Consider the following 54,874-nt stretch of genomic DNA (forward strand, 5'->3'; position numbering starts at 1 on the left):
AAGTCCGCCGACGAAATCCTCGCCTCCGTCAAAAGGTTCTGCCAGAAAACACTGGCAGGAACTTCAGATTCAGGTGACTAGTGCTTATTATCTATTTAACTTCTGTGTTCACAAAGATGGGGCTACATGGGGCAAGTTGGCATGCTGGGTTGACTTCTGGCCCCACCTTCATCCTGACACTTCTAGTCATCGCAATGGCAAATCTCAACGTGAATAGATACGGTGAATTGGGCATTTTGGCCCTTGTTGTCTTCGGCGGTGCAAACATCTTTTCAACAGGCAAGATCATGGGTTTGGCCGGTTGGGTTTTTCTGCTGGCGTCAACAATAGGTATTATCCTGATGATTGACTTTGGGAAGGTAATTTCTCGTCTCCGGTCAGATGGTTAGAGGCTCGGTCCTGCAGAGCGGAATACTGTTCCAGGTGCCCCTACCCCAGCCGCACTGGCACCGACAGCGGCCCGCGAAAGGCCCAGCCGCCGAACAGGGCCTCGCCTGCCAGTGCCAGCTTGGGGAACCGTTCGAACAGCATCGGCAGCGCCACCTCGGCGATCAGGCAGCGCGACGCCCAGGCCCCGGCGCAGAAATGCGGCCCCGCCCCGAATGATATCGCCGCCGAACAGTCCTGCGTTGGATCGAACACATCGGGCCGGGCAAACACCGCCTCGTCCCGGTTGCCCGAGCCGAACATGAAAAACAGCCGGTCACCGGCCTGCAGCCACACGCCGTCCAGATCGTGATCGCGCGCGATCCGGCGCGGCGACATGCCGATGGGGCTGATCCAGCGGGCGTATTCCTCGAAGACCTGTAACCATGTGATGTCACCTGCCCGCACCGCCTCCAGCCACTCGGGATGCGCCAGCAACGCCCAGGCCGCGCCCGCAATGGCATCGCGCGGCTCGTTCTGGCCGCCGGAAATTGCCAGTTTCACATTGGCGCGCATCTGCGCCTGCGGCAAACCCGCCTGCATCTGCACCGAGATCAGCGACTGGTCCGGCGCATCCGCCAGCGTGGCCATCCGGTCCGTGATATGCCGGTCGATCGACGCGGTGCACTCGTGACAGCGCGCCTCGACCTCTGGATCGCCCGCGTAATTGGCGCAGCCGTCGATCATGCCCTGGCTCACCCGGTCCATTTCGGGCCATGCCATGTTGGTCAGGCCGGTCATCGCCTTCAATGCCTCGGCGCTGACCTCCATCGCGTAATCCCTGACCAGATCGGCCTGCGCATGCCCCGCCAGCCGGTCCAGCGCCCGCGCCGCCCCGGCCTGAAACTGCGCCTTCCAGACATCGCGCACCGTCCTGGGCGACACCGTGGGAAAGATCGCCCGCCGCTCGGCCATATGCGCATCGCCATCCTTGCGCATCATGTTCTCGCCCATCAGCAGGGTCATCAGCCCCTCGGGCTGGCTGGAGGAGAACACCTCGACCCGCTTTTCATTCTCGAAAATCGCATCACGCCGGGTGATCAGCGTGGCCCCAAGCTGCGGCACGAAAGCCACGGGCGCGGATGCCCGCATCCGTTTCAGATCGGGATAGGGATCGCGCCAGAACGCGGGCGGGTCGATCTCGAATACCGGGGCGTCAGACATGCGCACTCCTCCTCGACGGCCAGAGTGCGCGGGCGCGCCCCGTCTGGCAAGAGGATCAGACCCGCGCCAACCGTGGCGTCACACGGGTGCGCAACTCCTCCAGCAGTTCGGCCTGCGGGCGGTCCGCCTCGATCGCCAGACGGCGCAGGCGGAAATGCACATGGGCCATCTCCTGATAGTAGCTGGTATAGGCGTAATTCGTGGCCGCCCCCGCCACGGCCCCCAGAACCGGCACGGTCTGCGCGGCCAGCTTCTGCCCCAGCACCGTCGCCAGACGCGGGGCGACCCGGGCGATCAACCCGTTCAGCGTGGCCCCGGTCAGGGTCAGCCGCGTGGCGACAAAGGCAAGATCGCTGCCGTCATCCGCCTCCAGCGGCCCGGCACTGGCCAGCACGGTGATGCAGTCGAACTGCACGTTGGCCTCGGCCGGATCAAACCCATGCTCGGCCGCCACGCCCTGTATCGCGCGCAGCAGCACCGTGGTGGTCACAGGCAACTCGGCCATGGCCGAGGGCAGACCGCCAAATCCGCCCGCCGCCCCCATCGCGGTGGTGACGGCCGTGTTCAGCCACCCGGGTTGATCCCCCACCATCCCGCGCGACGATTGCGCCGCGCGCATCGCCGCCCGCAGCGCGGCCTCGGTCGCGCCATCCAGGTTGTTGCGCACGGATCTGGGCAGCCGGTCCAGCAGCCCTTCGGCCCGCCCACCGATCATGTTGAGCACTTGAATGCCCACGCCGCCCGCCTCGGAATAGCGCCGCGCCAGCGCGTCCAGCTCGGTGTCCAGATCAATCGGTGTCAGTTCGGTCGTCTCGATATCCATGGGCTGCTCCTTGACCACCCCCTATAGATTGGCAGCCGCGTGCCCCGGTTCAAGCAGACACGATCAGGCAGGGCGTGTCACCTGCCCCTTTACCCCATCCCACGCGCCATCGCGCAGCGCCCGGCCCAGCACCCGGTCGGGGTTGGTAGGCGGCGGCATCTCGACACCTTCAAGTCGCGCAAATCCGAAACGGCTGTAATAGGGCGCATCGCCCACCAGCATCACCCGGTCCCAGCCCTGCGCCACCGCCCGCGCCAGGCTGTCGCGGATCAGCAGACCGCCCAGCCCCTCGCCCTGCCGGGTGGGATGTACCGCCACCGGCCCCAGCAACAGCGCACGCCGACCGCCCACATCCACCGGCCAGAACCGGATCGCGCCGCCCAGCACGCCATCGCCATCGCGCGCCACCAGCGACAGCCCGGCCACGGGCGGCACGCCATCGCGCAGACGGTAGCTCGACAGCGCCTCGCGCCCGGGCGCAAAGCACAGATCATAAAGGCCCTCGACCTCCCACCAGTCGTCCGCCCGCTCCTGCGCCAGTTGATACACCGCGCCATCCCCCGTAAACCGCTGGCAAGCCCCCTAGCATGGCGTTAGGTCTGGCACAAACCGACACACCTGCTGGAACGATCACTGCAACGATCAAGGGGACATCCATGTTTTTCGAGCCAAAGAACGGCCACGGCCTGCCGCACAACCCGTTCAACGCCATCGTCACACCCCGGCCCATCGGCTGGATCTCGACGCGCGGCACCGACGGGATCGACAACCTTGCCCCCTATTCCTTCTTCAACGCCACCGCCTATGTGCCGCCGCAGGTGATGTTCTCGTCCACCGGGGCCAAGCCCGACCGCCCCGGCACCAAGGACAGCGTGACCAACATCCGCGACACCGGCGTGTTCTGCGTCAACATCGTGGAATACGCGATGCGCGACGCGATGAACGCCTCCAGCGCCACGATCCCTGCGGATCACTCCGAGTTCGACCACGCCGGCCTGGCCCGCGTGCCCTGCGAGACCATTCCCTGCGCCCGCGTCGACGGCGTGCCCGCCGCGCTGGAATGCACGCTGGTCGACATCATCCCGCTGCGCGGTGCCGCCAATTTCATGGTGCTGGGCGAAGTCACGGGCATCTACATGCGCGATGACTGCCTGAAAGACGGGTTGTTCGACGTCACAAGCTTCCAACCCCTCACGCGGCTGGGCTATCGCGACTACTCGGTGATCACCGACGTCTTTTCCCTGCAACGCCCCGACGACTGAGCCCTGAGGTGCGCGCGGGCCGCGTCCCCCTTTCATGTTTCCTCTCTCTACAAATATCCCGGGGGGTCCGGGGGGCTGGCCCCCCGGNGCACCGATTGCGAAAACCCCCTACCTTTCGCCCATCAACAGGAGCAGGCCGATGACGTCCCACCGCTGACCGCACGCATAATCCCCGGTTTTCAGCGAAAGGACCGCGCCCATGCCGCGCCTGCCCGATCCCGACACGATCCATCCGATCATCCTGCCCGACGGCACCGCCCACACCGGCACGGTGTTTCTGGCCAATGTCATCGACCAGCCGAATTTCACCGTCGGCGCCTATAGCTACGCCTCCAGCCACTCAGCCCCCGAGACGCCGCAGGGCTGGGCCGCGCGGCTGGCGCCCTATCTCTACCCATTCTCGCAGGAAACGCTGCGGATCGGGCGGTTCTGCCAGATCGCCCATGGGGTGCGGTTCATCACCGCCTCGGCCAATCACGCGCATCAGGGGCCTTCTACCTTTCCGTTCGAGGTGTTCGACCTTGCCAACAGCACCGTCCCCCAGCCCGACATGCGCGACACGGAAGTGGGCCATGATGTCTGGCTGGGGATGGATGCCATCGTGCTGCCCGGCGCGCGCATCGGCAATGGCGTGATCGTGGGGGCCGGGGCAGTGGTGGGCGGCACCGTGCCCGCCTATACCGTGGTCGCAGGCAACCCCGCCCGCGTCCTGCGCCGGCGCTTTTCCGATGCCGACACCGCGCTGATGCAGCGGCTGGCCTGGTGGCACTGGCCTGCCGATCACATCGCCCGGCATATGCAGGTCATCCAGCACGGCAGCCCCGCCGTGCTGGCCGCCTGCGCGCCATAACCCCTTGCACCCGGCAGGCCGCGCACCGAATATGCGCCCGACGCCCCATCCCACCCAGATCAAAGGACAAGACCGCCATGACAGACCGCTTCATCGCCATCATCGGCGGCTCTGGCCTGTACGAGATCGACGGGCTGGAAAACACCGACTGGGTCAGCGTCGACACCCCCTGGGGGGCCCCCTCGGACGCGATCCTGACCGGCACGCTTGAGGGGCTGAAACTGGCCTTTCTGCCCCGCCACGGGCGCGGCCATGTGCTGGATCCGTCATCCGTGCCCTACCGCGCCAATATCGACGCGCTCAAGCGTCTGGGAGTGACCGATGTGATCAGCATGTCGGCCTGCGGCTCGTTCCGCGAGGAGATGGCGCCGGGCGATTTCGTGATGGTGGATCAGTTCATCGACCGCACGGTCGCGCGCGCCAGGTCGTTCTTTGGCCCCGGCTGCGTCGCCCATGTCAGCATGGCGCATCCCACCTGCGGCCCCCTGACCGACAGCGTGGCGCAGGCCGCAACGCAGGCCGGTGCCACCGTGCATCGCGGCGGCACCTATCTGGCGATGGAGGGGCCGCAATTCTCGACCCTGGCCGAATCGAACATGTACCGCGACCACTGGGGGGCCGACGTGATCGGCATGACCAATATGCCCGAGGCAAAACTGGCCCGCGAGGCCGAACTTTGCTATGCCTCGGTCGCCATGGTCACCGACTATGACTGCTGGCACCCCGACCACGACGCCGTGCAGGTGGCCGATATCGTCCGCACCCTGACCGGCAATGCCGACACCGCGCGCCGCACCATTGCCCATCTGCCCGCCCTGCTGAACCGCCAAAAGACGCCCTGCCCGCAGGGCTGCGACCGCGCGCTGGACACCGCCCTGATCACCGCCCCGGATAAACGCGACCCCGACCTGATCGCGCGGCTGGACGCCGTGGCGGGCCGGGTTCTGTGACCCGAACCAAGAAAGACACCCATGACGCTTGAGCTCTGGCTGACCTTCGTTGCGGCCTCGACGGCGCTGCTGCTGATCCCCGGCCCCACCGTGCTGATGGTGCTCAGCTATGCGCTCAGCCAGGGCCGCAGGGTCGCCCTGTCCTGCGCGGCGGGCGTGGCCCTTGGTGACCTGCTGGCGATGAGCGCGTCTCTGGCGGGCCTTGGCGCGCTGGTGATGGCAAGTGCGACGCTGTTCACCGTGCTGAAATGGGTCGGCGCGGCCTATCTGGTCTGGATGGGTTGGCAATTGCTGCGCAGCGCGCCTGCGACCGATGCCTCCCTGCCCGACGCCGCCCCCGTGCCCGCACGACGGGTGTTCCGCCATGCCGTGACGGTGACCACGCTCAACCCCAAGTCCATCGCGTTCTTCATCGCCTTCGTGCCGCAGTTCGTCGATGGCGCGGCCCCGCTGTCCCCGCAGTTCGGCATCCTGATCGCCACCTTCGTGGGTCTGGCCGCGCTGAACGCGCTGGCCTATGCCGCCCTTGCCGACCGGCTGCGCCGCATGATCGGCCGCCCCAGCGTGATCACCGGGCTGACACGGGGCGGCGGCGTGGCCCTGATCGCCATGGGCGTGATGACCGCCAGCCTGCGCCGCGCAACCTGAGCCCTAGCTGTTCGTCTTGAGGAACTGGCGGATGAACCCGCGGATTTCGCGCGCCGCCGAGGTGTCCATCTCCTTGCACAGCGCGACAAAGGCGTCGCGCTCGTCCTTGTCCAGCCGCAGGATCAACTGGCTGTCCTTGTTGCCGGACTTGCCCTCGCCCTTCTTCTCGCCGTGTTTCTTGCTCACATCACGATCCACTTGATTTTTGCATATTTTATGTATATACATTGGATATGCGTTTGCGATGCAACCCTAGTTCGCAGTTCTTCTGAAGGGAATGACAAAATGACTCCCCTTACTGCTAAATCCATTCTGCTGTCGCGCCGATCCAGACGTCATCGCACCCGGCGGCCCTCGCTTTTGCACCGGCTGATGCGCCTGCTGTCGCTGCGCGGCTGATCACCCTTGCACCTGTTCCGGCAATGCGCCACACCATCAGGCGCAACAGCCGGGGCAGGCCCATGACCACGCAGAAAACCGTCCGCGACTATATCCGCACCATCGTCGATTTCCCGCACGAGGGGATATTGTTTCGCGATGTCACCACCCTGTTCGCCGATCCGCGCGGGTTTCGCATGGCGGTGGACCAGATGCTGCACCCCTTCACCGGCCGTCGCATCGACAAGGTCGTGGGGCTCGAGGCGCGCGGCTTCATCCTTGGCGGTGCCGTGGCGCACCAGCTGGGCTGCGGTTTCGTGCCCGTGCGCAAGAAGGGCAAGCTGCCCGGCGCGGTGATCTCGGAGCACTATACCCTCGAATACGGCGAGGCCGTGGTCGAGGTGCATGACGACGCCATCGCCCCCGGCGAAACCGTGCTGCTGGTCGATGACCTGCTGGCCACCGGCGGCACGGCACAGGCTGGCATCAAGCTGGTCGAGCGTCTGGGCGGCGAGATCGTGGGCTGCGCCTTTGTCATCGACCTGCCCGATCTGGGCGGGCGTCAACGGCTTGAGGACATGGGCATGGACGTGCACGCGCTCTGTGCGTTCGAGGGTCTATAGCACTGGCGCCAGCACCCCGGCCCGCGCCATCACCAGCCGCAGCCAGATCAGCGGCAGCACCGCCACCAGCCCCAGCCACAGCGCCGCCCACAGCGCCCCCTGCACGCCCAGCACGGCGATCAGCGCGGCCATGCCCGCCGGTGCGCCCGCGCTGGCCAGCGTGCGCAACAGCGCCAGATTGCCCAGCCGCGCGCCGTATCCCACCGACCCGAACAGCGCCAGCGGCACCGACCCGCGCACGATGCTGGCCAGCCCCTGCCCGACACCGAACAGCATGGCAAACCCGGCCCCGGCCACCAGCACCGGCAGCCCCGCCAGCAGGCCCAGCACCGCCACCGGCAGCGCCAGCCCCGACACCAGCGCCACGCTGACCGGGTGCAACCCGCGCCAGAACAGCGCGTCGATCAGGCGGATCGACACCTGTGCCGGCCCCACCAGCATGCCCACCGCCACCGCCTGCGTGCCCAGCCCCACCGCCGTCAGGATCGGCACCATATGCACGCCGAACCCCGCGATCAGCGCCCCGCTCAGCGCGAAACTGGCGGCGACGGCGATGAACGCAGGCTGACGCAGCGCAGGCGGCAGCGGCGGAAACTCGGGCGCGCGCGGTTTCGGCGCGGTCGCATCCTCGACCTCGGGCGGCACCCGCGCCAGCCACAGATGCAGCGGCAGCGCGATCCCGCCATGCAGCACCGCAAAGGCCGCATAGGCCCCACGCCAGCCCCACAGGTCCACCAGCGCGGTGGTCAGCGGCCAGAACAGCGTCGAGGCGAACCCTGCAATCAGCGTCAGCCGCGTGATGTCGCGCCGCGCCCCCGGTCCGCGCAATCGCACCAGGGCCGCAAAGGCCGCGTCATACAGAACGGCGACCGAAATCGCCTCGATCAGCAGCACAGCGCCCGCCCACAGCCAGAACACCGGGGCCAGCGCCACGCCGATCAGCGCCAGCGCCACCGCCGCGCTGCCCCAGACCATCACGCGCGGCGCGCCGAAGCGGTCCATCGCCCGGCCCAGCACCGGCGCGGTAAACCCGCCCAGCAGCAGCCCGACCGAAAACACAACATACAGCACCGTTTCAGGCTGCTCAAACGTGGCCGCCACATGCGGCACAAGGATGGGAAAGGCATAGTACAGCGCGCCGTATCCCAGGATCTGCGTCACCCCCAGCGCCAGAACCGCCCACATCAGCCGCGCCCCTCGTCGGCACAGCATTCCGCCAGCAATGCCCCGCTGACGGCCTGCGCGCGCGCAAAATCCGCCCGGCAGATCAGCCGCGTGCCCTGCCGCTCCTGCACCACCAGCCCGGCCTTGATCAGCGCGGCCAGATGGTGCGTCATGGTTGACGGCACCAGCCCCAGCCGCGTGCCAAGCGCGCCCACCGCAAGGCCGCTGTCGCCCGCCCGCACCAGATGGCGGAACGCGGCCAGCCGGGTCGGCTGCCCCAGCGCGGCAAGGCAGGTGGCAAGGTCATCAGTATCCATGACGCGGCATTAGCACAGCCCAAAGGGCCTGTCATTCGGTAATCGCGGTAATACCGTTGTTATATATGCCGCAGAACCGCGCCGGGGTTCAGGATGCCGTTGGGGTCCAGCACATCCTTGATCGCCCGCATCGTTGCCAGCTTGACCGGATCGCCATACCGCTCCAGATCACCGACCTTCAGCCGCCCGATGCCATGCTCGGCGCTGACCGAGCCACCCATGTCATGCACCAGATCATGCACGCAGGTCTTGATCCCGTCGCGCAGGTTGTGAAACTCGGTCTTGTCGCGGCCCGCAGGCGGGAACACATTGTAATGCAGGTTGCCGTCGCCCAGATGCCCGAAACAGTTGATCCTGAACTCGCCCAGCCGCGCCAGCGCAGGCCCGGCGCGGTCGATGAAATCCGCCACCGCGCCCATGGGCAGGCTGATATCGTGGCTTGAAACCGAGCCCACACGCCGGTTCGCCTCGGGGATCTGCTCGCGCACCTCCCAGAACGCATGCCGCTGTGCCTCGTTCTGCGCGATGATCCCGTCGCTGACCAACCCGGCCTCGAAGCTTTCGGCAAACAGCGCCTCCAGAGCGCCAGCCGGGTCCAGCCCCGCCGCCAGCCCGACGTCGATCAGCACGAACCACTCGGGCGCGGTTTCGAAGGGCAGCCGGATATCGGGCAGCTTGTCGGCCAGAAAGTCCAGCCCCATGCGGTGCATCAGCTCGAACGCGCTGACGCCCTCGCCCATCCGGTCGCGCGCCAGCGCCAGCAGCGCCAGCGCATCCGCCGGGCTGTCAACGACCATCAGCGCCGTGCCCTCGCCCGCCGGGCGCGGGGCCAGCTTCAGACTGGCCGCCGTGATCACGCCCAGGGTGCCCTCGGACCCGATCATCAGGTTGCGCAGGTCATAGCCGGTGTTGTCCTTGCGCAGCCGGCTCAGCCCGTTCCAGACACGGCCATCGGCCAGCACCACCTCCAGCCCCAGGCACAGATCGCGCGCATTGCCATAGCGCAGCACGTTGACCCCGCCCGCATTGGTCGCCAGCAGCCCGCCGATCCGGGCCGAGCCCTTGGACGCGATCGACAGCGGATACAGCCGCTCGACCGCCTCGGCAGCATCATGCACATCCTGCAGGATCGCCCCCGCCTCGACCTCGATCACGTTCTCCTGCGGGTATGTCGCGCGCACCGCCGCCATCCGCTCCAGCGACAGCAGGACCGGCACAGGGCCCTCGCCCGCGACCTGCCCGCCCACCAGCCCGGTGCCCCCGCCATAGGGCACCACGCCGACGCGTGCATCGTTGCAGACGCGCAGCACAGCCGAGACCTCCTCGACCGATCCCGGGGCCACGACCACCGCCGCCTGCCCAGACCATCGCCCGCGCGGCTCTTCCAGATGGCGCGGCTCGGGCGCGCGCAGCGCCCTTTCCGGCAGCATCCCACGCAGATGATCGACAAAACCCTGATCGGCGTCCTTCAGCATCGTCGTCTCCCTGCTCACCCGTCCCGCAAACCGGCCATCACGCAGGCGATGAAATCCTCGCCGCGCTGCTCGAAATTGTCATACTGGTCGAAACTCGCCGCCGCCGGGGCCAGCAACACCACATCCCCCGGCTCCGCCTCGGCCATCGCCGCCGCCACCGCCTGCGCCATGGTGGTGCAGACCTCGGCCTCGACCCCGGGCAGTTGCATCGCAAACCCCGCCGCCTCGCGCCCGATGACATAGGCCTTGACCACATGGCCCAGCCCCGGGGCCAGCCCGTCCAGCCCGCCCTCCTTCTCCAGCCCGCCGCAGATCCAGCGGACCCGCTCGAACGCCAGCAACGCCTTCAGCGCGCTGTCCACATTCGTGGCCTTGCTGTCGTTCACATAGGCCACGCCACCCGCCTCGGCCACGCGCTGGCTGCGATGCGGCAGACCGGGATAGCTGTGCAAACCCTGCTCGATCACCTTGGGCGCCACCCCCATCGCGCGCAGCACCGCATAGGCCGCGCAGGCGTTCTGGTGGTTATGCGCCCCCGGCAGGCCCGCCACGCCGCGCAAATCGATGCTGGCCACCTGCCGGCCCTTGCGCCACTCGGTCAGAAACCCCTTGCGCGCATAGACCTGCCAGCCGGGACCAACCAGCTTGCGGGCGGCGCTGACACGGATCAGCCGGTCATCCCCCGGCCCCATGGCGATCTGGTTGGCCAGGTACTGCCCCTCGATCTCGTCCACGCCGATGATGGCCCGGTCCGGCCCGCCTTCGGCAAACAGCCGCCGCTTGGCCGCGAAATAGCCCCCCATGCCGCCGTGCCGGTCCAGATGATCCGGCGTCAGGTTGGTGAACACGGCAATGTCCGGCGTCAGCGCCCGCGCCAGATCGGTCTGATAGCTCGACAGCTCCAGCACCACCGCGCCGCCCTCGCCCGGCATCTCGATATCCAGCACGCCGCGCCCGATATTGCCCGCCAGCTCGCTGTCGCGCCCGGCCTCGTGCAGCAGATGATGGATCAGCGCGGCGGTGGTGGATTTCCCGTTCGACCCGGTCACCGCGATCACCCGGGGCGGGCTGTCATAGGCGTCAAACCCCGCCGCGAAGGAGCGGAAGAACAGCCCGATATCGTTGTCCACCGGCACGCCCGCCGCCCATGCGGCAGCGACCACCGGGTTGGGCCCGGGGTACAGATGCGGGATACCGGGGCTGACCACCAGACAGGTCACGTCATCAAACGCCCCCGCCCGGGTCAGGTCGCGGATCTCGATCCCCTCGTCCAGCGCCCGCTCCCGCGCCCGCGGGTTGTCATCCCAGCCGACCGGCGTGGCCCCGCCTGCGCGGAGCGCATGCGCCGCCGACAGGCCGGATCGCCCCAGACCCAGAACCGCCACCGCCTGATGCTCGAAACCCTGAACCGGGATCATGCGCGCCTCCACACGTTGCTGGCAGGATCGCTACCGCAAAGGCTGCGCAGGCGAAAGCCCCTTCATCTTGCCAGGTAAACTCCGGGGGTGAATGACGGCGCAGCCGTCAGAGGGGGCAGCGCCCCCTACCGCCGCTCCTCCGGACCCGGCAACAGACCATAGCGCGCCGCGACCCGCCAGACATGCGCAGGCACCATGTTCTTGACCCGTGCAGGATGGCCACGACGCAGGTGCAAAATGGTCTCGACCGCCTTCATCTCGACCCGCGCGCGGGCAAATTCCAGCCCGCGTGGCCCGATGCGCGGCTGCAACCAGGCCACGATCGGCCGCACCCAGTTCGGCATCCGGCGCAGCGGCAGCCCGCCCGCCGCGCGTTCGGTATTGGCCAGAAAGCCCTTGACCGCCGCCTCGCGCTTGCCCTTGTCGCTCAGCGCGCGCGTGGCCACCCGATCCCCCAGCGCCGCCAGCATTTCGGCCCCGCGCGCATTGCGCACGATCAGCCATTGATCGCCGTCACCGCCCATATAGCCCACGGTGATATCCGCCAGCCGGTTGGTATAGTCCACGCAGGTCTTGCAGGTCATCGGAAAGAAGTCGGCCGGCAGGTCGGAAATCGGCAGCTTCAGGAACGGCACGAACCGCGGCTTTCGCCCGTCGTCAAACCGCAGCTCGACGCGGAAATCCGCCCGGAACTCCAGATAACTCACCGTCTCGGGCCGGTCGTCCAGCAGGGCCAGGAACTCGTGAAACCGCGCCGTGGTGGTGTTGTCCGAACAGGGCGTACCGATCACGTACAGACGCTCCAGCCCCAGCTCCGCCTCCAGCGCGCGCAGGGCATAGACCTGACAGGGGATGCCCACCACGGCCAGCCGCTTGTGACCGGCGGCAATCGCAGGCTCCAGCAGCGCCAGCAGCGGCCCGAACCCCATGCGCATGCCACGACACTCCGCCATGGCCTCGGGGTCGGTCACGATCACCGGGCGCGGGGCCCAGCGATCGGCCGGGTCGGGCGCCGTGGCCAGCACCGCATCCACCGCGCCCGTGCGCAGCAATTGCGCCGCCAGCGCCGTGGTCAGCCCGGTCCATTGCGCACCGGGTGCTGGCGGGTCCAGCCGCGCGCGCAGCATCCTTTGCGTGACGCCGAAAAACGCCTCGTCCCCGGTCGCCCCGCCTGCCCGGCCATGCACCCGGGCCTCCAACCCCTCGTAATCGGGCTGGATGAACTGGCAGGCCCTGCCACAGGCCTTGCCATCGCCCATGCGCGACACCCCGCAATCGGTGCACAGCCCGGTGCGCGGCGCGCCGGTCAGCGGCGGCGCGGTCAGTCCCTTGGATGCATCAAACATGGCACGGCCTCCCCCTCGCAGATGTGTCAACGCTAATTGACACATCCCGGTTTGACCAGCCCAAGCTTCATCTTGCCAGGTAAACTCCGGGGGAGTCGCGCCACCGGCGCGACGGGGGCAGCGCCCCCCACCCCCGAGGCTCCGGCCGCAAGGCCGGGACCGAGATGTCCGGCGCGCGGCACCGCCGCGCCCATTCAGGTCGCGCCAAGCGGATCAATCGCCCTGCGCATGGAATGTGCATGCGATGTGCATGGCGCGTGCATCGCGGTTCCGCGCCTCAGCGCACCTTCAGGGTGGCCAGGCCGATCATCGCCAGGATCAGCGCAATGATCCAGAACCGGATCACGATCTGCGGCTCCGACCAGCCCTTTTTCTCATAATGGTGATGGATCGGGGCCATCAGGAACACCCGCTTGCCGGTGCGCTTGAAATAGGCGACCTGGATGATCACCGACAGCGCCTCGACCACGAACAGACCGCCCACGATGGCCAGCACGATTTCGTGCTTGGTCGCCACCGCGATCGCCCCGAGCGCACCGCCAAGGGCAAGCGATCCGGTGTCGCCCATGAACACTGCGGCGGGTGGTGCATTGTACCACAGGAATCCCAGTCCGCCGCCGATAAGCCCTGCCACGAAAACAAGAATTTCACCCGTGCCCGGCACGTAGTGGACGTCCAGATACTCGGTAAAATCGACCCGTCCGACGGCATAGGCGATCACGCCGAAGGTGCCCGAGGCGATCATCACCGGCATGATCGCCAGCCCGTCCAGACCGTCGGTCAGGTTCACCGCATTGGCGGCCCCCACGATCACGATCATCGAGAACGGCACGAACAGCACGCCCAAGTACAGCAGGGTTTCCTTGAACACCGGAAAGGCCAGCTGGTTGGTCAACTCATCGGGATGGTACTGCGCCGCCCAGAACGCGGCGATGCCTCCGATGGCAAAGCCCAGCCCCAGCCGCACCTTGCCCGACACACCCTTCGAGTTCTGCTTGGCCACCTTGGCATAATCGTCGGCAAAGCCGATCAGCCCGTAACTCACCGTCACGAAAAGGATCATCCAGATGAACGCATTGTCCAGCCGCGCCCAGAGCAGGGTCGAGCTCAGCAGCGCCCCCACGATCAGCAGCCCGCCCATGGTGGGCGTGCCCGCCTTGGCGAAATGCCCCTCGGGGCCGTCGGTGCGGATCGGCTGGCCCTTGCCCTGCCGCTTGCGCAGCACGTTGATCAGCGGCCTGCCGAACAGGAAGCCGAACAGCAGCGCGGTCAGGAACGCGCCCCCCGAGCGGAAGGTGATATAGCGAAACAGGTTGAAAAAATCGCCACCGTCCGAAAGCTCGGTCAACCAATACAGCATCTACACGGTCCCTCTGTCAGATGATCGCGCGGCATGGCCCAGTTTGCGCAGCGCGTCAACCACCAGAGACACGCGGCTGCCCTTTGAGCCCTTGACCAGCACGACATCGCCGGCATCCACCAGGCGCGCCGCGCGCGCCACCATGTCCTGCGCCTTCGCGACCCAGATGCCGCGGCGCTCGTCGGGCAGGGCCTCGTGCAGGTGACGCATCAACGGCCCCACGCAATGCACCTTGTCGATTTCCTGCATCCAGCCCAGATCGGCCAGATCGGCATGCATCGCCACCTCGTCCGCGCCAAGCTCCAGCATATCGCCCAGAATCGCGGTGCGCCGTCCCCGCGCGACGCGGCCAACCCCGTCATCGGTGCGCGCGGCGGCCAGAACCTCGAGCGCCGCCACCATCGAGGTGGGGTTGGCGTTGAACGCGTCGTCGATCAGTTCGAACACCTGATCCTCGTCCACCAGGTCCATGCGGATCGCCTCGCGCGCACCGCGCCCCGCCGGGGGGTGCCAGCGGCCCAAGTCGTTGGTCGCCATCCCCCGGTCCAGCTTCAGCGCGCTGATCACACCCAGCACGCCCATGCCGTTCACCGCGAAATGCCGCCCCGCCGCCATCACCTTGAACAGCACCTTCTGCCGCCAGGCCCGGCCATGCACTACCGTGGTGGTGTCGATCAGCCGGATGTCGGTGGCGCGATGGTGATTGCGGCGCGCCTCGCCAAAGGTCAGAACCCGCGCGCCAATGGCCCGCGCGCGGTCCTGCAGGATCTGTGTCGTCGCGATATCGCCGTTCAGCACCGCCACCCCGCCCGGTTCCAGCCCGTCAAGGATGCTGGCCTTTTCGCGTGCGATATCTTCGATGCTGTCAAAGGCTTCCAGATGCGCGGGGGCCACGGTGGTGATCATCGCTACATGCGGCCGGGCCATGCGCGACAGCGGCGCGATCTCGCCCGGGGCATTCATGCCGATCTCGATCACGGCGAACTGCGTGTCAACGGGCATCCGCGCCAGCGTCAGCGGCACGCCCCAGTGGTTGTTGTAACTCGCCTCGGCGGCATGGGTGCGCCCCTGCCCCGACAGCACCACGCGCAGCATCTCCTTGGTTGAGGTCTTTCCGACCGAGCCGGTCACCGCCACCACCCGCGCATCCGTGCGGTCGCGCGCGGCGCGGCCCAGATCCTCCAGCCCGCGCAGCACATCCGGCACGATCAGCAGCGGCGCATCAGCCGCCACGCCTTCGGGGACACGCGACACCAGCGCCGCCGCCGCCCCGGACGCAAGCGCCTGTGCCACGAACTCATGCCCGTCGCGCGCCGCCTGCAAGGCCACGAACAGATCACCGGGCCGGATCGTGCGGGTGTCGATGGACACGCCCGTGGCCTGCCAGTCGCGGGTCACTTGCCCGCCCGTGGCCTCGGCGGCCTGTTCCGATGTCCACAGGGTCATGCCATCCGCCCGTCCAGGGCGGCCACCGCCACGCTGGCCTGCTCGGCATCGTTGAACGGATAGGTCGTGTCGCCCACGATCTGCCCGGTTTCATGCCCCTTGCCGCAGATCAGCAGCGCATCGCCCGGTTGCAGGGCATCGACCCCGCGCAGTATCGCCTCGGCCCGGTCGCCCACTTCGGTGACGAAACCCACCCCGCCCGCGTCGATCACGCCTGCCATCAAGGCGGCGCGGATGGTGGCGGGGTCTTCGCTGCGGGGGTTGTCGTCGGTGACGATCACCTGGTCGGCGTGCTCTGCCGCCGCGCGCCCCATCAGCGGGCGTTTGGCCGTGTCACGGTCACCGCCCGCGCCGACGATGGCCACCAGACGCCCCATCACATGCGGGCGCAGCGCGCGGATGGCCGTGGCCACCGCATCGGGGGTATGCGCGTAATCGACGAACACCGCCGCGCCATTGTCGCGCGTGGCGGCCAGTTGCATGCGCCCGGGCACGGTATCCAGTTGCGGCAGAACGCGAAACACCGCCTCGGGTTCGGCCCCGGCGGCGATCACCAGACCGGCGGCAATCGCCACGTTCTCGGCCTGGAACCCGCCAATCAGAGGCAGGCGCAGCAGATGCACATCGCCCTGCCAGGCAAAGCGGAGCTGCTGCCCGGTTGCGTCAAATCGCTGCGCCTGAAGCTGCAGGTCCATGCCCGGCTGGCTGCCCACGCGGATCACCTGCTGACCGCGCGCTTGCGCGATCCCGGCCATGTCGGGCCCCTTGGGATCGTCCATGTTGATCACCGCCGTGCCATCGGGCGGCAGCACGCGGTCGAACAGCCCCGCCTTGGCGGCAAAATACGCCTCGAACGTGTGGTGATAGTCCAGATGGTCCTGCGTGAAATTCGTGAATCCCGCCGCGCGCAGGTGCACGCCGTCAAGGCGGCACTGGTCCAGCCCGTGGCTGGACGCCTCCATCGCGGCATGGGTGATGCCCGCCTGCGCGCAGGCGGCCAGCGCGCGGTGCAGGGTGATCGGTTCGGGCGTGGTATGGGCCAGCGGCGCGGTATACGCGCCCTCGATTCCGGTGGTGCCAAGGTTCACAGCCTCAAGCCCCAGCGCGATCCAGATCTGGCGCGTGAAGGTCGAGACCGAGGTTTTCCCGTTCGTGCCCGTCACTGCCACCATGGTCGCGGGTTGTGTGCCGAACCACAGGGCGGCCGCACAGGCCAGCGCCTGTCGCGGTGCCTCGGCCACGATCACGGCGGCATCATGCGCGTCAATCACATCGGCGGCGATGCGCGCGCCATCCGCGTCGGTCAGCACCGCAACCGCGCCCATGCGCAGCGCGTATTGCACGAACTCGGCCCCGTGCACGCGGCTGCCGGGCATCGCGGCAAACAGGAAGCCATCCTTGACCTCGCGGCTGTCCACGGCCAGGCCCGTCACCGCCACCTCGCGGCCCCCTGCGGCGGTCAGCCCCAGCTCTGCCAGTGTTTTCGTCTGCCCGCCCATACGCCTTGTCCGGTTGTGTTATTGCGTCGATGTCAGCGTTATATCAGCCAGCCTGCCCGGTTCAATCGATGGTCGCAGACCCAGCAACGGGGCCACGCGGCGGATCATCTCGGCGGCGACGGGCACGGCTGTCCAGCCGGCGGTGCGGCGCGGTTCCGAGCCCGAGGTTTCCACCGGCTCGTCCAGCGTGACGATCAGCACGTATTTCGGATCATGCGCCGGGAACATCGTGGCGAAGGTGGCAATCACCTTGTCCTCGTAATAGCCGCCCCCCCGCTCCTTTGGCTTGTCGGCGGTGCCGGTCTTGCCGCCCACCGCATATCCCGGCACCTCGCCAAAGCTGGCGGTGCCTTCGGTCACGACCTTGCGCAGCATGTCGCGGCTGACGGCGGCGACCTGCTTGGACATCACGCGCGGGCCATATTGCGGCCCCTCCTGTTTCAGCAGCGTGGGGGCCACGTAGGTGCCGCCGTTGGCGATCGCGGCATAGCCCGCCGCCAGATGCAGCGGCGTCGCCGACATGCCGTGACCATAGGAAATCGTCATCGTGCTGAGTTCGGACCATTTGGACGGCAAAAGCGGCCGCCCGCCCGATGCCTCGACAATCTCCAGCGGGGTCGGCTCGAAGAATCCAAGGCTTTTCAGGAACGCCTGCTGCCGTTCGGCCCCGATCATCTGCGAAATCCGTGCTGTGCCGATGTTCGAGGATTTGACGATCACCTTGGTCACGCTCATTTCCGAGCCATAATCGCGAAAATCGCGGATGCGGAACCTGCCCCAGCGCAGCGGCCCCTTGGTGTCGATGATGGTCGACTCGTTCACGATCCCAAGGTCCATCGCCTGCGCTGTGGCGAAAATCTTGAAGGTCGATCCCAGCTCGTACACACCCTGCACCGCGCGGTTGAACAGCGGGCTGTCGCTGGGGTTGCCCTCGGTCGGGGGGCGGGGGCGGTCGTTGGGGTCGAAATCGGGCAGGCTGACGATGCTGATCACCTCGCCGGTGTGCACGTCCATCAGGATCGAGGCCGCGCCCTTGGCGTTCATCAGCCGCATGCCGCCATAAAGCACCTGCTCTGCAGCTGCCTGCACCGACAGATCCAGCGCCAGTTCCAGCGGCTGACCGCCCCGGGCCGGGTCACGCAACAGGTCGTCGAACTGCTTTTCCACGCCCGCCACGCCGATCACCTCGGCCGCATGCACGCCCTCGCGTCCGAAACTGGCCCCGCCCATGATATGCGCGGCCAGCCTGCCGTTGGGATACAGCCGCATCTCGCGCGGGCCGAACAGCAGGCCGGGTTCGCCGATGTCATGCACCGCCTGCTTTTGCTCGGGGCTGAGTTTCTTCTTGATCCACAGGAACTTGCGCTTGCCGGTGAAATCCTCGACCAGGTCTTCTGCGTCCAGGTCGGGAAAGATCTCGGCCAGCGCCTCGGCGGCCCCCAGCGGGTCGATCATCTGCGGCGGCTGGGCATAGAGCGAATAGGTTTCCAGGTTGGTCGCCAGCACCCGGCCCTTGCGATCGACGATGTCGGCGCGCTGCGCGATGATCGCGGCACCGGCGGCACCGGCGCGCGGTTCCTCGGGTTCGGACGCCGCCAGATGGCCCATCCGCGCGCCCACCACGGTGAAGGCGCAGAAAAACGCCAGCCCCAGCACCAGCAACCGCCCCTCGGCACGGCGGCGGGCGCGGTCGCGCATGTCCTCGTGGCGCAGGCGGATGTTCTCGCGCTCGATCGCATCGGGGTTTTCACCTTTCTGGCGCGCATCCAGAATGCGGGCCAGCGGGCGCAGCGGTGTGCGGATCATTCGCTGTCCTCCGTCGTGGTCATCGTCGATGACAGCTCGATCGCGTCGGTCACCGGCATCAGATCTTCCTCGGGCGGGTATGGCACCTGATCGACCCGGCCGAACTGCTCGGGCGCGAAGGGCAGCAGCCCCAGCCGGTCATAGTTCAGCGCAGCCAGCTCGCGCAGGCGGTCGGGCCGGTTCAGATAGGCCCATTCCGCGCGCAGCATCGCCAGCCGCGCACGCGAATTGGCGATGTCGCGCTGCAACGCCTCGCTCTGGGCCAGCGCCTCCTGCGTCTTGTAATTCTCGTGATAGGCCCAGAAGGCCAGACCGATCACCGCGCAGGCGGTAAGAAGCGTCAGAATTGAGCGCAAATCAATGCCCTTCCTTCAATTGCGGCAGCCCCAGCCCCTTGCGGTCGCTGTCTTTCGGAGCGGCATCCGTGCGGACGCCCACCCGCAGCTTGGCGCTGCGCGAGCGGGGGTTTTCCGCCAGTTCCTCGTCATCCGGGCCGATGGCCTTTTTCACCGGCAGGGTGAACTGCGGCGCGGCTTCCTCGATTTCGGGCATGAAACGGTTGGCCCGGCCACCCCCGCCCGACCGGTCGGTCAGAAACCGCTTCACGATCCGGTCCTCGATCGAATGAAAGGTCACCACCGCCAGCTTGCCGCCAGGTTTCAGCGCGCGTTCCGCCGCCTCAAGCCCCGCCACCAGTTCACCGTATTCGTCATTCACCGCCACGCGCAGCGCCTGAAAGCTGCGTGTCGCGGGATGGATCTGCCCCGGCTTGGCTCTTGGCAGGCACCCCTCGACGATCTCGGCCAGACGCAGCGTGGTGGTGATCGGCGCCTCGGCCCTTGCGCGCAGGATGGCCCGTGCGATCCGGCGGCTGGCGCGTTCCTCGCCATAATGAAACAGGATGTCGGCCAGATGCGCCTCTTCGGCGGTGTTGACGATATCGGCGGCGCTCTGGCCCTGCTGGCTCATCCGCATATCCAGCGGGCCGTCCTTCATGAAGGAAAAGCCACGCTCGGCCTGATCCAGCTGCATCGAGGACACGCCGATATCCAGCACCACGCCGTCAAGATCGCTGCCATACGCGTCCAGACGCGAGAACACACCTTCGACCATCTGCAGGCGGTCGCCATACTGCCCCGCCCAACCGGCGGCCATGTCGAAGGCCAGCGGGTCACGATCCACCGCGATCACGCGGTCCGCCCCGGCATCCAGCAGGGCGCGGGCATAGCCGCCCGCCCCGAATGTGCCGTCCAGCCAGACACCCTGCACAGGGTCAACCGCCCGCAACAGCGGGCGCAGCAGAACGGGGATGTGGGGGGCTGGATCGGGGGATGATGGCGCAGACATCGGCCTACTCCGTCCCGGTCCCGTCAAGGAAGACCAGCGGATCGAAATCCTCGGGCAGCTCTTCCAGCCAGGCCTCTGTCTTGGCCAGTTCTTCGGCCTCGTATGTCTCGGGCTTCCAGATCTGAAAGGTGTCGCCGGCGGCGATGAAGAACGCCTCGCCCTCGATCCCGATCTTCTGACGCAGCTTGGATGTCAGAACGATGCGCCCCGTCTCGTCCACCTTGGCGGGTTCGGACAGACCGCTGAACAGCCGCTCCAGCATCCGGCGCTGCATCGAGCCGCGCGGCAGGGCGGCGATCTTTTCATCGACCTCGGTGATGGCCTGGATGGTATAGCATTCAAGGTATTTGCGGCGATGGTCGCCATAGACGATCACGAATTCAGGAAGCAATCCGTCAGTATGGTTCGGGTCGCCCGCCTCGAGGACACGGCGAAACGAGGCTGGAATCGATACCCGCCCCTTGCTGTCCACCTTGTGGCGGCTTTCGCCTCTGAACCTGCGAACCACTGTCCCGGTGATCCTCTCTCCCCCACATGTTGCAGCGAACCGCTTGCCCGGAATGAAAACGGCGGACTGAGCTGCTGCCACTGCTCAATCCGCCGCCCTCGTCCCGCGTGTCGCGGGGTGTCCGACTGCGCGCGCCACCTGGGGGGATGTCTGCTCGCTCGCGCGCCGGATCTCTTTGTTCGATGAGCGGGGTGCCTGTATGAAACCTGACTTGGGAGTTTTGCGGGGGTCTTGGTGCCCCTCTGTCTTCCCGTCCTCATCGTGGTTACAGGGATGCCATGGGAATTCATGGAAATCAACAGGAAAGTGAGGCTAAAACCCACAGCATCTTGTCTGACGGGCCTGTGTAAAACAAGATATTGAGGGAGTTTTGGCTGAATCTACACCAAATCCGGGCCAATCCTCGAAAGTCACCACAATATCTTGAGTGCGCTCGCTGCCAAAGAAAGCTCCCATAATTTCCCGAGAAACTTTGAAGCGTGGGAAGCCCGCCCACGTTTTGCAGCGGGATTCCTTAAGAAACCAGAAGAATCACAACGGAATCACCGGTCTGTGATTCGAGGGTTGCGGGCTAGGGCCATGATTTCCCATGAGGCGGACCATGCTTTCCCACGCCAGCCCTGATCCGACGCGGATCAGACCGCGCGCAGGCGCATCCACAGACTCAAACGACCATCGGCCCAAGGGCGCGACGGTCGCTTGTTCCCTGCTGCACGGTTCGGATCAGGCCGTGCCGCCCGCGATCAGCCCTTGCGCCAGTTGCGCATAGGCTTGCGCCGCCGGGCTGTCGCCCAAGGCGACCGGCGTGCCCGCATCGCCCGCCAGTCGCGTATCGAGATCGATGGGCAGTTGCGCCAACAGCGGCACGCCCATGGCCGTCGCCTCGGACGCCACGCCGCCATGGCCGAATATCTGCGCCTCGTGCCCGCACTTGGGACAGATGTAGGTCGACATGTTCTCGACCAGTCCCAGAATCGGCGTCTTGAGCGTCTGGAACATGTCGATCGCCTTGCGCGCATCCAGCAGCGCCACATCCTGCGGGGTGGACACAACGATGGCCCCATCCAGCGCCGCGCGCTGGCACAGCGTCAGTTGCACATCGCCCGTGCCTGGCGGCAGATCGATGATCAGCACATCCAGTTTGCCCCACTCTACCTGCCCCAGCATCTGCTGCAACGCGCCCATCAGCATCGGACCGCGCCAGACCACGGCCTTGGCCGGGTCCATCATCAGCCCGATGGACATCATGGTGACCCCATGGGCCTGCAACGGGATGATCGTCTTGCCATCGGGGCTGGCCGGACGCTTGGACACGCCCATCATGCGCGGCTGGCTGGGGCCATAGATATCGGCATCCAGCAACCCGACGCGCCGCCCCTGCTTCGCCAGCGCCACCGCCAGGTTCGACGACACCGTGGATTTGCCCACGCCACCCTTGCCCGACCCGACCACTAGGATACGGTCCACCCCCGCCGGCCTCATCGGCCCTGCCTGCGGCTTGGGGTGTCCGCCCACCTTCAGGCTGGGAGCGGGCGTGGCAGGCCCTGCCGGTCCGTGCGCGGTCAGCGCCACCGACACCGACTGCACCCCGGGCAGGCGCGCCACGGCCTCTTCGGCAGCCACGCGCAGCGGCTCCATCGCGCGGGCAGCCTCGGGCGTCGGGGCCTCGATAACGAATCGCACCGCGCCATCATCGACGGTCAGCGCCCGCACCATGCCGCGCGAACCAAGGTCTCCGCCGTCCGGCAGGCTCAACCGTGCCAGCGCCTGTTCTACCGCCTCTTTGGTCAATGCCATCCCGGTGCCTCCTGTTTGCGCCAAAGGTGGCGGTTTTGCGCAGATTGACAACCCCCGGCCCCTTTCGTGTTTTCAACGCGCTCAAATTGCGGGCAGCGCGGGGCGAAAATAGGGCAGCAAGGCTTATGCATTTTCTGCATGGCAGCATTGCGCAAGAAACCATTGTGCAGGTGCAGCATTTTCCTAAGTATGGGTAACAACAGCGGCGCAGACAACGCCGAACGAGACAGACGCAAGGACCGCCCAGATGGCTTTCGCAAGTGACATGACACGCAGCGCCCCCGCCAACCGCGGCAGGTTTGCCGACTTGGCCGGTCGGATCGCACGCTATCGCCTGTATCGGCAGACGTTGAATGAACTGGCCGCGCTGAACAACAGCGACCTGGCCGATCTGGGCATCTGTCGCGCGCAAATCCGCGCACTGGCATACGAGGTCGCGTATCGCGACCAGGCATAAGGAACACAGAGTTCAGATGGCCCTCTCCTCCTCCCTGGGTCATCTGTGAACTGGCGGCGGCATCCTCTCCTCCTCCCTGGATGTCGCCGCATCTTACAACGGCCTGAAAAGGCCACCGAGATACGGACGCTCCTCTCCTCCTCCCTGGGGCGGTCGTATGAAAGAGCGGCGGCATCCTCTCCTCCTCCCTGGGTGCCGCCGCATTTCGACTGACACGGCCCGCAAGGGTCACACGGATACGGCGCGCCCCTCCTCCTCCCTGGGCGTTCCGTGGCAAAACGGCGGCTCCCTCCTCCCTGAGCGCCGCCGTTTTCTTTTGTCGGGTCTTTTGATGTGGCGTCAGAACGGGATGTCGTCGGCGGCCATGACGTATTTCGCCACCACCTTCTTTACCCCGGCCTTTTCGAACGCGATTTCCAGCTTGTCACCCTCGATCGCCTCGATCCGGCCATAGCCGAATTTCTGGTGAAACACCCGCTCGCCCACCGTGTGGGCGCTGACCGCCTGCAAGTCGATCACCGTGTTGCGGGTTTCCGAGGGCTGGCTGATCGGCCGCTGATCGCGCCGCGCCTGCAACCGCCGCCAGCCGGGCGAGTTGTAGACATTCGCCTCGGCCGCGCGGTCATGCAGGTCCGATCCAACGGCCCCCATGCCCGCCGCACCGAATCCCCCGCCGTAAAGGCCGGGCGGCGTCAGAACCTCGACATGTTCTTCGGGCAGTTCGTCGACAAAGCGGCCGGGCATCTGGCTTTGCCATTGCCCGAACACCCGCCGGTTGCTGACGAACGAGATGGTGCAGCATTCCTCGGCCCGGGTGATGCCGACATAGGCCAGCCGCCGCTCTTCCTCGACGCCCTTCAGCCCGCTTTCATCCATGCTGCGCTGCGACGGGAACAGCCCGTCCTCCCAGCCCGGCAGGAACACGGCGGGAAATTCCAACCCCTTGGCCGCGTGCAGCGTCATGATCGACACCTTCTGCCCGGATTCGTCCGATTCGTTGTCCATCACCAGGCTGACATGCTCCAGAAACCCTTGCAGGTTCTCGAATTCCTCAAGGTGGTTCACCAGTTCCTTGAGGTTCTCCAGCCGCCCCGGGGCCTCGGGCGTCTTGTCGTTCTGCCACATCTCTGTATAGCCGGATTCGTCCAGGATCATGCCCGCCAATTCGGTGTGATCCACATCGGCATCGCCGGTCATCCGGCCCCAGCGCGTCAGGTTTTCCAGCAGGAACGCCAGTTGCGCAGCACCCTTGCCCGACAGCAGCTTGTCCTCGACCGCAAGCCGCGCGCCTTCGACCAGCGTCAGCCCGTTGTCGCGCGCGCAGCGCTGGATGGTCTGGATCGCCTTGTCGCCAAGGCCGCGCTTGGGTGTGTTCACGATCCGCTCGAACGCCAGATCATCGGCAGGCGACACCACGACCCGGAAATAGGCCATGGCGTCGCGAATCTCCATCCGCTCATAGAATCGCGGCCCGCCGATCACGCGATATGGCAGACCGATGGTCAGAAACCTGTCTTCAAAAGCCCGCATCTGATGCGACGCACGCACAAGGATCGCGATCTCATCCAGACCAAAGGGCCGCATCCCGCGCGTGCCGCCCTGCATCGCCTCGATTTCCTCGCCGATCCAGCGCGCCTCTTCCTCGCCATCCCAATGGCCGATCAGACGCACCTTGTGGCCGTCCTGAGCATCGGTCCAAAGTTCCTTGCCCAGTCGGCCCTGATTGCCCCGGATCACGCCACTGGCCGCCGCCAGAATATGCGGGGTCGAGCGGTAGTTCTGCTCCAGCCGGACCACCTTGGCCCCCGGAAAATCCTTTTCGAACCGCAGGATGTTGCCCACCTCGGCCCCGCGCCAGCCATAGATCGACTGGTCATCGTCGCCCACGCAGCAGATGTTGCGATGCCCGCCCGCCAGCAGCCGCAGCCACATGTATTGCGCGACGTTGGTATCCTGATACTCGTCCACAAGGATGTATCGGAACCAGCGACGATACTGCTCCAGCACATCGTCATGGGTCTGGAAGATCGTCACCATGTGCAGCAGCAGATCGCCGAAATCGACCGCGTTCAGCTCTTTCAGCCGCGCCTGATACTGCGCGTAAAATTCCACGCCCCGATCGTTATAGGCCCCGGCCTCGGCCACCGGCACGGCGTCCGGCGTCCAGGCGCGGTTCTTCCACTGGTCGATCACCCCGGCCAGCTGCCGCGCAGGCCAGCGTTTGTCGTCGATCCCGGCCGCACGCACCAGTTGCTTCAGCAGCCGCAACTGATCGTCGGTGTCCAGAATGGTAAAGTTGCTTTTCAGCCCCACCAGTTCCGCATGTCGCCGCAACAGTTTCACGCAAATCGAATGGAACGTGCCCAGCCAGGGCATCCCCTCGATCTGCTGACCCAGCAACCGGCCCACGCGCGATTTCATCTCGCGCGCGGCCTTGTTGGTGAAGGTCACCGAGAGGATCTCGTTCGGCCGCGCCCGCCCGGTGTTCAGCAAATGCACGATGCGCGAGGTCAGCGCCTTGGTCTTGCCGGTGCCCGCGCCCGCCAGCATCAGCACCGGGCCATCCAGCGCCTCGACCGCGTCGCGCTGCGCAGGGTTCAGATCATCCAGATAGGGCGTGCCGCGCGCGGCCATCGCCCGCGACGACAAAGACGCGCCCTCGAAGGCATCCATTTCATCAAAACTACTCATGTACGGAATCATAGCGCGCGCCGCGTCCGAATTAAAGATATGTTCAACAATTGTTCTTCTTCATCTTGCAAAGTAAACTCCGGGGGAGCGCGAGGGGGCTGGCCCCCTCGTTCCCGCCAGCGCCACACGCGCCACGGCGCGGCCCTGCCTCCCGCCCCTTTCGAAGGGCGGGGGTGGGCGGGTGGGCCGACCTTCGAAAGGGGCGGGCTGGACATTCGCGCAAACCCGGCCACAAATACGCCCATGGATCTGCACACCACCTACCCCGGTCTCGACGACCTGAAACACCGCGCCCGCGCGCGCCTGCCGAAATTCGTGTGGGAATACCTCGACAGCGCCACGGGGGCCGAGGCCACCAAGCACCGCAACCGCGCGCAGCTTGATAGCATCCTGATGCGCCCCTCGATCCTGCATGGCCCGATCGAGCATGACCTGACCACCCGTCTGCTGGGCGACACCTGGTCCCTGCCCTTCGGCGTGGCCCCGGTGGGCATGTCGGGGCTGATCTGGCCCGATGCCGAACGTATCCTGGCGCGCAACGCCGCCCGCGCCGGTATCCCCTATTGCCTGTCCACCGTGGCCTGCCAGACGCCGGAACAAGTCGGCCGGTACACCGATGGCAAGGGCTGGTTCCAGCTCTATCCGCCCAAGGACCCCGAAATCCGGCAGGACATGATCACCCGCGCCCGCGATGCGGGGTTCCGGACGCTGGTCCTGACCGTCGATCTGCCCGCGCCGTCGCGGCGCGAACGGCAGACGCGCTCGGGCCTGACCCAGCCGCCGCGCCTGACCCCGCGCCTGCTGGCGCAGATTGCCGCGCGTCCGCCCTGGGCCCTGGCCACCGCGATCAACGGCCGCCCGCGCATGCCCACCATCGCGAAATACGCCCCCGACACCCCCGGCATGGCCCCGACCGAACATATCGGCTACATCCTGCGCACCTCGCCCGACTGGGACTACCTGCGCTGGCTGCGCGATCACTGGGACGGGCCTTTCGTGGTCAAGGGCGTGCTGAACGCCTCGGACGCCACCGCGCTGGAACAGGCGGGCGTCGATGGCATCTGGGTGTCCAATCACGCAGGCCGGCAGTTCGACGCCGCCCCCGCCAGCATCGAGGTGCTGCCCGACATCCGTGCTGCCACCGCGCTGCCGATCATCTTCGACAGCGGTGTGGGCGGCGGTCTGGACATCCTGCGCGCCATCGCGCTGGGGGCAGACATGGTGATGATGGGCCGGGCATGGCATTTCGCGCTGGCCGCGCTTGGCCGCGATGGCCCGCCGCACCTGACCGAGATGTTCAAACGCGATATCGAGGCGAACATGGGCCAGATCGGGGCCGCGCGCCTGTCGGATGTGGCCAAGCGGGTGATCTCGCAATGACGCGCCGCTTGGTTTTTGCAGCATGTCAAACTTGGCGCGGCATGTTACCTGTTCACGTCAGCCCGCGATGCACTGCCTATTGCGCTGCGACGCGGCAAAACGCTAGCAATGCGCGACGCCGCGTCACCTGACGCCCGATTGCCGCCCCGAAGGAGCCCGCCCATGCCCGAATTCAAGAAGATCCTCGTTGCCAATCGCGGCGAAATCGCCATCCGCATCATGCGCGCCGCCAACGAGATGGGCAAACGCACCGTCGCCGTCTTTGCCGAAGAGGACAAGTTGGGCCTGCACCGCTTCAAGGCCGATGAAGCCTATCGCATCGGCGCCGGGCTGGGGCCGGTCGCGGCCTACCTGTCGATCGACGAGATCATCCGCGTGGCCAAGCTGTCGGGGGCAGATGCGATCCACCCCGGCTATGGTCTGCTGTCCGAGAACCCCGATTTCGTCGATGCCTGCGAGGCCAATGGCATCACCTTCATCGGACCAAGGGCCGACACCATGCGCGCCCTTGGCGACAAAGCCAGTGCCCGCAGGGTCGCCATCGAGGCGGGCGTGCCGGTGATCCCGGCAACCGACGTGCTGGGCGAAGACTGGGACGCGATCGCCGCAGAGGCCGAGGAAATCGGCTTTCCCCTGATGCTCAAGGCCTCGTGGGGCGGCGGCGGGCGCGGCATGCGGCCTGTGACCAACGCCAAGGAGCTCAAGGAAAAGGTGCTGGAAGGGCGGCGCGAGGCCGAAGCCGCCTTTGGCAATGGCGAGGGCTATCTGGAAAAGATGATCATCCGCGCCCGCCATGTCGAGGTGCAGATCCTTGGTGACAGCCAGGGCAACATCTATCACCTGTTCGAACGTGACTGCTCGGTCCAGCGCCGCAACCAGAAGGTCGTGGAACGCGCCCCCGCCCCCTATCTGTCCGAGGCGCAGCGCGAAGAGTTGTGCGAGCTGGGCCGCCGCATTTGCGCTCATGTGAATTACGAATGCGCCGGCACGGTCGAATTCCTGATGGATATGGACAGCGGTGATTTCTTCTTCATCGAGGTCAATCCGCGCGTACAGGTCGAACACACCGTCACCGAAGAGGTGACGGGCATCGACATCGTGCAGGCCCAGATCATGATCGCCGAGGGCAAATCGCTGGCCGAGGCGACAGGCAAGGCCAGCCAGTTCGACATCCGCCTGAACGGCCATGCGCTGCAGACCCGGATCACCACCGAAGATCCGCAAAACAACTTCATCCCCGACTATGGCCGTATCACCGCCTACCGCGAGGCCACGGGCATGGGCATCCGGCTGGATGGCGGCACTGCCTATGCCGGCGGGATCATCACGCGGTATTATGACAGCCTGCTGACCAAGATCACCGCCTGGGCACCTACGCCCGAAAAGGCGATTGCCCGGATGGACCGTGCCCTGCGCGAATTCCGCATCCGGGGCGTCAGCACAAACATCGCCTTTGTCGAGAACCTGCTGAAACACCCGACCTTCCTGAACAACCAGTACACCACGAAGTTCATCGACGACACGCCCGCGCTGTTCCAGTTCAACAAACGCCGCGACCGGGGCACCAAGGTGCTGACCTATATCGCCGACATCACCGTGAACGGCCACCCCGAGGTTGCGGGCCGGGCCAAACCGCCCGCCGATCTGAAAGACCCCCGCCCTCCGGTCGCGTCGGGCACGCCCGCCTCGGGCACCCGCAACCTGCTGGAGGAAAAGGGCGCCAAGGCCGTGGCCGACTGGATGCTGGCACAGGACCGCCTGCTGCTGACCGACACCACCATGCGCGACGGGCACCAGTCGCTGCTGGCCACGCGGATGCGCAGCGTCGACATGATCCGCGTCGCCCCGGCCTATGCCACCGACCTGCCCGAGCTGTTCAGCGTGGAGTGCTGGGGCGGGGCGACCTTTGACGTGGCCTACCGGTTTTTGCAGGAATGCCCGTGGCAGCGCCTGCGCGATCTGCGCAAGGCCATGCCCAACCTGATGACCCAGATGCTGCTGCGCGCCTCGAACGGGGTGGGCTATACCAACTACCCCGACAACGTGGTGCAGGAGTTCGTCCGCCAGGCGGCGGAAACTGGCATCGACGTGTTTCGCGTGTTCGATTCGCTCAACTGGGTGGAAAACATGCGCGTGGCGATGGATGCGGTCATCGACAGCGGCAAGATCTGCGAAGGCTCGATCTGCTACACCGGCGATATCCTTGACCCGGACCGCGCCAAGTATGACCTGAAATACTATGTCGGCATGGCCAAGGAGCTTCAGGGCGCAGGCGCGCATGTGCTGGGGCTGAAAGACATGGCCGGGCTGCTGAAACCCGCAGCCGCGCGGGTGCTGTTCAAGGCCCTGAAGGACGAGCTGGACATCCCCATCCATTTCCACACCCACGACACCGGCGGTATCGCGGGCGCCACGATCCTGGCCGCGGCCGATGCCGGGGTGGATGCGGTCGACGCGGCGATGGACGCGTTTTCGGGCAACACCAGCCAGCCCACGCTTGGCTCGATCGTCGCGGCCCTGCGCTTTACCCCCCGCGACACCGGGCTGGACATGGCCGCGATCCGGCAGATCTCGGATTACTGGGAAGCCGTGCGCATGCAATACGCGGCGTTCGAGTCCGCCCAGCAGGCCCCCTCGTCCGAGGTCTATCTGCACGAAATGCCCGGCGGGCAGTTCACCAACCTCAAGGCGCAGGCCCGCAGCCTTGGGCTTGAAGACAAATGGGCGCAGGTGGCGAAAACCTATGCCGATGTGAACCAGATGTTCGGCGATATCGTCAAGGTCACCCCCAGTTCCAAGGTGGTGGGCGACATGGCCCTGATGATGGTCAGTCAGGGCCTGACGCGCGCCGATGTCGAGGATCCGGCCAAGGACGTGGCCTTTCCCGACAGCGTGATCGACATGATGCGCGGCAATCTGGGCCAGCCCCCGGGCGGGTTTCCGGCAGGCATCGTAAAAAAGGTGCTCAAGGACGAGAACCCCAACACCGAACGCCCCGGCAAGCACCTGCCCCCCGTCGATCTCGAGGCCGCGCGGAAAGAGGCCAGCGAAAAGCTGGAGGGCAAGACCGTCGATAACGAGGATCTCAACGGCTACCTGATGTATCCCAAGGTGTTTCTGGATTACATGGGCCGCCACCGCACCTATGGCCCCGTGCGCACCCTGCCCACCCGGACGTTCTTTTACGGGATGGAGCCGGGCGAGGAGATCAGCGTCGAGATCGACCCGGGCAAAATCCTTGAAATCCGCCTGCAAACCGTGGGCGAGACGGACGAGAACGGCGATATCAAGGTGTTCTTCGAACTCAACGGCCAACCCCGCTCGATCCGCGTGCCCAACCGTCTGGTCAAATCCGAGGCCACCGCCCGTCCCAAGGCCGATCAGGGCAACCCGGCGCATGTGGGCGCACCGATGCCCGGAGTCGTCGCCTCGGTCGCGGCCACCGCCGGAAGTTCGGTGAAAACCGGCGATCTGCTGCTGACCATCGAGGCGATGAAGATGGAAACCGGCATCCACGCCGAGCGCGACGCGGTGGTCAAGGCGGTGCATGTGCAGGCAGGCAGCCAGATCGACGCCAAGGACCTGCTGATCGAGTTCGAGTGACGCGCGGCCGCGCCAAAGGCACCCGCCCGAGCCAGAGGCCGAAGGCCGGAGGCGAGATATCCAGCGCGCGGCACCGCCGCGCTCTATCCGGTTACGGCAGCGGTACGGGCAGCAACCCGTCCGGGCCAAAGTCCAGGATCACCGTGGCCGGCGTGGCCCCGGTTGGTACGGGCACCGTCACCACCTCGGCCCCGCCGCCCGGGCTGACCGGCACCGGGTGCGGCAGGGCCGACGGGGCGGTGCCCTGCGCCCCCGCCCCCATGATCACCACCGGCTGCGCGCCGTTGTTGGTCACCTCCAGCAGCAGCTCGTCTGCGCCGTTGGATTGCACCTCGACCGCGATCTGAGCCGGATCATGCCCGTCATGCGCCTGCACCGGCCCCGCCAGAACAAGCGCCATTGCCGCCCCGGCCACCGTGTTTTTTACCATCATCCGCGTTTTTCCTCTTGCAAGCTGTGCGCAGAATTTATACGCCCACAGCACCCAAGGATGCGGGCGTAGCTCAGGGGTAGAGCATAACCTTGCCAAGGTTAGGGTCGGGCGTTCGAATCGCCTCGCCCGCTCCATTGGGTCCTTCATTTGACACATACATGTGTCTTTTGACCGGAAAGACGACATCTGACGCGGGCGTAGCTCAGGGGTAGAGCATAACCTTGCCAAGGTTAGGGTCGGGCGTTCGAATCGCCTCGCCCGCTCCAGATGTCGGATCCCACCACGCTTTGGCAGCCAACACCCCGCAACGACTATACTTTCGCCGTCCGGCGCAGGGTATCCCCTTTCCCCGCCCGTCGCGCGCGCCTATAAGCGCCCTGCACCAGATATGGGAGGCGCGGATGCGCAAGGCCAGCATCACCCGCAAGACGGCGGAAACCGACATCTCGGTCGAGATCATCCTCGACGGGACAGGCAGCTATGACAACCGGACCGGCGTGGGCTTCTTTGACCACATGCTGGACCAGCTGGCCCGCCACGCTTTGATCGACATGACCGTGCGCTGCACCGGCGACACCCATATCGACGATCACCACACGGTCGAGGATGTGGGAATCGCGATCGGCCAGGCGCTGACACAGGCCCTGGGCGACAAGCGCGGCATCCGCCGCTATGGCGAATGTGCCCTGCCGATGGATGACGCGCAGGTGCGTTGCGCGCTGGATCTGTCTGGGCGGCCGTTTCTGGTGTGGGACGTGACGCTGCCAACGGCCAAGATCGGCGCGTTCGATACCGAGCTGGTGCGCGAGTTCTTTCAGGCGCTGTCCACCCATGGCGGCATCACGCTGCACCTGCACCAGGTTTGCGGCGTCAACAGCCACCACATCGCCGAGGCCGCGTTCAAGGCCGTTGCCCGCGCCCTGCGCATGGCGGTGGAAACCGACCCGCGCAAATCCGATGCCATCCCGTCGACCAAGGGAACGCTGTAACCCATGAGCACGGTCATCGTCGATTACGAAAGCGGCAACCTGCATTCCGCCGCCAAGGCGTTTCAGCGCATGGCGGCCGAGGTGGGGGCCGGGCCGGTCACCGTCACCTCGGATCCCGATGTGGTGCGCCGGGCCGACCGGATCGTGCTGCCGGGCGACGGGGCCTTTCCGGCCTGCCGGGCGCAACTGTTCGATCACAGCGGCTTGTTCGAAGCGATCGAAGAGCGCGTGATCAGCCGCGCAGCACCTTTTCTGGGCATCTGCATCGGCATGCAGATGCTGGCGACGACAGGGCTGGAATACACCGAAACCCAAGGGTTTGACTGGATTGCGGGCACCGTCGCCCGCATCGCGCCCGCCGACCGGGCGCTGAAGGTGCCGCACATGGGCTGGAACGATCTGGTGATCGACCATCCCCACCCGGTGTTCGACGGCATCAGCACCGGCGATCACGCCTATTTCGTGCATTCCTATCACATGCAGGTGGCCGATCCGGCTCACCTGCTGGCCCATGTGGATTACGCCGGGCCGGTCACCGCCATCGTCGGGCGCGACAACATCCTTGGAATGCAGTTCCACCCCGAGAAAAGCCAGTCCACCGGCCTGCGGCTGATCGGCAACTTCCTGCGCTGGCGGCCCTGAGCGGGCGGTTACTGCACCCGCGTCCAGTTCTGGCTGCGACAGATCGGACCCATGCACCCCTTGAGGGTCAGGTGATCACCGGCAACGGTAAAGTCGCCGTTCACCGTGGCACCGTACAGCGGCAACAACACCTTGCCATTGTACTTGCCCGCCCCGGTTTCGGGCGTGACATCCCAGATCACCTGCTTGCCGACATTTGGGGTCGTCACCGGATCGCCCGACTGATCAAAGGCGCGCGCGACCTTGCCGCAGATCGCCTCACCGCAGCGCGAAAGCTGCATATGCGCCACCTGATCCTTGTTGTCCGGCCCGGTCAGCCATGTGCCAAGGATCGGCTCGGCCGCCGCCATGCCGGGTAAACCCAGCACGATTGTCATTGCGTATGAAAAACGTTTCATTCCAGCCTCCTGCAGAACCTCTGCGTTACCTTCAAAGATAGCGCAGCAGCCGCTTGCCAAAAGGGCGTGCCCTGTTTCTGGTGATCCATCGGCAATGGCCCGCCGGTCACTGCACCCGGGTCCAGGTCTGGCTGCGGCAGATTGGCCCGACACAGCCCGATACTTTCAGCGCGTTGCCCGAGACCTGCATCTTTGACCGGTAGGTCTTGCCACTGTCAGGCGCCCATATCCTGCCACCGGCAAAGGCACCGTCCCCCTGCGCCTCCATATCCCAGATGATGTTCTTGCCCATATGCTCATACGAGGGGCCAGGCGTGCCCGCGTCATCGAACGCCCCCGCGATCGTGCCACAGACCAATGCCCCGCAGGGTGCGACCTGCACATAAAGATAGCCGCCGTCGCTGCCGCGCTCGGTCTGCCACAGCCCATGCGCCGGGTCCGCCAATGCCGTGCCCGCCCCAAGCCCGGCCATAGCCAGCGCCAATACCAGAGGTCTCATCCGTCAATCTCCACCATGAGCCACTTTTGCGATGCTGCCCGGCAATCCCCGGCCGATCAAGCCCGCTCAGCCCGCCGATTGCATTTCCCGCAGCCCCGTGCAAAACCCCGCGCGAACCATGCGAAAGGGCGCAACCGATGATCCTCTACCCCGCGATCGACCTCAAGGATGGCAAGGCCGTGCGCCTGGTGAAGGGCGAGATGGACCGCGCAACCGTGTTCAACGACGACCCGGCGGCGCAGGCGATGGAGTTCGTCTCGGCGGGCTGCGAATGGCTGCATCTGGTCGATCTGAACGGCGCGTTTGCGGGCACGCCGGTCAACGCAGCCCCGGTCGAGGCGATCCTGAAGGCCACCAAGGTGCCCGCCCAACTGGGCGGCGGTATACGCGACATGGCCACGATCGAGGCCTGGCTGTCCAAGGGCCTCGCCCGGGTGATCCTTGGCACGGTCGCGGTGGAAAACCCCGATCTGGTGCGTCAGGCCGCCCGCGCCTTTCCCGGGCAGGTGGCGGTGGGCATTGACGCGCGCCATGGCCGCGTGGCGACCAAGGGCTGGGCGCAGGAAACCGATGTTCTGGCCACCGATCTGGCAAGATCCTTCGAGGACGCGGGCGTGGCCGCACTCATCTACACCGATATCAACCGCGACGGCGCGATGCAGGGCCCGAACGTGGCCGAAACCGCCGCCCTCGCGCAGGCGGTCTCGATTCCGGTGATCGCATCGGGCGGCGTCTCCAGCCTGGATGACCTGCGCGCCCTGCGCGACTGCGGCGCGGCCCTCGACGGTGCCATTTCGGGCCGCGCGCTCTATGACGGGGCGATCGACCTGAAACAGGCGCTCGACCTGCTGCGCGGCTGATCCTTTCCCCTTTCTGCAAATATCCCGGGGGAGTCGCCCAAGGGGCGAAGGGGGGAGGGCCCCCCCCCCNCAGCGCACCACGCATCTGGCCGATGTAGGCGGCGTCATCGTCGATGCCGTCCAGCTCCTCCAGAAGTTCCTCGGGATCGTCATAAGCCAGCCAGACCTGCCCATCCGCGTCGCTGTAGACCAGCACCCGAAGCGGCAGGTACAACCCCGCCAGCGGATTGTCCTGCATGGCGGGCGTGCCCAGCCTGGGGTTGCCAAAGACCAGCAATTGCGCCGGGGCCAGGTCCATATCCACCGATTGCGCGCCTTGGGCGTGGTCGACACGTGCAAAAATCGTGGCCCCGGCCCCTTCGACCGCCGCCGCCAGCGCATCCATCGTCGTCTGCACATCGCCTGTGGCAGCACGTTTCACGATGTCATCATCGTCGGCCATCGCAGGCGCAGCCAGCGCGGCAGAACACAGCGCCGCGAATATCAGTCGTTTCATCGCAAATCCTCCATCACAATATGCCTGCACGCTCTGGCATCGCGGCGCGAATGCCCATAAACATTGCCGTGATCCCCTGAGAGTATGCGAAAAAATGCTGAAAACCCGCATCATCCCCTGCCTTGACGTGGCCGATGGCCGCGTGGTCAAGGGCGTGAACTTCGTGGACCTGCGCGATGCGGGCGACCCGGTGGACGCCGCCCGCGCCTACGATGCGGCGGGCGCGGACGAGCTGTGCTTTCTCGACATCCACGCCACCCATGAAAACCGCGGCGTGATGCTGGACGTGGTCACCCGCACCGCCGAGCAGTGCTATATCCCGCTGACCGTGGGCGGCGGCGTGCGCACCGCCGCCGATGTGCGCGCCCTGCTGCTGGCCGGGGCCGACAAGGTCAGCTTCAACTCTGCCGCAGTGGCCGATCCCGACGTCGTTGCGCAGGCCGCCGATCAGTTCGGCAGCCAGTGCATCGTGGTCGCCATCGACGCCAAGACCACCGCCCCCGGCAAGTGGGAGATCTTCACCCATGGCGGGCGCAAACCCACAGGCATCGATGCGGTCGAATTTGCCCGGCTGGTCGCGCAAAAGGGCGCGGGGGAAATCCTGCTCACCTCGATGGATCGCGACGGCACGCGCGCGGGCTTCAACCTGCCGCTCACCCGCGCGATTTCCGACGCGGTCGATATCCCCGTGATCGCCAGTGGCGGCGTCGGGACGCTGGATCACCTGGTTGAAGGTGTCACCATCGGCGGGGCATCTGCCGTACTGGCCGCCTCGATCTTCCACTTCGGCGACTATTCCATCGCCCAGGCCAAGGCCCACATGGCCGCGGCGGGCATCCCCGTCAGGACCGGCGCATGACATTGCAGGAACTGGAACAGATCATCGCCACCCGCGCCTTGGCCGGTGCGGATGAAAGCTGGACAGCCAAGCTGCTGGCCAAGGGCCCGGAAAAGGTGGCCGAGAAGTTCGGCGAAGAGGCGATTGAGGCGCTGATCGAGGCAGTCAAGGGCGATCGCGCCCGCCTGACATCCGAGGCGGCGGACGTGCTGTTTCACCTGATGGTCATGCTGCACAGCCGCGATGTGCCGATCGGGGATGTGATGGCGGAACTGGACCGCCGCCAGAACCAGTCGGGTCTGGCCGAAAAGGCCGCGCGCAAAGGCTGATCACCCAGGAATCGGGACGGTGGGCGGGGCGTCTTTCGGCGCAGCCGAAACAGCGCCGCGCAGCGTCACAGCTTTGACGAAATCACTCCGGTGGCGAACCCGCCCATGCGCAATTCACCGAACAGGCGCTGGTATTCGATCTTGGGGCAGCGGTTCATGATCACATCCACACCGCGCGCCCAGGCGGCCCCGGCCGCCTCCTCGTGCACCACGCCGATCTGCATCCAGACCGTCGACAGGTCGGGAAAGCACGCCAGCGCCTCGTCCACGATCGGGCCGACATGCTCGGACCGGCGGAAGATATCCACCATGTCCACACCGCCCTTGATGTCGCCCAGTCCCGCGACGATCGTCTCGCCCAGCAGCACCTCGCCCGCATGACCGGGATTGACCGGCACGATCTGAAAGCCCTTCAGCTTCAGATACCGGGCCACGTAATAGCTGGGGCGCACCGGGTTCATCGATACGCCCACGATGGCAATGCGCCGGGTCCGGCCCAGCACGTCGCGCAGAAATTGATCGGTGTATGTTTCGCTCATACGCTCTTGTAGCCGAGCCCGTGGAAATAAAAAAGCGCCCAAGGAATACCTTGGGCGCCAGTCACGGAACGAGGGACAGTGAAGTAGACACAAGCGTTCCGGGCCTGTGCCTCAAGTTGTATGTAAGAAGCATGCCGCATTTATGAAGGCCCGCCCACTGACACGTGATCACAAATCCGTGGCCACACCGCGCGGCCTTGCCGCACTATACGCCGGCCTCGGAACGGCGCGGCAGGCTGGCATAGAGCGCCACAGCCGCCGCATTGGACACGTTCAACGATCCGAAATCACCTGAGAAATCGATCCGTACCAGCGAATCGCAGGTGTCGCGGGTTTTCTCGCGCAGGCCCGGTCCTTCGGCCCCCAGAACCAGCGCCACGGGCGCATCGCGGCGGCCTTCTACAGCGGTCTCGATGCTCTGCCCGGCTTCCCCGTCCAGCCCAAGCACAAGGTAGCCCATGGCCTGCAACGCCTCGATCGCCTGCGACAGGTTGGTGACGCGCAGATAGGGCTGACGCTCCAGAGCGCCGCTGGCAGTTTTCGCCAGCGCGCCGGTTTCCGGCGCCGAATGATGCCGCGGCGCGATCACCGCCGCCGCCCCGAACACCTCGGCCGAGCGCAGGACAGCCCCCACGTTGTGCGGATCGGTCACCCGGTCCAGCACGATCACGCGCGGCACCCGGTCGGGCACGCCCGCGCAGACATCCTCCAGCCGCCCCCAATCGAGCGGCTTGACCTCGAGTGCTGCTCCCTGGTGCACCGATTGCGGGTCCAGCGGCGCGGAAAACCGGCGCGGATCCTCGATCTCCGGCTCCATCCCTGAAACCGCAATGGCCTCGGCCAGCTTGTCGGCGGCGTTGCGCGTCACCACCAGCCGCAGCTTTTCGCGCGCCGGGTTCATCAACGCATCGCGCACCGCATGCAGCCCGAACAGCCAAACGGTTTCCGCCGCTGCCGCGCGCTTGCCGCGCTCTTTTTCCACCACCCATTTCGGCTTTTTCATCGCATCCGGCTCCCTTGCAGCGCCCGTGCCCCTACCTGCGTCACGCGGGCGGGCATCGCAAGGGATTTTCCTGTTGACGCCCCCCCGCCCCGCTTGTAATCAGCCACCCACATTGGCCGTCACGCGGCCCGATGGGCGACGAGCTGCAAGGTGCGGCAGCGGACTGTAACTCCGCCGGGGAGACCCACGCCTGGTTCGATTCCAGGGTCGCCCACCACTTTCCCTAAAACGATGAACAAGACCACACAGTCGGCTTGTGCCGGTTGCTTGGGTCAAACAATCCTGCGCCTCTGCGCTGTTCAAGTGACCGGTCACCACCGCTTGCGCCCGGTCACGTCATTGAATTGGAGCCGCGGTTCCGTTTTTGCAGGTGCTGGCGCAGCAGTGCCAAGTTGCGGGTGTTGCTTTTCACCCCGACATCCAGAATATCACCCACCAAGGGCACCAGCCCGACCAGCCAGTCGATGCCGATATTCGTGCTCATGCGGGCCAGCAGCAGCCTCGAGGCCCCCATGTCGTGCGCTTGTTGCACGATGTAGATCGCTGGGGCCACTGCAAGCGTGTCGCCCACGCCCGGCAACAGCCCCAGGATACCGTCCCAGCCAAACCGTATCCGCGTGAACGGGATGCGAAACGCCGCGTCCATGCGCTGCGCCAATGCATCGAGACGGTCAAGCCGGCTGGCCAGATCGGCATGCCTTGCTGCACTGTCCGGCGGGCTTGGGCTCATGCCGGGGTGCGACCCCTGCTGGCTATGATGTAGACGGCATGAACGATCCCGGGGATGTACCCAAGGATGGTCAGCAGAATGTTGATCCAGAAATGCTTGCCAAGACCTTCTTGCAGAAAGACGCCAAGAGGCGGCAGCAGGATCGCGATGACGATACGGATGAAATCCATGTCGAAGCTCCAGTGTTTTATGTCGGTTGAAGCCTCAACGCGGATCGACGCCTGTTCGTTCCCCAATATGCGTTGCGCCCTGTCCTTGTGCGCCTGATACGCCTGCGTGGTGTCACCTTGTCTTTGGGCCGATCTGGCCCGTCAGCCAACGCACACGGGGCGCAGGTCGCGCCCTATCGCAGGACCGTTAAGCAACTGGAAACAAGGATCGTCTCATGCGGAAAACTGCACAGACACGACGCGCAGTCGTTATCCGCGCGGCATGGTCAGGGTCACTGCGCGGCCACCCTTGGTGTATTGCAGCTCGGACTCGCCAATGGCGTTCACGCGCCCGCCATCCAGCCTGTCGCCGACCTGCACCTTGACATAGCGGCCATTCGACATCCGGACCAGCGCGCTGCGGTTGCTGGGCTTGCCATAAACTCCGATCAGGTTCACGCGGTTCAGTCTGATCGCGTTGCGCACCGTCGCCTCGCGCGCAACGCTTGCGCTTGACGGCACATTGGGGGCAACCGTGCGCGGCGCCACGGCGGCGGTCTGTACCGGATCGGGCGCGCGTTCGGCCCGCTGCACCACCTGGCCAAAGTCGCCCGGACGTGGGCGCGGCTTGACCGACAGCGCCACCGCCTGCGCGGTTCCGGCCACGATTGGCGCGTCCTCGGCGGCCTCCTCTTCAACCTCGTCAGCAACCTGCGCCACCTGCTCGATGACCGCGGGCCGCAGGCGCGGGCGGATTGTCGCCAGTTCGCTGCGGGTCAGCCCGCCAAGGTTGCTGCGTTCGTTCTGCTGCACCAGGTCTTCGGGCCGGGCGCGGGGTCGGATGGCGGACAGTCGGGCCTGCGCCTCATCTGCCAGCCGCGGTGTTTCCTCGAACCGCGTGGGCAGGCTGTCGGGCAGCACCGGCGGTCGACCGGCGAACACGCGCACCCCGTCAGGCGTGACCGCCCCTTCCGGCGTGGCCTGCACCATCCCGCGATCGTCCATGTCGAAATCGGTGCCGGGCGCGGCGGGAGAGGATTGCTGCTCCATCATCCGGTCGCCCAGCATGTCGCGCAACGCGGGCAAGGCCACCGCATCGCCCATGTTCACGTCCGGATCGATCGAGGCGGTGTACAGATCGTCAAGCTGGGTGAACCCGGGCATGTCGGGCTGCTGCGGGGCCATCTGCCAGATTCCCGTGGCGGCATAGCGCACTGCCGCCTGATCCGGTGTCAGGTCAAGCGGAGGTGTCGGCTGTGCCAGCACCTGCGGCACTTCGTCGGGCACATCCTCTGGCATGAAGGACGGATCAACGCTCACCAGATCAACCGGTTCGTCCTCGGCCACTGTCTCGTCGCCTTCGATCTCGGCGGGATCGACGGGCAAGGCCTCTTCGGGCAGGGTGGCGACTTCGGTTTCCGATACGGTCCACAGGCGCGACAGGCCGCCCTCTTCTGAAAAGATCGACGCCCAGGCGGCGACACCTGCCAGAAACAGCAACAGCGCCGCCGTCAGAACAAGGCCCAGATAGCGCGGTTTGCCACCGACCGCGGTCTTGGGCGGGCGCGGCGGTTTGCGCGCGCCAAAGACGGTCATGCGCTGGCGTTCGTCTTCCGTCCCGGTGACCGGATCGGCCATGACCGATTGCGCGGCGGCGGCCATCGCGGGCGGGATCGGGGCCGTCGCCACGCTTGGCGTGGGTCGTGCGGGCGGTGGGGTCTGCACATCGCTGTCGCGACGCGAAAAGAACCCGGCTTTTGCGGTCTGCATGCCCGGTTGCCTGGCTTTGTCCGCCGTCAGGCGCGGGGCCGCTTTGGGTGCTGCGGCATCCGGGGCCTCGCCTGTCACGGGCGGGGCCTCGGGCGCGGCCTCTTCCCTTATGTCGATCACCGGCGCGGTGGCGCTGACCTTGGGCGTGGGCGGCACATCGCGCGCCGCGCGGATCGAGGCGAACGAGGGTACATCCGGCGTCCCCGTCGCCACGACCAAGGGCTCGGGCGGATCGGCGGGCGTCTCCGGTTCCGGCCCCGTGTCGGCGGCCTTTTGAGGGACGGGCAGCACGTCATCCGCGTCCAGCGCCCCGACGGCCACCGGGGTGGCCTCTTCGCCCAGCGGCGTCTCGTCGGCGGTATCCGCCGCGGCGGGCGTTGTTTGCACCACTTCGGGAGGCTTTTCCGGCGCGGCTGCGGGTGTTTCGGCATCGACATCGGGCGAGGGAAGATTGGTCGGGTTCTCGGCCGTGCCGATCACGCGGATCGGCTGCATGTCGCGCACAAGGCTTTCGGTCGGGTTCAGCCATTTGCCCGACGACGGCGCAGCCCCGAAAAACGGCTCGCCGGAAAAGGCGCCATCGGGCGGGATGGCGGCAAAGCTGACAGGGTGAAACTCGTGCTCGATGGCAAAGGACTCGGCCTCGTCCAGTGTCTCATAGGCGACTGCGGCGATATGGGTGTGATCGCCGTCGCGCACCCAGTCATAGGACAGATCGCTGACCGGATAGGGCGTGGCCCCGTCCAGGGCCGTGGCCACGCGCGCCGCTGCCTCTTCATCGGACAGACCGGCGGTGTCGATGCTCAGGTATCTGATCTGCTCGTTCGGGATGACGACCTTGGACCGCATTCCGGTCGGATCAAGCCGCGCGGCGTCCGCGCGCAGTTCGCTCATCGCTTGGGCCAGATCAGGCGTATCCAGCGCAGCCGCCCCCGCGTGCAGCCACCCGCCGGGCGCGCGGTGCAAAAGGCGGATGCCTTCGAAGGACAGGACCAGGGCAAAATTCGGTTTCATTGTCGGGGGTGTAACATTTCCTGAAGCCACTGGGGAAGTCCCCCGATAACACGTTTGGACGATACAGCAGCTTGTCGCCGAGGGGAAGCACCCCGCGCGCTTCCCCCTTGCCATGCATGGCCCAAGGCGCAATCTGCACCCACTGGTAGACCGAAAGGACCCCTATGAAACGAATTCTGATCTGCGTGCTTCTGTCGCTGTCTCCGATGGTGGCATGGGCCGATGATGACGACCGCCTGCTGACCGTCACAGGCACCGGCGAAGTGGCCCGCGCCCCCGACATGGCGGTGATCCGCGTAGGCGTTGGCGCCGAGGATGCGGATGCGGCCACCGCCCTGGCCAGCACATCCGAGGCGATGACGCGCATGCAGGCGCGACTGGCCGAAGTCGGCGTCGAGCGGCGCGATATCCAGACATCCCAACTGTCGCTCGAACCGGTGTACGAGCAAACGGCCAACTCTGCCCCCCGGATAGTGGGGTTTCAGGCCACCAACGCTGTCACCGTCCGGGTGCGCGAAATCTCGGCCACGGGTGAGGTTCTGGGCGCGCTGGTCGGTGACGGGGCCAACCGGATCGACGGTGTGACATTCGCCCTGCAGGACCCGCGCGGCGTCATGGACGAAGCGCGCCGCCTTGCCATCGAGGATGCCCGACGCAAGGCTGACCTGCTGGCCGAGGCGGCAGGCGTCACGCTGGGCCCCGTGCGAGACATCCGCGAGGTCGGCGGCGACGGCCCACCACGCCCCATGATGATGTCGCGCATGGCCTCCGAGTCGATGGACGTGCCCATGGCCGAAGGCGAGGTGGGGCTGAGCGCGAGTGTCTCGGTGGTCTACGAGATCGAGTGACGAAAAAGGCGCGCCCGCGTGGCGCGCCTTTTGCCCTGCTGTGCGGCGTGGGGCTTAGCCCCCCGCCTTTGCCAGCGCCTGATCCAGATCGCGGATCAGATCGTCGGCATTCTCGATCCCGATCGAAATCCGCACCACATTGGGTGCGGCCCCGGCGGCGACCTGCTGCTCCTCGGTCAGTTGCCGGTGCGTGGTGCTGGCGGAATGGATCACCAGGCTGCGGGTGTCGCCCAGGTTGGCGACATGGCTGAACAGTTCCAGCGAATCCACGAATTTCACGCAGGCGTCATAGCCCCCCTTCAGCGCGACGGTGAACAGCCCGCCCGCCCCCTTGGGACAGATCCGCGCCACCCGGTCGTTATAGGGGGAACTGGGCAGCCCGGCGTATGTCACGCCTTCGACTGCATCATGGCCTTCCAGCCAGCCGGCGACGGTGATGGCATTCTGAACATGCCGCTCCATCCGCAGCGACAGGGTTTCGATCCCCATCAGCGTGTAATGCGCTGCCTGCGGGTTCAGGGTCATGCCCAGATCGCGCAGACCGATGGCGATGCCGTGGAAGGTGAAGGCCAACGGGCCGAATGTCTCGTGAAACTTCAGCCCGTGATAGGCGGGTTCAGGCGCCGAGAGCGACGGGAACTTGTCGGACGCCGACCAGTCGAATGTGCCTGAATCCACCACGGCACCCCCGGTAACGGTGCCATTGCCGGTCAGGAACTTGGTCATCGAATGCACCACCAGCGTGGCACCGTGTTCAATCGGGCGGCACAGGTACGGCGTGGCGCTGGTGTTGTCCACGATCAGGGGCAGGCCCGCCTTGTCCGCGATCTTGGCGATCGCATCCAGATCGGTAATATAGCCGCCCGGATTGGCGATGGATTCGCAGAAGATCGCGCGGGTGTCGTCATCGATCGCCGCCTCGATGGCGTCATAATCGTCGAAATCGACAAATTTGGCCGACCAGCCGAACCGCTTGATCGTCTGGCTGAACTGGGTGATCGAGCCACCGTACAGCCGGGTCGAGACGACGATATTCAACCCCGGACCCATCAGCGGAAACAGCGCCATGATCTGCGCCGCGTGCCCGGACGAGCAGCAGACCGCGCCCGCGCCGCCCTCAAGCGTGGCGACGCGTTCCTGCAACGCGGCCACGGTGGGGTTGGTCAGGCGCGAGTAGATGTATCCGACCTCTTGCAGGTTGAACAATGCCGCGGCGTGATCGGCGTCGCGGAACACATAGGCGGTGGTCTGGTAGATCGGCACCTGCCGCGCGCCGGTGGCGGGGTCGGGGCGTGCGCCTGCGTGGATCGCAAGCGTGTCAAAACCGTATTGCGGTTGATCGGTCATCGGGGCCTCCCATGGCTGTCATTTGCGACATCGTTACGCGATTGTCCGACCTGCGACAATCGGGCGTGGCGTGAAAGGAATTTGTGATTGCGCATAACGAATATGCGCCCGCTTCATTCCGCCTGCGCACCCCTGATCGAAACGCTGTTCCGCGGCTCAGCGCATCCAGAAGCCGTGCTTCTTGATCGTGTTGCGGATCGCCTGTTCGCGGCGCGGCAGGTTGGCCTGATCGAACAGGGCGCGCACCTTTTCGCCGCGCCCCTGGTAGATCATCCGCTTCACCGGCTCGTATTGCTTGATCACCTTCTTGACGCGGTTGGGTGCCGCCACCCCTTCCAGCGTCGCCACCACCATATCGCTTTCGCGGGCGTACAGCAGCGGCAGCATGCGGTAATGACACGACACCGAGCCGTCCAGCAGCCCCGGCGGGATCGCATCACGCCCGCCGCCAAGGGAATGGATCACCAACGGCAGCGCCACCTGATCCAGCCACGGGTCAAGCGACTGGCACACCAGTTCTGGCGGGGGGTCGTCGCGGATCGCCACGGCATAGTCGGTGAACCGCTGGCCAAATTCCACCGGGCAGCGGCCAAAGAACCAGCCCGCATTGAAATAGAGATACCGCCGCCAGTATTCATCGGGCTGCGACAGGTCCAGCGCGCTTTCGAAGTCCAGCCCGAACTTGTCATAGAGCGACTTCCAGATTTGCGTGTAGCCGGGGCCGTACAGCTCGATGGTGGGCCATGTGCCGGTCACCCGCTGCGAGGCGCCAGGCCGGTCGAAATCGAACGGCACCTTTGCCAGATCGTCCATGATCAGCGTGTCGCTGTCGAAAAATACGAAGTGTTCGCCCGCGGGCAGGGCCGTCAGCGCCTCGATCTTGTTGCCATAGGGGTAGGCATGGCCGAAATGGACGTTCTCGAACGGCACGATCTCGGCCCCCAGATGGGCGAACAGGTCCAGCACCTCGGGGTCGCGGATCGACGGATCGTTGTTCCACAGCGGGCCGGGTTGCGGGACAGCGACAAGCAGTCGGCCAGAAAAGCCCGGGCTGTTGGCGCGCAGCGACGCGGCGAACAACAGCGCCTCGTATTGCAACCGACCGGACTGCCCGACGATCACGATATTGAAGTCTTGGCTTTTCGCGCTGCCCCTGGCCATACTTGGCTGTGCCCCTTTCCCCGATTTTGCGCCAGTATAGAAAGGTTTGGCAGGGGACATAAGGGGGACAAAAGGCGATTTTGAACGAAAGGAATTGGCGATGCAGATACGTTACGGATTGGCCGGGATGGCCATGCTGTGTGCCACCGGGGCCGCCGCGCAGAATTTCACCACCGCCGCCGAGGTGCGCCCGATCCTAGAGGCGACCAAACCCAACTGGATCGCGGTGCGCAATTACGAAGGGCAGGACTGGCTGTATTTCACGCAGATCCTGTCGTGGCGGTGCGGGTTGTCGGATGTCTGGTTCTCGGTGAACGGTGCCCCCGAGGAACGGTTGGACATGGAAGCGTGCCACGAGGACACCAATGCGCCCAATACCATGCGGTCCGAGCGGCTGGAGCAGTTCCTGCGCACCTATCCGCCGGGATCGGTGGACAGCGTGGCGATCCGGCTGGTGCTGGACGACGGAACCGAGACCCGCGCCGCGTATGATCGCAAGGCGGTGGAGATACCGTGACCCCAGGAGGTGGCGGGCAGGGCTGAACCGGTCCTTGACAGGTGCCGTCGCCTTGCACGGTCCGCAACGCCGGGAAAGCTGGCTGATTGATCCATGCTATCCGCACAAACGGTCATTGCCCATGCCCACAGAGCCCGCGTGAAAGCGCATCTGCCATATCGCGCGCTCTGGGCCTGCTCCGGCTTGTCCTGTTGCTGTTCGGGGCGGGCGTCACGCTATCGGGCATCGACACGGCGTTTGGCGGTATCGCAACCCTTGGCTGGCGGGGTCCGCCGGATTTCTTCAGCGTAACCAATACGGAAGCCTTTGCGGTCCGCGACAACCATGTCCGGTTCCTTGCTGGCATCTGGCTTGGGATGGGGCTGATTCTTGGGGTGGCAGCGTTCCAGTTGGCCCGCTTGCAAAGCGTCGTGGTGGCTTTCCCAGCGATGATCTTCGTTGGCGGCCTTCTGCGCCTGAAACAGGACGACCGCGCCGTCCTGCTCTCGCCAAGGCTGCTTCCTGCGCTGGTGGTCGAACCGGTGGTGTGTCCACTCGTGGCGCTTTGGGTCTTGTCGAGCGCAAGGCCAAAGACTGCTGACAGCCAAGGCGCAAAAAGACCGGCGGCGGTAACCGGGCCGGATGCCTGCACGAAAAACCCGGACCGCCACGCGGCCCGGGTGTCTACCGTCGGAAAACACAGGCCCAAGGGCCTTATTCGGCGGCCTTGATCTCGCCGCTGTCGATCTGCTCCTGCTCGATCGACTCGAACAGCGCCTTGAAGTTCCCCTCGCCAAAGCCGTCATCGCCCTTGCGCTGGATGAACTCGAAAAAGATCGGCCCGATCACGGTTTTCGAGAATATCTGCAGCAGGATGCGGGTTTCGCCGCCATCCACCACGCCCTCGCCGTCGATCAGGATGCCGTGCCGCTTCATGCGGTCGATGGGCTCTTCATGGCCGGTCACGCGCGTCTTGCTGAGGTCGTAATAGGCGTCGGGCGGCGCGGGCATGAAGCGGATGCCGCGTTCGGAAATCGCATCGGTGCTGTCATAGATGTTTTCGCTGCCCACGGCGATGTGCTGGATGCCTTCGCCGTTGTACTTCTTGAGATACGCAACGATCTGCCCGGTCTCTCCACGATCCTCGTTGATCGGGATGCGGATACGGCCGCAGGGCGAGGTCAGCGCGCGCGAGAACAGGCCGGTGAACTTGCCCTCGATGTCAAAGAACCGGATTTCGCGGAAGTTGAACAGCTTTTCATAGAACCGGAACCACTTGTCCATGTTGCCCTTGAACACGTTGTGGGTCAGGTGATCGAGGTAGTAGAAGCCAACGCCCTTGGGCTTGGATTGCGCGACCCAGTCGAATTCCCAGTTGTAGGGTGAGGTGTCCCAGTACTGATCCGTGAAATAGATCAGGCTGCCGCCGATGCCCTTGATCGCGGGCCAGTCCACGGTCTTGTCGTCGCCTTCATAGGGCTCTGCGCCATTCTTGACGGCGTGTTCAAAGGCGTGCTGCGCGTCGCGCACACGCCAGGCCATTGCCGGAGCGCAGGGGCCGTGCTCGTCCACGAATTTCGCGGCAAAGCTGTCGGGATCGGCGTTCAGCACATAGGTGATGTCACCCTGCTGCCACAGTTCCACCAGCGGCTTCTGCTTGTGCTTTGCAACCAGCGCGTAGCCCATGCTGGCAAACAGGTCGCGCAGCTTTTGCGGCTCGGGGTGGGCGAATTCGACGAACTCGAACCCGTCGGTCCCGGCGGGATTCTCGGCGGTGATTTCGGCGCGCGGGGCGTCATGCGGGAACGGACCCATGGGCGTCTCCTTGTTGTCTGTTTCTGTTCGCGTATATCGTCATCATAACAGCATGAAACTGCTCAATCTGCGCATTCTTTGACCATCCAGCCGCTCGACATGCGGGAACTTCACGATACTGTCGCAAGAAACGCGGAGATTACGCAGATGCTGGACGAGACTGACAAAAAGCTTCTGGCCGCCCTTCAGGCAGACGCGCATTTGACGGCGCAAGAGCTGGGCGAGCTTCTGAACCTGTCACCCAGCCAGGCCGGACGCAGGCGGCAGCGGCTGGAGGCAGAGGGCTATATCCAGTCCTATTCCGCACGGCTGAACCCCGAACGCATCGGGCTGGCGGTGCAGGCCTTCGTGCAGGTGCAACTGGCCACTCACGGCCCCGAGCAATCGCGCAGCTTTGCGCGGCTGGTCGCCACCAGCCCCGAGGTCACGTCGGCCTGGACCCTGACCGGCGATGCCGATTACCTGCTGCGCGTCTATTGCGAGGATCTGGGCGCGCTGAACCGGCTGATCCACGAACGCCTGTTGCCGCATCCGTCGGTGGCGCGGGTGCAAAGCCAGATCGTCATGGATCAGTTCAAGCAGGACGCCCCCCTGCCCACCTGATCCCGAAAAAGGGCCCGCCACGCGCAAGAGGTTCTGTATCGGCCCTCGGACTACCTGCTGGTTGCGGTGATCGCCCTGCCGCTGGCGGCGCGGGGCTGATCAGCCGTCGCTGACGCCCGCCTCGGCAAAGGTGGCCATGCCCGAATGGCACGCCACCGCACCCTGTACCACACCGATGGCCAGCGCCGCGCCCGAGCCTTCGCCAAGGCGCAGGCCCAACGACAACAGCGGCACCTTGCCCAGACGGTCCAGCAGGCAGGCGTGGCCCGGCTCTTCGCTCACATGCCCGGCAAGGCAATGGTCCAGCGCGCCCGGCGCCTCGGCGTCAAGACAGGCGGCGGCGGCGGTGCAGATGAACCCGTCCAGCAGCACGGGGATGCGCAGGTGGCGCGCGCGCAGGATCGCGCCCGCCATAGCGGCCAGTTCGCGCCCGCCAAGGCTGCGCAGCACCTCGATCCCCCTGGCATCGGCATGGCGCGCGACGGCCTCGCCCACCACGCGGGCCTTGGTGATCAGCCCGGCATCGTCCAACCCCGTGCCGCGCCCCACCCATTCTCCGGGTGTGCCGCCGCAAAGCGCGTGGGCGATCGCGGCGGCGGCTGTGGTGTTGCCGATGCCCATTTCCCCCGTCACCAGAAGGTCGGCGCCGGGGTCCACCGCATCCCAGCCAGATGCAAATGCGCGCAGAAACCCGGCCTCGTCCATTGCCGCGCCTTGGGTGAAATCCGCCGTGGGCTGGTCCAGCTCCAGCGCATGCACGTCCATCCTTGCACCAAACACGCGCGACAACTGGTTGATCGCCGCGCCGCCGGCCAGAAAATTCGCCACCATCTGCGCCGTCACCTGCGGGGGAAAGGCGCTGATTCCCTGTGCGGTGACCCCGTGATTGCCGGCAAAGATCACCACCTGCGGCGTATCTGCATGGGGCCTGTCGGTCCGCTGCCAGCCCGCCATCCAGACCGCCACATCCTCAAGCCGGCCAAGCGCGCCGGGGGGTTTGGTCAACTGCCCGTTGCGGGCCTGCGCGGCCTTGACAGAGGGTCCATCACTGTACGGCAGACCGGACAGAAGGCTGCGGATGTCGGCAAGGGATCGGGGGGACTGGGACATGGGATCGCTCGTTGATTGTTGGCCTGCCCCGGTGTTTAACCGCCATGCCGCAACACACAACCCTGGAAGTCCCATGCCAGCGCCCGATACCGACACCGCCCTGATCCGGACCGGCGACATCGCGGCGGCCATCGGGTTGCTGACACGGCTGCCGGTGCGCGTCTCGGACGCTGCCGCCGCGCGCAGGGCGCAGGCGGCATGGGCCTATCCGTTGGCGGGCCTGGTGGTGGCCTGTCTGGGCGGGGCCGTGGGCTGGGCCGCACTGGCGCTGGGGGTGGCACCCTGGCTGGCGGCCGGGCTGACCCTTGGCACGATGATCGCCGCGACGGGCGCGCTGCACGAGGACGGTCTGGCCGATTGCGCCGACGGGTTCTGGGGCGGATGGACGCGCGACCGGCGGCTTGAGATCATGAAGGACAGCCACATCGGCACCTATGGCGTGCTGGCGCTGGTGCTGGGCACGGGTCTGCGCTGGGGCGCGCTGACGCTGTTGTTCGAGCAGGGCGCGGTTGTGGCCCCGCTGATCGCGGCGGCGATGCTGTCGCGTGCCGCAATGCCCGCGGTGATGCGCACGCTGCCCCATGCGCGCGCCACCGGCCTGTCGCATCATGTGGGCCGACCGCAGGCCGGGACGGTGATCTTGGGCGGGCTGCTGGCGCTGGTTGCCGCGATCCTGTTGCTGGGTGCCGCCGCGCCGGGGGCCTTGGTGATGGCCGCATGTGCCGCCGCGGCGATGGGCATGGTGGCCCGGGCACGGATCGGTGGGCAGACCGGCGATGTTCTGGGGGCCACGCAACAGGTCTGCGAAATCGCGGTTCTGCTGCTGCTGAGCGCATGAAAAAACCGCACCATTTCAAATGGCGCGGCTTCTTCTTTTTTCGGCAAGGATCGCCTCAGGCGGCGCGCGACACCAGCGCGTCATCCACCTGCTTGGCGGCATCCACCTCGCCGCTGCCGGATACGGCGGCGACTTCGCGGGTCAGACGCTCCAGTGCGGCTTCGTACAGCTGCCGCTCGGAATAGCTCTGCTCGCGCTGATCGTCGGTGCGGTGCAGGTCGCGCACCACTTCGGCGATCGCGATCAGATCACCGGAATTGATCTTCTGCTCGTATTCCTGCGCCCGACGCGACCACATGGCCTTTTTCACCTTGGCCTTGCCCTTGAGGGTCTTCATCGCATGTGCGACCACATCGGGGCTGGACAGGCTGCGCATGCCGATCTCGGTCGCCTTGTGGGTGGGCACCCGCAGGGTCATCTTGTCCTTGTCAAAGGACACGACGAACAGTTCCAGCGCGATACCCGCGATCTCCTGCTCCTCGATCGAGATGATCTGTCCAACTCCATGGGCCGGGTAGACCACATAGTCGTTGGGGCTAAATTCGGATTTCTTGGATTTACTCATTCAGTCCTTCCTTGCAGGCAGCCGCATGTCTTGCGGCGACAGCATAAGCGGCGTGACCCCTGTTGGCCCCGTCGCGCAGAGTGCGTTGTCATAAGATAAAACCGGGTGGCAGCATCCGGCGTGATGTCATGTGCGTGGTGTCATATTGTTGTGACTTTACCACAAAAACAGGGCCATGGCAAAAGCTACGTTCGGTCGCGCAATATCCTGCCCCTGCCGGCGCAGGTCAGGCTAAACATGCATTGCCGCCAAGACTTTTTGCTGCGCCGGCTTCTGATCGCGCATGACGCTCAGCCGCCTTCGCCCGGTGCCTCCGAGAAATATTTCTCAAGCTTGCCGGCTTCGCCATCACGCTCTTCCGATTCGGGAAGCGGGTCTTTCTTGGTGATGATGACCGGCCACATCTCCGAGTATTTTCGGTTGAACTCGACCCATTTTTCCATGTCCGGCTCGGTATCCGGGCGGATCGCATCTGCGGGGCATTCGGGTTCACACACGCCGCAATCGATACATTCGTCAGGATGGATCACCAGCATGTTCTCGCCCTCGTAGAAACAATCCACGGGGCACACCTCGACACAGTCGGTGTACTTGCAGGCGATGCAGTTATCGATGACGACGTAAGTCATGGGCAGATCTCATCCATAGGGTTGCAAGGTGACCTAGACCAGCCGCCCCTATCATTCAAGCACCCTGCGCCGGGCTTCGTCGATCTTTCTGCGGTCACGCTTGGTCGGGCGGCCGCCATCGCGGTGCGCGTTATCATAGCTGGGGGCTTTTGCCGGGGCCTCGGGCTCGGGCTCTGTCAGGTCGTCATACAGCGTCTGCGCCTCGGTCGCGGGGCCACGGCGCACCCCGGGGGCCAGGATGCGCACGACGAACACGCGCTCGGCCTTGGCCAGGGTCAGCACGTCGCCCGGCCCCACCTTTTGCGCGGGTTTCGACGCCTTGTCGGCATTCACCCGCACATGACCCGCGCCCACCATGTCAGCGGCGACCCCGCGCGATTTGGCAAACCGCGCGTGGTACAGCCATTTGTCCAGACGGATGCGGGCCGCATCGTCCGACAAGGCGGATCAGCCCTTGTCCTTGAGGCCCATGAGCGCGGCGGCAAAGGGGTTGTCGGGGTCGATCCGGTCGGATTTGCGCGGCGCCGAGCTGAACGTCTTTGGCCCCTCTTCGCGGCGCGGCCCCTTGCCCTTTGGCGGCTTGCCACGGCCTTTCTGGCCCGGTTTGCCGCCGTCCTTGCCGGGGCGGTCGCCCTTGGCCTGCCGATCACCCTGCCCCTGACGCGGGCTGTCGGGGCGTTTGCCACCGCGCGGGCGCGGCGCCCAGGCGAAGGTATAGAACACCTCGATCTCGGGGGCCTCGGCGGCCATGTCGGGCGCAGTGCCCACTGGCACCTCGCCCTCGGACACCTCGGGAATGTCGGCGGGCACTTCGGTCTCGGCGGGCAGGTCTTCGGCCACGGGGGCGATGCCGTCATCCGGGATCGCGGCAACCGCATCCGCAGGCGTCTCGGCCACGGGTGCCTCGGCGGCATCGGCTGCCAGATCGGGCGCGTCGGCCATGGCCACATCCACCGGCTTGACCTTTTCACGCTCGCCGCGCTCGGCCTTGTAGCCGAGCCCCTGCATCAGATCGGCGAACTGTTCCAGCGTCATGCCTGTGATCGACAGCATGTCAGGCGTCGCCTCGAATCCGGCGCGGCTGTCCTGTGCGCGCAGCATGTCGGCCAGACGTTCCAGCATGTCGATACGGATCGAGCGTTCGCCCGCCGCGCGGTAGCCTGCCATCGGGGCATAGCCATCGGGGGCGTGGGCATCGGTGGGCACGGTGACCAGACCGGGCGGCGGCGCCTCGGGGAAGGTATCCAGCCCCTTGGCCAGCGACCACAGCACCAGCCGCAGCCGCGTCGGCGCGGGTTTCAGCAGCAGCGGCAGAAAGATCGTGAACTGCCCGAACCGCAGACCATGCTTGCGCAGCGCGCCGCGCGCCTCCTGATCCAGCGCCTTGACCTCGTCGGCCACCTGCGCGCGCGGCAGCACGCCCAGATTCTCGACCATGCGAAAGGCAAATCCACGCGCCAGACCGTTCAGCGTCTCGTCGCGTGACAGCGCCAGCAGCGGCTCGAACAGGTTGGCGATCTTGCGGTCCACAAAGTGCTGCAACCGGCGCTCGACCTTCTGCTTCACATCCGGCCCGGCCTCGTCATCGACAAAGGCGCTGACCTGCGGTTTCAGCGGATCGGCTCCGGCCACCAGCTTGCCCACCGCCTGCTCGCCCCACATCAGGCCGCCCTGCTCGGTGTAATCAATTTCGGTATCGGGCGCGTTGTAGAACCGGTCGGCGCGCAGATGGAAATGCGGCACCAGTGCCTGCACCGACGCGCTGCGCAGCGTCTTGGCCTCTTGTCCCGTGGCGTCCTTGTCCTGACGGAACCGGAACCCCTCCAGCCGACCGACGAATTCGCCTTCGACGGTCACTTCACCCTTGTCGTTCACCTCGGCCAAAAGGGCCTCCTTTTGCTTGAGCCGCCGCAACAGCACGCTGGTGCGCCGATCCACAAATCTTTGCGTCAGACGCGCATGGAGCGCATCCGACAGGCGATCTTCTACCGCGCGCGTCTCGTCACGCCAATGGCTTTCGTCACTTACCCAGCCCCTGCGCTGCGCCACATACGTCCATGTGCGGATATATGCCAATCGTTTGGACAACGCATCTATATCACCATCCGGCCGGTCGATCCGCTGAATCTGTCGCCCCAGCCAGTCATCCGGCACCCGTCCGCTTTCATGCAGGAAACCAAAGATCCGTTCCAGAAGCCCCGCATGTTCCGCATGGCTGATGCCGCGAAAGTCGGGAATCCGGCACACATCCCACAGCAACCGGACCGAGGCGACATCCGACGCCCGCGCCGCCACCTCGGCCTGATCCGACAACGTCTTGAGCGCCAGCAGGTCGTCGCTGTCGCGGGTGCGCAGCAGCAATTCGTCCTGCGGGTTCTGCTCCAGCGAGGCGATGAGGCTGTCAGGCGAGGCATAGTTCAGCGCAGCGTTGCGCCATTGCAGCTTGCGGATCGGGGTAAAGCGGTGGTCGCAGATCGCCTGCGCCACGCCATCGTCCAGCGGCGAGGCCTCGCCGGTCACGCCGAAGGTGCCATCGGACATGCCCCGGCCCGCACGGCCCGCGATCTGCGCCAGTTCGTTGGGGGCAAGGGGTCGCATACGCCGGCCGTCAAACTTGGACAACGCGGAAAAGGCGACATGGTTGATATCCAGATTCAGGCCCATGCCGATGGCGTCGGTCGCCACCAGGTAATCGACCTCGCCATTCTGGTACAACTCCACCTGCGCGTTGCGTGTGCGCGGGCTCAGCGCGCCCATGACCACCGCCGCACCGCCCTTCTGACGGCGCAACAGCTCGGCGATGGCATATACATTCTCAACCGAAAACCCCACGATCGCGCTGCGTGCCTGCATCCGGCTTATCTTTTTCGAACCTGTGTAGGAAAGCTGCGACATCCGCTCGCGGCGCATGAACTGCGTCTCGGGGACCAGCGCCGCGATGGTCTGGCGCATGGTATCAGACCCCAGAAACACGGTTTCCAGCAGGCCGCGCGACCGCAGCAGACGGTCGGTGAACACGTGCCCGCGCTCGGGATCGGCGCAAAGCTGGATCTCGTCGATGGCCAGAAAATCGCAGCCCATGCCCTCGGGCATCGCCTCGACCGTGCAGACCCAATATTGGGTGCGGTCGGGCACGATCCTCTCTTCTCCGGTGACCAGCGCGACCACCGACGGGCCGCGCGCCGCCACGATCTTGTCGTAGACCTCGCGCGCCAGCAGCCGAAGGGGCAGACCGATGATGCCTGTGCGATACCCCAGCATGCGGTCGATCGCATAATGGGTCTTGCCCGTATTCGTCGGCCCGAGGACCGCCGTGATGCGCGCGTTCTGGGCCATGCTGCCCCCCGCCTGTCAGAGTTCGCGGCCCTCGACCCGGTCTTTCAGCCGTTCGCGTGCCACCTTGGCCTCGTCGTAATGCGGGTGCATCGTCAGGACAAGCGCATAGGTCTCGTAGGCCAGTGCGGGATTGTCCAACTGCTCGAACACGGTGCCCAACCCGTAAAGTGCATCGAAATGATGCGGGTTGAGCGTCAACGCCTGTTCCAGATCGGCCAGCGCCGGGCCTGCCATGCCTTCGCCGAAATAGGCCTGAGCGCGACCGTGATAGGCCTCGGCGAAATCCGGCGCATGGTCGATGACCGCGCTGAAATGTTCGATCGCGGCTTCCGCTTCGCCACGTTCCAGCGCGTCCTTGCCCCGTTGCAGCAGCAGATCCATCGAATCGGACCCGCTTTGCGACCATTTCATCCTGATCTCGCGGGTGATGGATTTCGAATCGGTCGCCTCGGACTGTTGCAGCCGCTCGTACAGCGGGCGCAGATCGGCCTGCTGCGCCAACCCCGGTAGGGAAAACGTGACTGTCAGCAAACCTGCCGCGACGATATGTTTGAGGTTGATACGGTGCATGCTCATAACACATACAAGTTTAACGCACCGCGGGCCCAAAACCAGCCCCGGTCGATCAAAAAGGGATGATGACCATGAGCGATGTGATCGATGCAGCCGTTGCGGCGCTGAACGAAAAACTGTCAGGTG

The 54,874-nt window shown here is 65.8% G+C and carries 56 protein-coding genes, 3 tRNA genes and 1 pseudogene (1 of these 60 cut by a window edge); 24 read left to right on the forward strand and 36 right to left on the reverse strand.

Going from position 1 to position 54,874, the window contains the following annotated elements; all coding sequences use genetic code 11:
* Nucleotides 1-194 precede the first annotated feature (194 nt).
* Nucleotides 195-389: a hypothetical protein gene (locus ACFTOW_RS02335; protein WP_379912670.1), complete on the forward strand. Its 195-nt coding sequence runs from the start codon at nt 195-197 to the stop codon at nt 387-389.
* A gap of 40 nt (nt 390-429) precedes the next feature.
* On the opposite strand, the gene ACFTOW_RS02340 is transcribed toward ACFTOW_RS02335, so the two are convergent.
* From ACFTOW_RS02340 to ACFTOW_RS02350, 3 genes are all read right to left on the reverse strand, one after another.
* The gene (locus ACFTOW_RS02340; RefSeq protein ID WP_379912672.1) at nt 430-1,590 is read right to left on the reverse strand and encodes a cytochrome P450; all 1,161 of its coding nucleotides are present in this window, start codon (nt 1,588-1,590) and stop codon (nt 430-432) included.
* Nucleotides 1,591-1,645: 55 nt separating this feature from the next.
* Nucleotides 1,646-2,413, reverse strand: a complete 768-nt coding sequence (locus ACFTOW_RS02345) for an EcsC family protein (protein WP_379912674.1) — start codon at nt 2,411-2,413, stop codon at nt 1,646-1,648.
* A 63-nt stretch (nt 2,414-2,476) separates the two neighbouring features.
* Nucleotides 2,477-2,962 (reverse strand): GNAT family N-acetyltransferase, encoded by a 486-nt coding sequence (locus tag ACFTOW_RS02350; protein ID WP_379912676.1) that lies wholly within the window; start codon nt 2,960-2,962, stop codon nt 2,477-2,479.
* Between the two features lie 107 nt (nt 2,963-3,069).
* On the opposite strand from ACFTOW_RS02350, the gene ACFTOW_RS02355 reads away from it, so the two are divergent.
* The 4 genes from ACFTOW_RS02355 (at nt 3,070) to ACFTOW_RS02370 (ending at nt 6,123) form a co-directional block, all read left to right on the forward strand.
* Nucleotides 3,070-3,675, forward strand: coding sequence for a flavin reductase family protein (locus ACFTOW_RS02355; protein WP_379912678.1), 606 nt, complete (start codon nt 3,070-3,072; stop codon nt 3,673-3,675).
* 199 nt (nt 3,676-3,874) lie between these two features.
* Complete coding sequence (locus ACFTOW_RS02360) at nt 3,875-4,525, forward strand: CatB-related O-acetyltransferase (protein WP_379912680.1); 651 nt, start codon at nt 3,875-3,877, stop codon at nt 4,523-4,525.
* 77 nt (nt 4,526-4,602) lie between these two features.
* Nucleotides 4,603-5,475, forward strand: a complete 873-nt coding sequence (locus ACFTOW_RS02365) for an S-methyl-5'-thioadenosine phosphorylase (RefSeq protein WP_379912682.1) — start codon at nt 4,603-4,605, stop codon at nt 5,473-5,475.
* A gap of 21 nt (nt 5,476-5,496) precedes the next feature.
* The gene (locus ACFTOW_RS02370) at nt 5,497-6,123 is read left to right on the forward strand and encodes a LysE family translocator (RefSeq protein ID WP_379912684.1); all 627 of its coding nucleotides are present in this window, start codon (nt 5,497-5,499) and stop codon (nt 6,121-6,123) included.
* A gap of 3 nt (nt 6,124-6,126) precedes the next feature.
* Here the strand turns inward: ACFTOW_RS02370 and ACFTOW_RS02375 are convergent, their stop codons facing one another.
* Complete coding sequence (locus ACFTOW_RS02375) at nt 6,127-6,309, reverse strand: hypothetical protein (RefSeq protein ID WP_379912686.1); 183 nt, start codon at nt 6,307-6,309, stop codon at nt 6,127-6,129.
* Nucleotides 6,310-6,584: 275 nt separating this feature from the next.
* Between ACFTOW_RS02375 and ACFTOW_RS02380 the strand changes: the two genes are divergently transcribed.
* Nucleotides 6,585-7,124: an adenine phosphoribosyltransferase gene (locus tag ACFTOW_RS02380; RefSeq protein WP_379912688.1), complete on the forward strand. Its 540-nt coding sequence runs from the start codon at nt 6,585-6,587 to the stop codon at nt 7,122-7,124.
* Here ACFTOW_RS02380 and ACFTOW_RS02385 read toward each other — a convergent pair.
* The 13 genes from ACFTOW_RS02385 to ACFTOW_RS02445 form a co-directional block, all read right to left on the reverse strand.
* Nucleotides 7,119-8,336: an MFS transporter gene (locus tag ACFTOW_RS02385; protein WP_379912690.1), complete on the reverse strand. Its 1,218-nt coding sequence runs from the start codon at nt 8,334-8,336 to the stop codon at nt 7,119-7,121. The two genes, ACFTOW_RS02380 and ACFTOW_RS02385, sit on opposite strands and share 6 nt — an antisense overlap.
* Nucleotides 8,309-8,605 carry an ArsR/SmtB family transcription factor gene (locus ACFTOW_RS02390; RefSeq protein WP_379912692.1) on the reverse strand — a complete coding sequence of 99 codons (297 nt, stop codon included), beginning with the start codon at nt 8,603-8,605 and terminating at the stop codon, nt 8,309-8,311. The genes ACFTOW_RS02385 and ACFTOW_RS02390 overlap by 28 nt, the downstream gene beginning before the upstream one ends.
* Nucleotides 8,606-8,664: 59 nt before the next feature.
* Nucleotides 8,665-10,080 carry an FAD-binding oxidoreductase gene (locus ACFTOW_RS02395; RefSeq protein ID WP_379912694.1) on the reverse strand — a complete coding sequence of 472 codons (1,416 nt, stop codon included), beginning with the start codon at nt 10,078-10,080 and terminating at the stop codon, nt 8,665-8,667.
* A 14-nt stretch (nt 10,081-10,094) separates the two neighbouring features.
* Nucleotides 10,095-11,498: a UDP-N-acetylmuramoyl-L-alanine--D-glutamate ligase gene (murD, locus tag ACFTOW_RS02400; RefSeq protein WP_379912696.1), complete on the reverse strand. Its 1,404-nt coding sequence runs from the start codon at nt 11,496-11,498 to the stop codon at nt 10,095-10,097.
* Between the two features lie 125 nt (nt 11,499-11,623).
* Nucleotides 11,624-12,844 carry a Coenzyme F420 hydrogenase/dehydrogenase, beta subunit C-terminal domain gene (locus tag ACFTOW_RS02405; protein ID WP_379912699.1) on the reverse strand — a complete coding sequence of 407 codons (1,221 nt, stop codon included), beginning with the start codon at nt 12,842-12,844 and terminating at the stop codon, nt 11,624-11,626.
* 277 nt (nt 12,845-13,121) lie between these two features.
* A complete protein-coding gene (mraY, locus tag ACFTOW_RS02410; RefSeq protein ID WP_379912701.1) occupies nt 13,122-14,204 on the reverse strand; it encodes a phospho-N-acetylmuramoyl-pentapeptide-transferase in 1,083 nt (360 codons plus the stop codon).
* Nucleotides 14,205-15,650 carry a UDP-N-acetylmuramoyl-tripeptide--D-alanyl-D-alanine ligase gene (locus ACFTOW_RS02415; protein WP_379912703.1) on the reverse strand — a complete coding sequence of 482 codons (1,446 nt, stop codon included), beginning with the start codon at nt 15,648-15,650 and terminating at the stop codon, nt 14,205-14,207.
* Nucleotides 15,647-17,149 (reverse strand): UDP-N-acetylmuramoyl-L-alanyl-D-glutamate--2,6-diaminopimelate ligase, encoded by a 1,503-nt coding sequence (locus ACFTOW_RS02420; RefSeq protein ID WP_379912705.1) that lies wholly within the window; start codon nt 17,147-17,149, stop codon nt 15,647-15,649. Before ACFTOW_RS02420 ends, ACFTOW_RS02415 begins: the two co-directional genes overlap by 4 nt.
* Nucleotides 17,150-17,167: 18 nt before the next feature.
* Nucleotides 17,168-18,955: a peptidoglycan D,D-transpeptidase FtsI family protein gene (locus tag ACFTOW_RS02425; protein ID WP_379912707.1), complete on the reverse strand. Its 1,788-nt coding sequence runs from the start codon at nt 18,953-18,955 to the stop codon at nt 17,168-17,170.
* Nucleotides 18,952-19,311 (reverse strand): cell division protein FtsL, encoded by a 360-nt coding sequence (gene ftsL / locus ACFTOW_RS02430; RefSeq protein ID WP_379912709.1) that lies wholly within the window; start codon nt 19,309-19,311, stop codon nt 18,952-18,954. Before ftsL ends, ACFTOW_RS02425 begins: the two co-directional genes overlap by 4 nt.
* 1 nt (nt 19,312) lies before the next feature.
* Nucleotides 19,313-20,302, reverse strand: coding sequence for a 16S rRNA (cytosine(1402)-N(4))-methyltransferase RsmH (rsmH, locus tag ACFTOW_RS02435; protein ID WP_379912711.1), 990 nt, complete (start codon nt 20,300-20,302; stop codon nt 19,313-19,315).
* Nucleotides 20,303-20,306: 4 nt separating this feature from the next.
* Nucleotides 20,307-20,810, reverse strand: a complete 504-nt coding sequence (mraZ, locus tag ACFTOW_RS02440) for a division/cell wall cluster transcriptional repressor MraZ (protein ID WP_379912713.1) — start codon at nt 20,808-20,810, stop codon at nt 20,307-20,309.
* Between the two features lie 723 nt (nt 20,811-21,533).
* Nucleotides 21,534-22,607 (reverse strand): Mrp/NBP35 family ATP-binding protein, encoded by a 1,074-nt coding sequence (locus ACFTOW_RS02445; protein WP_379912715.1) that lies wholly within the window; start codon nt 22,605-22,607, stop codon nt 21,534-21,536.
* Nucleotides 22,608-22,854: 247 nt separating this feature from the next.
* Here ACFTOW_RS02445 and ACFTOW_RS02450 point away from each other — a divergent pair, with 247 nt between their 5' ends.
* Nucleotides 22,855-23,064, forward strand: a complete 210-nt coding sequence (locus ACFTOW_RS02450; protein WP_379912717.1) for a DUF1127 domain-containing protein — start codon at nt 22,855-22,857, stop codon at nt 23,062-23,064.
* 339 nt (nt 23,065-23,403) lie between these two features.
* Here the strand turns inward: ACFTOW_RS02450 and ACFTOW_RS02455 are convergent, their stop codons facing one another.
* On the reverse strand, nt 23,404-25,755 hold the full coding sequence (locus ACFTOW_RS02455) for an ATP-dependent helicase (RefSeq protein ID WP_379912719.1): 2,352 nt from the start codon (nt 25,753-25,755) through the stop codon (nt 23,404-23,406).
* 243 nt (nt 25,756-25,998) lie between these two features.
* On the opposite strand from ACFTOW_RS02455, the gene ACFTOW_RS02460 reads away from it, so the two are divergent.
* Nucleotides 25,999-27,135 (forward strand): alpha-hydroxy acid oxidase, encoded by a 1,137-nt coding sequence (locus tag ACFTOW_RS02460; protein WP_379912721.1) that lies wholly within the window; start codon nt 25,999-26,001, stop codon nt 27,133-27,135.
* Between the two features lie 162 nt (nt 27,136-27,297).
* The gene (locus tag ACFTOW_RS02465; protein ID WP_379912723.1) at nt 27,298-30,738 is read left to right on the forward strand and encodes a pyruvate carboxylase; all 3,441 of its coding nucleotides are present in this window, start codon (nt 27,298-27,300) and stop codon (nt 30,736-30,738) included.
* A 91-nt stretch (nt 30,739-30,829) separates the two neighbouring features.
* Here ACFTOW_RS02465 and ACFTOW_RS02470 read toward each other — a convergent pair whose 3' ends face one another.
* Complete coding sequence (locus ACFTOW_RS02470) at nt 30,830-31,168, reverse strand: hypothetical protein (protein WP_379912725.1); 339 nt, start codon at nt 31,166-31,168, stop codon at nt 30,830-30,832.
* A 62-nt stretch (nt 31,169-31,230) separates the two neighbouring features.
* Between ACFTOW_RS02470 and ACFTOW_RS02475 the strand changes: the two genes are divergently transcribed.
* The 4 genes from ACFTOW_RS02475 to hisH all read left to right on the forward strand — a co-directional run bounded on the left by ACFTOW_RS02475 (nt 31,231) and on the right by hisH (nt 32,802).
* A tRNA-Gly gene (locus tag ACFTOW_RS02475) sits at nt 31,231-31,305 on the forward strand.
* Nucleotides 31,306-31,362: 57 nt separating this feature from the next.
* Nucleotides 31,363-31,437: transfer RNA gene (locus ACFTOW_RS02480), tRNA-Gly, on the forward strand.
* Nucleotides 31,438-31,572: 135 nt separating this feature from the next.
* Nucleotides 31,573-32,160 carry an imidazoleglycerol-phosphate dehydratase HisB gene (gene hisB, locus ACFTOW_RS02485; protein WP_379912727.1) on the forward strand — a complete coding sequence of 196 codons (588 nt, stop codon included), beginning with the start codon at nt 31,573-31,575 and terminating at the stop codon, nt 32,158-32,160.
* Between the two features lie 3 nt (nt 32,161-32,163).
* Nucleotides 32,164-32,802 carry an imidazole glycerol phosphate synthase subunit HisH gene (gene hisH / locus ACFTOW_RS02490; RefSeq protein ID WP_379912729.1) on the forward strand — a complete coding sequence of 213 codons (639 nt, stop codon included), beginning with the start codon at nt 32,164-32,166 and terminating at the stop codon, nt 32,800-32,802.
* A gap of 8 nt (nt 32,803-32,810) precedes the next feature.
* Here the strand turns inward: hisH and ACFTOW_RS02495 are convergent, their stop codons facing one another.
* Nucleotides 32,811-33,200, reverse strand: a complete 390-nt coding sequence (locus tag ACFTOW_RS02495; protein WP_379912731.1) for a DUF2147 domain-containing protein — start codon at nt 33,198-33,200, stop codon at nt 32,811-32,813.
* A 106-nt stretch (nt 33,201-33,306) separates the two neighbouring features.
* Nucleotides 33,307-33,699, reverse strand: a complete 393-nt coding sequence (locus ACFTOW_RS02500; RefSeq protein WP_379912733.1) for a DUF2147 domain-containing protein — start codon at nt 33,697-33,699, stop codon at nt 33,307-33,309.
* 137 nt (nt 33,700-33,836) lie between these two features.
* Between ACFTOW_RS02500 and hisA the strand changes: the two genes are divergently transcribed.
* A complete protein-coding gene (hisA, locus tag ACFTOW_RS02505; RefSeq protein ID WP_379912735.1) occupies nt 33,837-34,559 on the forward strand; it encodes a 1-(5-phosphoribosyl)-5-[(5-phosphoribosylamino)methylideneamino]imidazole-4-carboxamide isomerase in 723 nt (240 codons plus the stop codon).
* Between the two features lie 70 nt (nt 34,560-34,629).
* On the opposite strand, the pseudogene ACFTOW_RS02510 reads toward hisA, so the two are convergent.
* A pseudogene (locus ACFTOW_RS02510) lies at nt 34,630-34,944 on the reverse strand (DUF302 domain-containing protein); the annotation flags it as partial.
* Between ACFTOW_RS02510 and ACFTOW_RS02515 the strand changes: the two are divergent.
* The 3 genes from ACFTOW_RS02515 to ACFTOW_RS02525 are packed head-to-tail and all read left to right on the forward strand — an operon-like array spanning nt 34,876 to nt 36,222.
* Nucleotides 34,876-35,115 carry a hypothetical protein gene (locus ACFTOW_RS02515; protein WP_379913276.1) on the forward strand — a complete coding sequence of 80 codons (240 nt, stop codon included), beginning with the start codon at nt 34,876-34,878 and terminating at the stop codon, nt 35,113-35,115. The pseudogene ACFTOW_RS02510 and the gene ACFTOW_RS02515 sit on opposite strands and share 69 nt — an antisense overlap.
* A 34-nt stretch (nt 35,116-35,149) precedes the next feature.
* Nucleotides 35,150-35,914: an imidazole glycerol phosphate synthase subunit HisF gene (gene hisF / locus ACFTOW_RS02520; RefSeq protein WP_379912737.1), complete on the forward strand. Its 765-nt coding sequence runs from the start codon at nt 35,150-35,152 to the stop codon at nt 35,912-35,914.
* Entirely contained in the window at nt 35,911-36,222 is a 312-nt protein-coding gene (locus ACFTOW_RS02525) for a phosphoribosyl-ATP diphosphatase (protein ID WP_379912739.1), read from the forward strand. The genes hisF and ACFTOW_RS02525 overlap by 4 nt, the downstream gene beginning before the upstream one ends.
* Nucleotides 36,223-36,287: 65 nt before the next feature.
* On the opposite strand, the gene ACFTOW_RS02530 is transcribed toward ACFTOW_RS02525, so the two are convergent.
* Together ACFTOW_RS02530 and rlmB are read right to left on the reverse strand one after the other, a co-directional pair.
* A complete protein-coding gene (locus ACFTOW_RS02530) occupies nt 36,288-36,761 on the reverse strand; it encodes a CoA-binding protein (RefSeq protein WP_379912741.1) in 474 nt (157 codons plus the stop codon).
* A 205-nt stretch (nt 36,762-36,966) separates the two neighbouring features.
* On the reverse strand, nt 36,967-37,764 hold the full coding sequence (gene rlmB / locus ACFTOW_RS02535) for a 23S rRNA (guanosine(2251)-2'-O)-methyltransferase RlmB (protein ID WP_379912743.1): 798 nt from the start codon (nt 37,762-37,764) through the stop codon (nt 36,967-36,969).
* A gap of 133 nt (nt 37,765-37,897) precedes the next feature.
* On the opposite strand from rlmB, the gene ACFTOW_RS02540 reads away from it, so the two are divergent.
* Nucleotides 37,898-37,981, forward strand: a tRNA-Tyr gene (locus tag ACFTOW_RS02540).
* Nucleotides 37,982-38,095: 114 nt separating this feature from the next.
* Here ACFTOW_RS02540 and ACFTOW_RS02545 read toward each other — a convergent pair.
* The 3 genes from ACFTOW_RS02545 to ACFTOW_RS02555 form a co-directional block, all read right to left on the reverse strand.
* Complete coding sequence (locus ACFTOW_RS02545; RefSeq protein ID WP_379912745.1) at nt 38,096-38,494, reverse strand: DUF4112 domain-containing protein; 399 nt, start codon at nt 38,492-38,494, stop codon at nt 38,096-38,098.
* Nucleotides 38,491-38,664, reverse strand: a complete 174-nt coding sequence (locus ACFTOW_RS02550) for a YqaE/Pmp3 family membrane protein (protein ID WP_379912747.1) — start codon at nt 38,662-38,664, stop codon at nt 38,491-38,493. Before ACFTOW_RS02550 ends, ACFTOW_RS02545 begins: the two co-directional genes overlap by 4 nt.
* A gap of 249 nt (nt 38,665-38,913) precedes the next feature.
* On the reverse strand, nt 38,914-41,427 hold the full coding sequence (locus tag ACFTOW_RS02555) for a hypothetical protein (protein ID WP_379912749.1): 2,514 nt from the start codon (nt 41,425-41,427) through the stop codon (nt 38,914-38,916).
* A gap of 164 nt (nt 41,428-41,591) precedes the next feature.
* Here ACFTOW_RS02555 and ACFTOW_RS02560 point away from each other — a divergent pair, with 164 nt between their 5' ends.
* The gene (locus ACFTOW_RS02560; RefSeq protein ID WP_379912751.1) at nt 41,592-42,275 is read left to right on the forward strand and encodes an SIMPL domain-containing protein; all 684 of its coding nucleotides are present in this window, start codon (nt 41,592-41,594) and stop codon (nt 42,273-42,275) included.
* A 54-nt stretch (nt 42,276-42,329) separates the two neighbouring features.
* On the opposite strand, the gene ACFTOW_RS02565 is transcribed toward ACFTOW_RS02560, so the two are convergent.
* Both ACFTOW_RS02565 and ACFTOW_RS02570 read right to left on the reverse strand, forming a co-directional pair.
* Nucleotides 42,330-43,622, reverse strand: coding sequence for an O-acetylhomoserine aminocarboxypropyltransferase/cysteine synthase family protein (locus ACFTOW_RS02565; RefSeq protein ID WP_379912753.1), 1,293 nt, complete (start codon nt 43,620-43,622; stop codon nt 42,330-42,332).
* A 156-nt stretch (nt 43,623-43,778) separates the two neighbouring features.
* Entirely contained in the window at nt 43,779-44,783 is a 1,005-nt protein-coding gene (locus ACFTOW_RS02570) for a hypothetical protein (RefSeq protein ID WP_379912755.1), read from the reverse strand.
* A 100-nt stretch (nt 44,784-44,883) separates the two neighbouring features.
* Here ACFTOW_RS02570 and ACFTOW_RS02575 point away from each other — a divergent pair, with 100 nt between their 5' ends.
* Both ACFTOW_RS02575 and ACFTOW_RS02580 read left to right on the forward strand, forming a co-directional pair.
* The gene (locus ACFTOW_RS02575; RefSeq protein WP_379912757.1) at nt 44,884-45,300 is read left to right on the forward strand and encodes a hypothetical protein; all 417 of its coding nucleotides are present in this window, start codon (nt 44,884-44,886) and stop codon (nt 45,298-45,300) included.
* A gap of 86 nt (nt 45,301-45,386) precedes the next feature.
* Nucleotides 45,387-46,010: a DUF4345 domain-containing protein gene (locus ACFTOW_RS02580; RefSeq protein ID WP_379912759.1), complete on the forward strand. Its 624-nt coding sequence runs from the start codon at nt 45,387-45,389 to the stop codon at nt 46,008-46,010.
* On the opposite strand, the gene hppD is transcribed toward ACFTOW_RS02580, so the two are convergent.
* Nucleotides 45,994-47,094: a 4-hydroxyphenylpyruvate dioxygenase gene (gene hppD / locus ACFTOW_RS02585; protein WP_379912761.1), complete on the reverse strand. Its 1,101-nt coding sequence runs from the start codon at nt 47,092-47,094 to the stop codon at nt 45,994-45,996. The genes ACFTOW_RS02580 and hppD overlap by 17 nt on opposite strands.
* 147 nt (nt 47,095-47,241) lie before the next feature.
* On the opposite strand from hppD, the gene ACFTOW_RS02590 reads away from it, so the two are divergent.
* Entirely contained in the window at nt 47,242-47,697 is a 456-nt protein-coding gene (locus ACFTOW_RS02590) for an Lrp/AsnC family transcriptional regulator (protein ID WP_379912763.1), read from the forward strand.
* 99 nt (nt 47,698-47,796) lie between these two features.
* Here the strand turns inward: ACFTOW_RS02590 and cobT are convergent, their stop codons facing one another.
* Entirely contained in the window at nt 47,797-48,807 is a 1,011-nt protein-coding gene (gene cobT, locus ACFTOW_RS02595; RefSeq protein WP_379912765.1) for a nicotinate-nucleotide--dimethylbenzimidazole phosphoribosyltransferase, read from the reverse strand.
* 73 nt (nt 48,808-48,880) lie between these two features.
* Here cobT and cobS point away from each other — a divergent pair, with 73 nt between their 5' ends.
* Nucleotides 48,881-49,645: an adenosylcobinamide-GDP ribazoletransferase gene (cobS, locus tag ACFTOW_RS02600; RefSeq protein WP_379912767.1), complete on the forward strand. Its 765-nt coding sequence runs from the start codon at nt 48,881-48,883 to the stop codon at nt 49,643-49,645.
* 55 nt (nt 49,646-49,700) lie between these two features.
* Here the strand turns inward: cobS and ACFTOW_RS02605 are convergent, their stop codons facing one another.
* From ACFTOW_RS02605 to ACFTOW_RS02625, 5 genes are all read right to left on the reverse strand, one after another.
* The gene (locus ACFTOW_RS02605; protein WP_379912769.1) at nt 49,701-50,210 is read right to left on the reverse strand and encodes a CarD family transcriptional regulator; all 510 of its coding nucleotides are present in this window, start codon (nt 50,208-50,210) and stop codon (nt 49,701-49,703) included.
* Between the two features lie 290 nt (nt 50,211-50,500).
* Nucleotides 50,501-50,839 (reverse strand): ferredoxin FdxA, encoded by a 339-nt coding sequence (gene fdxA / locus ACFTOW_RS02610; RefSeq protein WP_379912771.1) that lies wholly within the window; start codon nt 50,837-50,839, stop codon nt 50,501-50,503.
* Nucleotides 50,840-50,890: 51 nt separating this feature from the next.
* On the reverse strand, nt 50,891-51,280 hold the full coding sequence (locus ACFTOW_RS02615; protein ID WP_379912773.1) for an RNA-binding S4 domain-containing protein: 390 nt from the start codon (nt 51,278-51,280) through the stop codon (nt 50,891-50,893).
* Nucleotides 51,281-51,286: 6 nt separating this feature from the next.
* The gene (locus ACFTOW_RS02620; RefSeq protein ID WP_379912775.1) at nt 51,287-54,175 is read right to left on the reverse strand and encodes a helicase-related protein; all 2,889 of its coding nucleotides are present in this window, start codon (nt 54,173-54,175) and stop codon (nt 51,287-51,289) included.
* Between the two features lie 15 nt (nt 54,176-54,190).
* Nucleotides 54,191-54,751 (reverse strand): tetratricopeptide repeat protein, encoded by a 561-nt coding sequence (locus ACFTOW_RS02625; protein ID WP_379912777.1) that lies wholly within the window; start codon nt 54,749-54,751, stop codon nt 54,191-54,193.
* A 68-nt stretch (nt 54,752-54,819) separates the two neighbouring features.
* Here ACFTOW_RS02625 and ACFTOW_RS02630 point away from each other — a divergent pair, with 68 nt between their 5' ends.
* Nucleotides 54,820-54,874: the beginning of an SCP2 sterol-binding domain-containing protein gene (locus ACFTOW_RS02630; protein WP_379912779.1), read on the forward strand. The gene runs 236 nt beyond the window's last position; 55 of the gene's 291 nt are visible here — the first part of the coding sequence; its start codon is at nt 54,820-54,822; the stop codon falls past the right edge of the window.

Source organism: Lacimonas salitolerans (genome assembly GCF_042677865.1).
Classification (GTDB): domain Bacteria; phylum Pseudomonadota; class Alphaproteobacteria; order Rhodobacterales; family Rhodobacteraceae; genus Lutimaribacter; species Lutimaribacter salitolerans.

Coding starts and splice junctions, on each gene's coding strand:
- ACFTOW_RS02560 (WP_379912751.1), top strand. CDS start 41,592: ATGAAACGAATTCTGATCTGCGTGCTTCTGTCGCTGTCTCCGATGGTG.
- ACFTOW_RS02550 (WP_379912747.1), bottom strand. CDS start 38,664: ATGGATTTCATCCGTATCGTCATCGCGATCCTGCTGCCGCCTCTTGGC.
- ACFTOW_RS02575 (WP_379912757.1), top strand. CDS start 44,884: ATGCAGATACGTTACGGATTGGCCGGGATGGCCATGCTGTGTGCCACC.
- ACFTOW_RS02500 (WP_379912733.1), bottom strand. CDS start 33,699: ATGAGACCTCTGGTATTGGCGCTGGCTATGGCCGGGCTTGGGGCGGGC.
- ACFTOW_RS02470 (WP_379912725.1), bottom strand. CDS start 31,168: ATGGTAAAAAACACGGTGGCCGGGGCGGCAATGGCGCTTGTTCTGGCG.
- ACFTOW_RS02525 (WP_379912739.1), top strand. CDS start 35,911: ATGACATTGCAGGAACTGGAACAGATCATCGCCACCCGCGCCTTGGCC.
- hisH (WP_379912729.1), top strand. CDS start 32,164: ATGAGCACGGTCATCGTCGATTACGAAAGCGGCAACCTGCATTCCGCC.
- ACFTOW_RS02390 (WP_379912692.1), bottom strand. CDS start 8,605: ATGGATACTGATGACCTTGCCACCTGCCTTGCCGCGCTGGGGCAGCCG.
- ACFTOW_RS02555 (WP_379912749.1), bottom strand. CDS start 41,427: ATGAAACCGAATTTTGCCCTGGTCCTGTCCTTCGAAGGCATCCGCCTT.
- ACFTOW_RS02590 (WP_379912763.1), top strand. CDS start 47,242: ATGCTGGACGAGACTGACAAAAAGCTTCTGGCCGCCCTTCAGGCAGAC.
- ACFTOW_RS02345 (WP_379912674.1), bottom strand. CDS start 2,413: ATGGATATCGAGACGACCGAACTGACACCGATTGATCTGGACACCGAG.
- ACFTOW_RS02445 (WP_379912715.1), bottom strand. CDS start 22,607: ATGGCATTGACCAAAGAGGCGGTAGAACAGGCGCTGGCACGGTTGAGC.
- ACFTOW_RS02465 (WP_379912723.1), top strand. CDS start 27,298: ATGCCCGAATTCAAGAAGATCCTCGTTGCCAATCGCGGCGAAATCGCC.
- hisB (WP_379912727.1), top strand. CDS start 31,573: ATGCGCAAGGCCAGCATCACCCGCAAGACGGCGGAAACCGACATCTCG.
- rlmB (WP_379912743.1), bottom strand. CDS start 37,764: ATGAAAAAGCCGAAATGGGTGGTGGAAAAAGAGCGCGGCAAGCGCGCG.
- ACFTOW_RS02420 (WP_379912705.1), bottom strand. CDS start 17,149: ATGGGCGGGCAGACGAAAACACTGGCAGAGCTGGGGCTGACCGCCGCA.
- ACFTOW_RS02460 (WP_379912721.1), top strand. CDS start 25,999: ATGGATCTGCACACCACCTACCCCGGTCTCGACGACCTGAAACACCGC.
- fdxA (WP_379912771.1), bottom strand. CDS start 50,839: ATGACTTACGTCGTCATCGATAACTGCATCGCCTGCAAGTACACCGAC.
- ACFTOW_RS02570 (WP_379912755.1), bottom strand. CDS start 44,783: ATGGCCAGGGGCAGCGCGAAAAGCCAAGACTTCAATATCGTGATCGTC.
- ACFTOW_RS02625 (WP_379912777.1), bottom strand. CDS start 54,751: ATGAGCATGCACCGTATCAACCTCAAACATATCGTCGCGGCAGGTTTG.
- ACFTOW_RS02530 (WP_379912741.1), bottom strand. CDS start 36,761: ATGAGCGAAACATACACCGATCAATTTCTGCGCGACGTGCTGGGCCGG.
- ACFTOW_RS02545 (WP_379912745.1), bottom strand. CDS start 38,494: ATGAGCCCAAGCCCGCCGGACAGTGCAGCAAGGCATGCCGATCTGGCC.
- ACFTOW_RS02380 (WP_379912688.1), top strand. CDS start 6,585: ATGACCACGCAGAAAACCGTCCGCGACTATATCCGCACCATCGTCGAT.
- ACFTOW_RS02395 (WP_379912694.1), bottom strand. CDS start 10,080: ATGCTGAAGGACGCCGATCAGGGTTTTGTCGATCATCTGCGTGGGATG.
- ACFTOW_RS02385 (WP_379912690.1), bottom strand. CDS start 8,336: ATGCTGTGCCGACGAGGGGCGCGGCTGATGTGGGCGGTTCTGGCGCTG.
- ACFTOW_RS02355 (WP_379912678.1), top strand. CDS start 3,070: ATGTTTTTCGAGCCAAAGAACGGCCACGGCCTGCCGCACAACCCGTTC.
- hppD (WP_379912761.1), bottom strand. CDS start 47,094: ATGGGTCCGTTCCCGCATGACGCCCCGCGCGCCGAAATCACCGCCGAG.
- cobS (WP_379912767.1), top strand. CDS start 48,881: ATGCCAGCGCCCGATACCGACACCGCCCTGATCCGGACCGGCGACATC.
- hisF (WP_379912737.1), top strand. CDS start 35,150: ATGCTGAAAACCCGCATCATCCCCTGCCTTGACGTGGCCGATGGCCGC.
- rsmH (WP_379912711.1), bottom strand. CDS start 20,302: ATGTCTGCGCCATCATCCCCCGATCCAGCCCCCCACATCCCCGTTCTG.
- ACFTOW_RS02335 (WP_379912670.1), top strand. CDS start 195: ATGGCAAATCTCAACGTGAATAGATACGGTGAATTGGGCATTTTGGCC.
- murD (WP_379912696.1), bottom strand. CDS start 11,498: ATGATCCCGGTTCAGGGTTTCGAGCATCAGGCGGTGGCGGTTCTGGGT.
- ACFTOW_RS02605 (WP_379912769.1), bottom strand. CDS start 50,210: ATGAGTAAATCCAAGAAATCCGAATTTAGCCCCAACGACTATGTGGTC.
- mraY (WP_379912701.1), bottom strand. CDS start 14,204: ATGCTGTATTGGTTGACCGAGCTTTCGGACGGTGGCGATTTTTTCAAC.
- ACFTOW_RS02565 (WP_379912753.1), bottom strand. CDS start 43,622: ATGACCGATCAACCGCAATACGGTTTTGACACGCTTGCGATCCACGCA.
- ACFTOW_RS02495 (WP_379912731.1), bottom strand. CDS start 33,200: ATGAAACGTTTTTCATACGCAATGACAATCGTGCTGGGTTTACCCGGC.
- ACFTOW_RS02370 (WP_379912684.1), top strand. CDS start 5,497: ATGACGCTTGAGCTCTGGCTGACCTTCGTTGCGGCCTCGACGGCGCTG.
- cobT (WP_379912765.1), bottom strand. CDS start 48,807: ATGTCCCAGTCCCCCCGATCCCTTGCCGACATCCGCAGCCTTCTGTCC.
- ACFTOW_RS02365 (WP_379912682.1), top strand. CDS start 4,603: ATGACAGACCGCTTCATCGCCATCATCGGCGGCTCTGGCCTGTACGAG.
- ACFTOW_RS02340 (WP_379912672.1), bottom strand. CDS start 1,590: ATGTCTGACGCCCCGGTATTCGAGATCGACCCGCCCGCGTTCTGGCGC.
- ACFTOW_RS02455 (WP_379912719.1), bottom strand. CDS start 25,755: ATGAGTAGTTTTGATGAAATGGATGCCTTCGAGGGCGCGTCTTTGTCG.
- ACFTOW_RS02405 (WP_379912699.1), bottom strand. CDS start 12,844: ATGTTTGATGCATCCAAGGGACTGACCGCGCCGCCGCTGACCGGCGCG.
- ACFTOW_RS02620 (WP_379912775.1), bottom strand. CDS start 54,175: ATGGCCCAGAACGCGCGCATCACGGCGGTCCTCGGGCCGACGAATACG.
- hisA (WP_379912735.1), top strand. CDS start 33,837: ATGATCCTCTACCCCGCGATCGACCTCAAGGATGGCAAGGCCGTGCGC.
- ACFTOW_RS02425 (WP_379912707.1), bottom strand. CDS start 18,955: ATGATCCGCACACCGCTGCGCCCGCTGGCCCGCATTCTGGATGCGCGC.
- ACFTOW_RS02450 (WP_379912717.1), top strand. CDS start 22,855: ATGGCTTTCGCAAGTGACATGACACGCAGCGCCCCCGCCAACCGCGGC.
- ACFTOW_RS02360 (WP_379912680.1), top strand. CDS start 3,875: ATGCCGCGCCTGCCCGATCCCGACACGATCCATCCGATCATCCTGCCC.
- ACFTOW_RS02415 (WP_379912703.1), bottom strand. CDS start 15,650: ATGACCCTGTGGACATCGGAACAGGCCGCCGAGGCCACGGGCGGGCAA.